General features: G+C 62.5%; 40 protein-coding genes (1 of these 40 cut by a window edge). 30 read left to right on the forward strand and 10 right to left on the reverse strand.

Going from position 1 to position 57,671, the window contains the following annotated elements; all coding sequences use genetic code 11:
• The 11 genes in view from tssG to BLQ09_RS11555 are tightly spaced (at most 59 nt apart) and all read left to right on the forward strand, a layout consistent with a single transcriptional unit that may run on beyond the window.
• Nucleotides 1-935, forward strand: partial view of a type VI secretion system baseplate subunit TssG gene (gene tssG / locus BLQ09_RS11505; protein WP_027608609.1) — the 3' portion only. It extends 73 nt beyond the left edge of the window; the window shows 935 of its 1,008 coding nt (coding positions 74-1,008); its start codon lies off the left edge, out of view; its stop codon occupies nt 933-935.
• A gap of 12 nt (nt 936-947) precedes the next feature.
• On the forward strand, nt 948-3,386 hold the full coding sequence (locus BLQ09_RS11510; RefSeq protein WP_092356771.1) for an AAA family ATPase: 2,439 nt from the start codon (nt 948-950) through the stop codon (nt 3,384-3,386).
• The gene (locus tag BLQ09_RS11515) at nt 3,383-4,915 is read left to right on the forward strand and encodes a sigma-54 interaction domain-containing protein (protein WP_092356774.1); all 1,533 of its coding nucleotides are present in this window, start codon (nt 3,383-3,385) and stop codon (nt 4,913-4,915) included. The genes BLQ09_RS11510 and BLQ09_RS11515 overlap by 4 nt, the downstream gene beginning before the upstream one ends.
• A gap of 59 nt (nt 4,916-4,974) precedes the next feature.
• A complete protein-coding gene (locus tag BLQ09_RS31510) occupies nt 4,975-5,106 on the forward strand; it encodes a type VI secretion protein (protein ID WP_081744502.1) in 132 nt (43 codons plus the stop codon).
• 16 nt (nt 5,107-5,122) lie between these two features.
• Nucleotides 5,123-6,307 carry a type VI secretion system-associated FHA domain protein TagH gene (gene tagH, locus BLQ09_RS11525; protein ID WP_092356777.1) on the forward strand — a complete coding sequence of 395 codons (1,185 nt, stop codon included), beginning with the start codon at nt 5,123-5,125 and terminating at the stop codon, nt 6,305-6,307.
• Nucleotides 6,308-6,312: 5 nt separating this feature from the next.
• Complete coding sequence (tssJ, locus tag BLQ09_RS11530; RefSeq protein ID WP_027608605.1) at nt 6,313-6,813, forward strand: type VI secretion system lipoprotein TssJ; 501 nt, start codon at nt 6,313-6,315, stop codon at nt 6,811-6,813.
• Nucleotides 6,800-8,128, forward strand: coding sequence for a type VI secretion system baseplate subunit TssK (gene tssK / locus BLQ09_RS11535; RefSeq protein ID WP_092356780.1), 1,329 nt, complete (start codon nt 6,800-6,802; stop codon nt 8,126-8,128). Before tssJ ends, tssK begins: the two co-directional genes overlap by 14 nt.
• A gap of 5 nt (nt 8,129-8,133) precedes the next feature.
• The gene (gene icmH, locus BLQ09_RS11540; RefSeq protein ID WP_092356783.1) at nt 8,134-8,997 is read left to right on the forward strand and encodes a type IVB secretion system protein IcmH/DotU; all 864 of its coding nucleotides are present in this window, start codon (nt 8,134-8,136) and stop codon (nt 8,995-8,997) included.
• Nucleotides 8,998-9,012: 15 nt separating this feature from the next.
• Nucleotides 9,013-12,387 carry a type VI secretion system membrane subunit TssM gene (tssM, locus tag BLQ09_RS11545; protein WP_027608602.1) on the forward strand — a complete coding sequence of 1,125 codons (3,375 nt, stop codon included), beginning with the start codon at nt 9,013-9,015 and terminating at the stop codon, nt 12,385-12,387.
• Nucleotides 12,388-12,392: 5 nt separating this feature from the next.
• Nucleotides 12,393-13,109, forward strand: a complete 717-nt coding sequence (locus BLQ09_RS11550) for a PP2C family protein-serine/threonine phosphatase (protein ID WP_092357246.1) — start codon at nt 12,393-12,395, stop codon at nt 13,107-13,109.
• Nucleotides 13,106-13,948, forward strand: coding sequence for a serine/threonine-protein kinase (locus tag BLQ09_RS11555; RefSeq protein ID WP_092356785.1), 843 nt, complete (start codon nt 13,106-13,108; stop codon nt 13,946-13,948). The genes BLQ09_RS11550 and BLQ09_RS11555 overlap by 4 nt, the downstream gene beginning before the upstream one ends.
• Before the next feature lie 8 nt (nt 13,949-13,956).
• On the opposite strand, the gene BLQ09_RS11560 is transcribed toward BLQ09_RS11555, so the two are convergent.
• Nucleotides 13,957-14,286 carry a DUF6388 family protein gene (locus tag BLQ09_RS11560; RefSeq protein WP_027608599.1) on the reverse strand — a complete coding sequence of 110 codons (330 nt, stop codon included), beginning with the start codon at nt 14,284-14,286 and terminating at the stop codon, nt 13,957-13,959.
• A 287-nt stretch (nt 14,287-14,573) separates the two neighbouring features.
• Between BLQ09_RS11560 and BLQ09_RS11565 the strand changes: the two genes are divergently transcribed.
• Complete coding sequence (locus tag BLQ09_RS11565) at nt 14,574-16,649, forward strand: EAL domain-containing protein (RefSeq protein WP_092356788.1); 2,076 nt, start codon at nt 14,574-14,576, stop codon at nt 16,647-16,649.
• Here BLQ09_RS11565 and BLQ09_RS11570 read toward each other — a convergent pair.
• The 3 genes from BLQ09_RS11570 to BLQ09_RS11580 are packed head-to-tail and all read right to left on the reverse strand — an operon-like array spanning nt 16,646 to nt 19,920.
• Entirely contained in the window at nt 16,646-17,479 is an 834-nt protein-coding gene (locus BLQ09_RS11570) for a metal-dependent hydrolase (protein ID WP_092356791.1), read from the reverse strand. The two genes, BLQ09_RS11565 and BLQ09_RS11570, sit on opposite strands and share 4 nt — an antisense overlap.
• A 15-nt stretch (nt 17,480-17,494) precedes the next feature.
• Nucleotides 17,495-18,385, reverse strand: coding sequence for an SDR family NAD(P)-dependent oxidoreductase (locus BLQ09_RS11575; protein ID WP_027608596.1), 891 nt, complete (start codon nt 18,383-18,385; stop codon nt 17,495-17,497).
• The gene (locus BLQ09_RS11580; RefSeq protein ID WP_092356794.1) at nt 18,382-19,920 is read right to left on the reverse strand and encodes a flavin-containing monooxygenase; all 1,539 of its coding nucleotides are present in this window, start codon (nt 19,918-19,920) and stop codon (nt 18,382-18,384) included. Before BLQ09_RS11580 ends, BLQ09_RS11575 begins: the two co-directional genes overlap by 4 nt.
• Before the next feature lie 276 nt (nt 19,921-20,196).
• Between BLQ09_RS11580 and BLQ09_RS11585 the strand changes: the two genes are divergently transcribed.
• The 11 genes from BLQ09_RS11585 to BLQ09_RS30975 all read left to right on the forward strand — a co-directional run bounded on the left by BLQ09_RS11585 (nt 20,197) and on the right by BLQ09_RS30975 (nt 34,730).
• Nucleotides 20,197-21,195, forward strand: a complete 999-nt coding sequence (locus BLQ09_RS11585; RefSeq protein ID WP_092356797.1) for an alpha/beta fold hydrolase — start codon at nt 20,197-20,199, stop codon at nt 21,193-21,195.
• Nucleotides 21,196-21,489: 294 nt separating this feature from the next.
• A complete protein-coding gene (locus BLQ09_RS11590) occupies nt 21,490-22,770 on the forward strand; it encodes an alkane 1-monooxygenase (protein WP_092356800.1) in 1,281 nt (426 codons plus the stop codon).
• 117 nt (nt 22,771-22,887) lie between these two features.
• Nucleotides 22,888-23,382 carry an alkane oxidation protein activator PraA gene (gene praA, locus BLQ09_RS11595; RefSeq protein ID WP_027608592.1) on the forward strand — a complete coding sequence of 165 codons (495 nt, stop codon included), beginning with the start codon at nt 22,888-22,890 and terminating at the stop codon, nt 23,380-23,382.
• 123 nt (nt 23,383-23,505) lie between these two features.
• Nucleotides 23,506-24,000 carry an alkane oxidation protein activator PraB gene (praB, locus tag BLQ09_RS11600; protein WP_027608591.1) on the forward strand — a complete coding sequence of 165 codons (495 nt, stop codon included), beginning with the start codon at nt 23,506-23,508 and terminating at the stop codon, nt 23,998-24,000.
• 131 nt (nt 24,001-24,131) lie between these two features.
• Nucleotides 24,132-25,586: an outer membrane protein transport protein gene (locus tag BLQ09_RS11605; protein WP_027608590.1), complete on the forward strand. Its 1,455-nt coding sequence runs from the start codon at nt 24,132-24,134 to the stop codon at nt 25,584-25,586.
• A 254-nt stretch (nt 25,587-25,840) separates the two neighbouring features.
• Entirely contained in the window at nt 25,841-28,366 is a 2,526-nt protein-coding gene (locus BLQ09_RS11610; RefSeq protein ID WP_027608589.1) for an acyl-CoA dehydrogenase, read from the forward strand.
• A gap of 135 nt (nt 28,367-28,501) precedes the next feature.
• Nucleotides 28,502-29,845, forward strand: a complete 1,344-nt coding sequence (locus BLQ09_RS11615; RefSeq protein WP_092356803.1) for a 3-oxoacyl-ACP reductase — start codon at nt 28,502-28,504, stop codon at nt 29,843-29,845.
• 3 nt (nt 29,846-29,848) lie between these two features.
• A complete protein-coding gene (locus tag BLQ09_RS11620; protein ID WP_092356806.1) occupies nt 29,849-30,739 on the forward strand; it encodes a MaoC/PaaZ C-terminal domain-containing protein in 891 nt (296 codons plus the stop codon).
• Nucleotides 30,736-32,034, forward strand: coding sequence for an acetyl-CoA C-acetyltransferase (locus tag BLQ09_RS11625; protein ID WP_092356810.1), 1,299 nt, complete (start codon nt 30,736-30,738; stop codon nt 32,032-32,034). Before BLQ09_RS11620 ends, BLQ09_RS11625 begins: the two co-directional genes overlap by 4 nt.
• Before the next feature lie 31 nt (nt 32,035-32,065).
• Complete coding sequence (locus BLQ09_RS11630) at nt 32,066-33,769, forward strand: AMP-binding protein (RefSeq protein WP_092356813.1); 1,704 nt, start codon at nt 32,066-32,068, stop codon at nt 33,767-33,769.
• Nucleotides 33,770-33,911: 142 nt separating this feature from the next.
• Complete coding sequence (locus BLQ09_RS30975) at nt 33,912-34,730, forward strand: hypothetical protein (protein WP_133822097.1); 819 nt, start codon at nt 33,912-33,914, stop codon at nt 34,728-34,730.
• A gap of 71 nt (nt 34,731-34,801) precedes the next feature.
• Here the strand turns inward: BLQ09_RS30975 and BLQ09_RS11640 are convergent, their stop codons facing one another.
• Entirely contained in the window at nt 34,802-35,917 is a 1,116-nt protein-coding gene (locus BLQ09_RS11640; RefSeq protein ID WP_027608584.1) for a Gfo/Idh/MocA family protein, read from the reverse strand.
• A 298-nt stretch (nt 35,918-36,215) separates the two neighbouring features.
• Here BLQ09_RS11640 and BLQ09_RS11645 point away from each other — a divergent pair, with 298 nt between their 5' ends.
• The gene (locus tag BLQ09_RS11645; RefSeq protein WP_175472310.1) at nt 36,216-37,244 is read left to right on the forward strand and encodes a WD40/YVTN/BNR-like repeat-containing protein; all 1,029 of its coding nucleotides are present in this window, start codon (nt 36,216-36,218) and stop codon (nt 37,242-37,244) included.
• A 15-nt stretch (nt 37,245-37,259) separates the two neighbouring features.
• On the forward strand, nt 37,260-39,635 hold the full coding sequence (locus BLQ09_RS11650; RefSeq protein ID WP_027608582.1) for an efflux RND transporter permease subunit: 2,376 nt from the start codon (nt 37,260-37,262) through the stop codon (nt 39,633-39,635).
• A 127-nt stretch (nt 39,636-39,762) separates the two neighbouring features.
• On the opposite strand, the gene BLQ09_RS11655 is transcribed toward BLQ09_RS11650, so the two are convergent.
• Nucleotides 39,763-44,418, reverse strand: coding sequence for a dermonecrotic toxin domain-containing protein (locus tag BLQ09_RS11655; protein ID WP_092356819.1), 4,656 nt, complete (start codon nt 44,416-44,418; stop codon nt 39,763-39,765).
• A 38-nt stretch (nt 44,419-44,456) separates the two neighbouring features.
• Entirely contained in the window at nt 44,457-49,313 is a 4,857-nt protein-coding gene (locus BLQ09_RS11660) for a hypothetical protein (RefSeq protein ID WP_092356821.1), read from the reverse strand.
• A 139-nt stretch (nt 49,314-49,452) separates the two neighbouring features.
• Here BLQ09_RS11660 and BLQ09_RS11665 point away from each other — a divergent pair, with 139 nt between their 5' ends.
• From BLQ09_RS11665 to BLQ09_RS31515, 4 genes are all read left to right on the forward strand, one after another.
• Nucleotides 49,453-49,743 carry a DUF5629 family protein gene (locus BLQ09_RS11665; RefSeq protein WP_027608579.1) on the forward strand — a complete coding sequence of 97 codons (291 nt, stop codon included), beginning with the start codon at nt 49,453-49,455 and terminating at the stop codon, nt 49,741-49,743.
• The gene (locus tag BLQ09_RS11670) at nt 49,730-50,905 is read left to right on the forward strand and encodes a lactonase family protein (RefSeq protein ID WP_027608578.1); all 1,176 of its coding nucleotides are present in this window, start codon (nt 49,730-49,732) and stop codon (nt 50,903-50,905) included. The genes BLQ09_RS11665 and BLQ09_RS11670 overlap by 14 nt, the downstream gene beginning before the upstream one ends.
• A 156-nt stretch (nt 50,906-51,061) precedes the next feature.
• Nucleotides 51,062-51,241, forward strand: coding sequence for a hypothetical protein (locus BLQ09_RS11675; RefSeq protein WP_027608577.1), 180 nt, complete (start codon nt 51,062-51,064; stop codon nt 51,239-51,241).
• A 171-nt stretch (nt 51,242-51,412) separates the two neighbouring features.
• Nucleotides 51,413-51,538 (forward strand): hypothetical protein, encoded by a 126-nt coding sequence (locus tag BLQ09_RS31515; RefSeq protein WP_256097795.1) that lies wholly within the window; start codon nt 51,413-51,415, stop codon nt 51,536-51,538.
• Here BLQ09_RS31515 and BLQ09_RS11680 read toward each other — a convergent pair.
• Genes BLQ09_RS11680 through BLQ09_RS11690 form a run of 3 tightly spaced genes read right to left on the reverse strand, consistent with a single transcriptional unit; the run spans nt 51,535 to nt 57,001 of the window.
• On the reverse strand, nt 51,535-52,128 hold the full coding sequence (locus BLQ09_RS11680) for a glutathione S-transferase (protein ID WP_092356824.1): 594 nt from the start codon (nt 52,126-52,128) through the stop codon (nt 51,535-51,537). The genes BLQ09_RS31515 and BLQ09_RS11680 overlap by 4 nt on opposite strands.
• Nucleotides 52,125-55,763, reverse strand: a complete 3,639-nt coding sequence (locus tag BLQ09_RS11685) for an AAA family ATPase (protein WP_092356827.1) — start codon at nt 55,761-55,763, stop codon at nt 52,125-52,127. Before BLQ09_RS11685 ends, BLQ09_RS11680 begins: the two co-directional genes overlap by 4 nt.
• On the reverse strand, nt 55,760-57,001 hold the full coding sequence (locus BLQ09_RS11690; protein WP_092356830.1) for an exonuclease SbcCD subunit D C-terminal domain-containing protein: 1,242 nt from the start codon (nt 56,999-57,001) through the stop codon (nt 55,760-55,762). Before BLQ09_RS11690 ends, BLQ09_RS11685 begins: the two co-directional genes overlap by 4 nt.
• Nucleotides 57,002-57,190: 189 nt before the next feature.
• On the opposite strand from BLQ09_RS11690, the gene BLQ09_RS30980 reads away from it, so the two are divergent.
• Nucleotides 57,191-57,421 (forward strand): hypothetical protein, encoded by a 231-nt coding sequence (locus tag BLQ09_RS30980; RefSeq protein ID WP_133822098.1) that lies wholly within the window; start codon nt 57,191-57,193, stop codon nt 57,419-57,421.
• Nucleotides 57,422-57,671 lie beyond the last annotated feature (250 nt).

Here is a 57,671-nt window from a genome sequence, read left to right on the forward strand (position 1 = left end):
TCCAGGCGATTTCGCAGGTGATCAAGCGCCTGCGCGATGCCCATCCGCTACTGGATGACAACGCACTCTATGAGCGGCTGGAGTTTCAGGCCAACCCGGGTCTTGGTTTTCCCGGTCACGATATTGACCGGTTGGAGTTTTTTGTTGAACACGATCAATTGCGTGCGCGTCTTCGCCTCAATGTCCTGGGCCTCTGCGGCGCAGGTTCACCCTTGCCGGCCTTTTACGGTGAGCAGGCGAGTGCCGATGGAGCGGGCGGCCACGCGACTCGAGACTTCCTGGACCTGTTTCACCATCGTCTGCAACGGCTGATGCTGCCGATCTGGCGCAAATACCGCTACCAGGCGTGTTTCCAGGCGCAGGCGCGTGATGCTTTTTCCGAGCAGATGTTTGCGTTGATCGGGTTGAGGGGCCAGCGCATCCGTACCGCCGCGCAGTTGGACTGCAAGCGACTGTTGCCCTACCTGGGGTTGCTTGGCCTGCGGGCGCACTCGGCGGCGGTGATCGAAACAGTGCTGCGTTACTACTTCGGGCATGAGCGCATGTTTATAGAGCAATGGGTGGAACGCACGGTTGCCATTGCTCCCCCGCAGTTGAACCAGCTTGGCTGTGCCAACAGCCTGTTGGGCTTCGACCAGGTACTGGGAAGCCGGATCACCGACTGCAACGGTAAGTTCCGGGTGCATATACAGGATCTGGATTGGCAGCGCTTCCATGGTTTCTTGCCGACGGGGTCGGAGTATCCACTGCTGTGTTCGTTGGTGCGACTGGCTGCACGAGACCCGCTGGAGCATGACCTGCGGCTGGTGCTGGCCAAGGAGGCGCTCAGGCCGTTGCACGTGGGTGAACACAATGTCTGCAGGCTGGGGTGGACCACTTGGCTGGCACACGAGTGCGCCGATGGTGCGGTCATCGTGGCCAGCAATGCTCACTAGGGACTAATGACCATGATGAATGTAGACCTGCAACAGCTGATCCTGACATTGACGCCCGCAGTCCGTCAGGACCTGGAGCGCTCGGCCGAACGTTGCGTGACGCGAGGTGGCAGGGAGGTCCTGGTGGAAGACCTGCTACTGACCCAGCTGGAACGTCCCAGGGGGCTCTTGATACGAGCCTTGGCCGACGCCGGGATCGAGGCGCAGACGCTGCAAGCAACGCTGCAGCCCAAGGGGCAGGCAAGTGCCACGCGTAATCCGGTGTTCGCCCCGGCCCTCGTGCAGTGGTTGCAACAGGCGTTGATGGTTGCCCATCTGGAGTTGCGCCAGAGCGTCGTGGACCACGGTGCACTGTTACTGGCGTTGTTGCGTCACCCGCTGCAGCACGCGGGTACCGGCTATCACGCGTTGTTGAGCGGTTTGGATGCACAGCGTATACAGGGGTTTGTGCTGGACCAGGGGCCTGACGTCTGCCCGGCAGCAGGCGGCGAGTCACTGCTGGCGCGCTTTACCCATGATCTGACACGCCAGGCCCAGGAAGGGCGTATCGACCCGGTGCTGTGTCGCGAGGGTGAGATCCGCCAACTGATCGACATCCTTATGCGGCGGCGCAAGAACAATCCGATCCTTGTCGGCGAGGCCGGGGTGGGCAAGACCGCGGTTGTCGAAGGCCTTGTCCTGCGCATCGCCAGCTCGCAGGTGCCGGAGCCACTCAAGGGTGTGCGTGTGCTGACCCTGGACATGGCACTGCTGCAAGCCGGTGCCAGCATCAAGGGCGAGTTCGAGCGGCGTCTCAAAGGCGTGATCGACGAAGTGAATGCCGCGCCGACACCGGTGATTCTGTTTATCGACGAGGCGCATACCCTGGTGGGGGCGGGTGCCCAGGCGGGTGCCGGCGATGCCGCCAACCTGCTCAAGCCGGCCCTGGCCCGCGGTGAGTTGCGTACCCTCGCTGCCACCACGTGGTCCGAATACAAGAAATACTTTGAAAAAGACCCTGCCTTGGCGCGGCGTTTCCAGCCTGTGCTGGTTGGCGAGCCCAGCGTTGAACAGGCGACTTCGATCCTGCGCGGGCTGGTCCCGGCCTACGAATCCAGCCATGGCGTGCATATACGTGACGATGCCGTCGTCGCGGCGGCGCAGATGAGCGCCCGCTACCTGGCAGGGCGTCAGTTGCCCGATAAGGCCGTGGATGTGCTGGACACCGCCTGCGCACGTGCGCGAATCAACCAGATAATGGTGCCCGAGGCATTGGAGCGCCTGTGTACCGAGCACGCTGAAGGCTCGCGGCAGCGCGACTCGCTGAATCGAGACAGGGACGCCGGATTGCCAATGGATGAGCCGGCTGCACAAGCATTGGGCCTGCGATTGGCGGCTGTCGAGAGTGAGCGTCAACTTCAGGAGCAGCGCTGGCTGGAACAGCGCGCGTTGGCGGAGCCGTTGCGTGTATGCCCGCGACTGGTGGCACAGGTCATCAGCGCCTGGACCGGCATTCCGGTTGAACAACTGTCCCTTGAGCACAGTGCATCGGTGCTGGGGGTTGCCGATGCGCTGCGGTCGCGCATTCTCGGCCAGGAACCTGCCATACAGGCGCTCGACCGCAACCTGCGCGCGGTGGCTGCCGGACTGAACAAGGCCGATGCGCCGGTCGGTGTGTTTCTGTTGGTAGGCCCAAGTGGTGTAGGCAAGACCGAAACGGCCTTGGCCCTGGGTGATTTGCTGTATGGCGGCGAGCGTTTTGTCACCACCCTCAACATGTCGGAGTTTCAGGAAAAACACGCCCTGTCTCGGCTGATTGGCGCACCTCCCGGTTATGTCGGCTATGGAGAGGGCGGAGTGCTGACGGAAGCCGTGCGCCGGCGCCCCTATTCGGTGGTGCTGCTCGACGAAGTCGAAAAGGCCGACCCGGAGGTGTTGAACCTGTTCTATCAGATCTTCGACAAGGGGCTGGTCAACGATGGCGAAGGCCGGGAAATCGATTTTCGCAATACGCTGATCCTGATGACTTCCAACCTGGGCAGCGATTGCATTATCGACTTATGTGCAGGCGGCCGACGACCTGGCACACAGGTGCTGCAGGACGCAATTCACCCTCTGCTGCGCGACTATTTCAAACCGGCACTGCTCGCCCGGATGCGAGTCGTACCCTATTACCCGTTGATGGGCGCTGTGTTGCATGACCTGGCAAGACTCAAGCTCGACCGTCTTGGGCGAAGGTTGCAGTCACGCAAGCTGGCCTTGAGCTATACGGCCGAACTGGTCACGCATATGGCTGAGCGGTGCGTCCATAGCGACAGCGGAGCGCGGTACATCGACCAATGGATCGAGATCCACCTGTTGCCGCAGATGGTCGATCGACTGCTTGGGGCGGTGGCGATGGGTGAGCCGCTGTCGCGGGCCCACGCCTGCCTGGATGGTGACGGGCTGCCGATCTGTGAGTTCAGCCAATGATGAACGATGTGCTGGCCCCTTTACCCCAGCCCCTGGCCTACGCCGAGACGTTGCTGGCCTGGTTCACCCGAATGGGCATCGAGGGTGACGAGACAACGTTGCCAGGCCTGTGTGTTGCAGCGGCTGCGCAACTGAGTGAATGCGAACTCGGCCAGTTATATTGGCGGGACGAGGACACGGGTCGGCTGGACTTGATTGCCCAGTATTTTCCTGGCGCATTGCCCCTCGGCGAGGGTGCTTGCGGCGCAGACTTTCAGCATCAGCAACTGTTGCGTCACGTGCTCGGCCATCCCAGTATCCTGAGCGTGGATAACCTGGACGACAGTGTGTACGAAAGCGGTTTTCTACCCGCGACAGCTACGCCCTGGCACTCGTTGATATGCCTGCCGCTGTTCGCTCGCCACAAGGCCGTTGCCGGTCTATTGCTGTGCGCCAGCCAGCGGCCGAAACTGCTCCAGGACTACGGACCCTCGTTAAGCCAACTGGCAAGCTTCGCCTTGAGTCAGCTGGCGCTGTTGCGACGTGTGCGTCCGCCGCACAACGGCTCCCAGGCCAGGCCTTGTCTACCCTCGGCGCGTATGACGTATGGGCTGATCGGCAACAGCGCAGCCATGGAAGAAACCTACCGGCTGATCGGCAAGGTGCTGAATGCGCCCTGCACGGTGCTGCTACGCGGGGAGACCGGAACCGGCAAGGAGGTGGTGGCACGGGCCATCCATGCTGCCGGGCCGCGCAGTAGCAAAGCCTTTGTGGTGCAGAACTGTGCGGCCTTTCCCGAGGGGCTGCTGGAGAGCGAGCTATTCGGTTATCGCAGGGGCGCCTTTACAGGCGCCGAACGTAACCATGCGGGGCTATTTGACGCCGCCGATGGCGGCACGTTGCTCCTCGACGAAATCGGCGATATGCCGCTGTCACTCCAGGCCAAGCTGCTGCGGGTGTTGCAGGAAGGCGAGGTTCGCCCGTTGGGAGCCGATGCGGCCCATAAGGTCGATGTGCGAATTATCGCAGCGACCCATCGTGATCTGGCTGCAATGGTGGCGGAGGGCAGTTTTCGCGAGGACCTGTACTACCGACTGGCGCAGTTCCCGATCGAATTGCCGGCCTTGCGCGAGCGCGACGCAGATGTGCTGCTGTTGGCGCGACAGTTCGCACAATCGGCCTGCGCGGCACTGGGGCTCTCGCCGGTGGAATGGTCTGCTGCGGCCTTGGATCAACTCTCGTGCCACCCTTTTCCCGGGAATGTCCGTGAACTCAAATGCCTGGTCGAGCGCGCGGTACTGCTGTGTGACGACGCAGTGGTGCTGCCTGAACACCTGGGCCTGTCGTCCGGGCCGACCACTATTGCCGTCGGCGCGACGTTGCGCCAGCGCCTGGAACGGGTTGAACGGGTATTCCTGATCGACTGCCTGCACAAGAACCGTGGCAACCGGACCCGTACGGCACGCGAGTTGGGGCTAGCACGCCGCACCCTGCTTTACCGCCTTGCACGCTTGAACATCCCTGGCGGCGATGTCCGAGGGGGACGCTGAATGGTGCACGTATGGCTTCCACTCTTCGCCGCCAGCCTTACTTTCATTGGAGATACCTGATGCCACTTCGTACTTGGAAATCCTTGGGGCTTGTCCTGTGCTTGTTGAGCGGCTGCAACGCCAATTACGTTTTTGATGACGCTGACTACCGTCCGCTGGGTGACCCCCAGGCGACACGTCGCAGCGATTGAACAGCGGAGCCTTGTCATGCAACTAGTGTTTGAGGTGTGCAATACCGGAAGCGGTGAGCCTGCATCCTGTAAGACATTCGACGGCGTCGGCGGCGTGATCGGCCGCGGGATCGGCTGTGACTGGGTCATCCCGGACGCGAGTCGCTTGCTCTCCAGTCATCATGGCCTGGTCAGTTACCGGGATGGCCAGTATTTTTTCACCGACATCAGCAGCAATGGCATTGGCGTGTCGGGCAGCGCGGAGCGCTTGTGCAAAGGGCAGGCACGACTGATCAGCGAGGGTGATGTCTACCAACTAGGGCCAGTGGATATCCGTGCACGACTTGTGGCGCCCGGGAGACAAAATGGCCGGCAGGTGTTTTTCGGCAACGATACGATTCCGGATGACGCGTTTTTGGTGCTTGACCCCTTGCGAGCACTCGATAGCGAGCAGGTGCATGGCAGCTCACCCGGGGATCCGGAGGCGCTGAAACTCTCGGCTGCGAGGGCGGCCTGCGCACTGTCCCACTGCCCCCTGGAACGGGATCACCTGATCGTGCCGAGATGGGCCGAGCCAGTAACGGAAGAGGCCTCGACTCAACCCGCCCAGGTGACTGCAGCCAGTCGTGCTCCATTCTGGTCGCAGTTCGCGGACGCGATGGGCGTGCCCCTGGATACGCTTGATACCCAGGCATGCGAAGCCCTGGCGATCAAGGTGGCTGGTCTGTTCAGGCAAACCATCGAAGGGCTGCAGCAGAGTCTGCGTACTCGCGATGAGCTGAACGGCGAGTTGAACCTCGGTTGGACCGTGCCTGCCATTAAGAGTCACAACCCCTTGAAGGATTGCACCGATACCCCGTCTGCCCTGGCCTCACTGTTGGGCCTCGGTGAGCCGGGCCCGCTGCCTGCAGAGGTAGCGGTCGCCCAGGCATTCCGGGAAATGCAAATCCACCAGCTGGCCTTGGTCGTGGCTTGCCGTGCTGCAATACGTGGCGCTGTGGAGGCATTTGCACCAAGCCATCTGTTGCTGTGCTTCGAGCGCCAGGACATGCCGACCAGGTTCTCTACCGATGGAGCCCACTGGCGGGCCTACCAGCGCCATTACCGACACCTTATCGACGAGCAACCCTTGGGCGAGCAGCTGTTGCGTAACCAATTTTCCAAAGCCTACGCGGAGCAGGTGCGCCTGGTCGCCACGCTGCATGCGCCTTATCCGGGATGACTGTCATGTATCGAGCTGCCGTTCTGTCAATGCTGCTTGTACTCGGCCTGCTGACCGGGTGTGCCAGCGTGTCACCGTATTCAACCCTGACCAAGCTGGACCTGGCGTTGAGCGCCAGCGACGGCGTCAACCGCGACCTTCACGGTCGCCCGTCTCCCATCGTGGTGCGCCTGCTGGAGCTGCGGCACGCGGTGGCGTTCGAAAACGCTGATTTCTTCACCCTCTATAGCCGCGCAGAGCAGGCGCTGCCCAAGGACTGGGTCAACAGCGAGGAGTTGGAGCTGCGCCCCGGTGAGCGGCTGGCGCTGAAGCTCAGTGTCGAACCACAGAGTCGTTATGTCGGGGTGGTGGCTGCCTATCGGGACCTGCCCCATGTGCAATGGCGGCTTGTGCTGCCCGTCGCCCGGCAGCGCCTGACGCGTGTCGAGCTGATGCTCGACGAGTCCGGGGTTCGCGTCGTTACCCCTCAAGCCCGGAGGTCGGAGGATAGACATGCAGGTTCATAAAGTCGTGTGGCAGGAGGGCATGCTGCTGCGCCCCCAACACTTGCAGCACAACGACCGTTACTACCACCAGCAACTCAACCGTACCCGTTTGCTGGGCATTGATGGTTGGGGGTTCCTGACCCTTGATGTCGATATGCAGTACCTCAATCTGGGGAAGCTGGTCGTCAACCAGGCCAGCGGTGTATTTCCCGATGGCAGCTTGTTCGAGCTGAGCAGCGTGATGGAGCCACTGGCGTTGCAGGTTCCTGCCCACACCAGTGGGCAAGCCATTTACCTGGCGTTGCCGTTGGCCATCGGCAATCAGGTGGAAGTGCGCCAGCAGGAGCACAGTGATGTGCTGGCGCGCTACGTAAGCTGCGAAGCGGAGATCACTGATTCAAACGCTGGCTTTGATTCCCGTTGCCGGATCAACTGCGCACGCCCGGACCTGCGATTGCTGTTAGGGGAGCAAACCAGTGACACGTTGCAGGTGAAACTCCAGGTTGCCCGGGTGCTGGATTCGACCCGCGAGGGCGGCGTGCGGCTGGACGCGGATTTCGTACCGGCGTTTATCTATGTGCAGGGCTCAGGCTATGTCGCGTCATGTATCAAGGAAGTGCTGAGTCTGCTGGGCACCCGAGGCGATGCGATTGCCGCGAGGATCCGGGGAGGTGGCGGGGCGGAGGGGGCCCAGGTCGGCGATTTCCTGATGCTGCAACTGATCAATCGAACCGAGCTGGTGTTGCGTCACTTCCTGAGTCAGAGCCAGGTACGTCCGGAGGTGTTGTACAGGCAGTTGTTGTCGATCCTCGGCGAGTTGTCGACGTTCGCCACCGACAACAAACGCGCGCAACTGGAGACTCGTTACCAGCATGGTGAGCAGGGGGCGAGTTTTCGTGGGTTGATGGAAGGCATTCGCACCGTGCTGTCGTTGGTGCTGGAACAACACGCCACTGAGCTCCCGTTGGAGCCGCGACAGTATGGTGTGCTGGTCTGTCCGGTGAGTGATCTCAAACTGCTGGGTAGCGCAACATTCATTCTGGCGGCAACTGCCCAATGCGATTCGGAGGAGCTGCGCCACCGCCTTCCGGCGCACTTGAAAATCGGCTCCGTGGAACGCATCCGCGAGCTGGTCAATCTGCATCTGGCCGGCATCAAGGTCAAGCCACTGCCGGTGGCGCCCCGACAGATCCCGTTCCATGCCGGCAAGACCTATTTCATGCTCGAACTCAGTGCCCGTGATATCACGCAGCTGGAACAATCGGGCGGTTTTGCCTTCCACGCCAGTGGCGAGTTTGCCGAACTCAAACTCAATTTCTGGGCCATCAGGAACTGAATGCCATGACAATGGACAGCGAATACCCGCAGGACGAAAAAACTATCCTGCTTGACCTCGATGGTCGCGCGCCCGCAGGGGCGCCGGTGACGGACTTCCCATCGCCACCGCGCTTCGAACGGTTGGAAGACCGGATGATCTACACCGCCAGCCTGCAAGGGGCACAGAGTTTCAAGATCGGGCCCAACATCCTGGTGGCCGCCGCCTGGGAACTCCTGTCGCAGGTCGTTCGACTCAAGCGCAGTTCCGGCCGGGAAAGCTTGCAGGCCCTCAATGACAGGTTGTCGTCGGGGATCACGGCGTTTGAAGCGTATGCCTTGCACCAGGGTGCAGAGGACAGGCAGGTCATGTCGGCGCGCTATGTACTGTGCAGCGTTATTGACGAAGCCGTGGTCACTACCCCGTGGGGCAGTCGCAGTGACTGGTCGAAATCCAGCCTGTTGAGCCGCTTTCACAACGAAACCTTCGGTGGCGAAAAATTCTTCCAACTGCTGGAGCGTTTATCCCGCGACCCCGTCAAGCACCTGGCAATGCTGGAGTTGATGTACCTGTGCCTGTCGCTGGGGTTTGAAGGTAAATACCGCGTCATGGAGCGGGGCGGGCCGCAGTTGGAAGCGGTACGCGATGGCTTGTATCGACAGATCCGGCATGTGCGCGGTGAGCGCCCGCCGATGCCTGTACCCGCTGCCGCAGCACAGGCACCGGGTGCCGGGATGCACATCTTTTCCCCTGCCGGGGTCGTCGTCTTCACGCTCGCCTGTTTGCTGGCCATGTACCTGGGTTTTGCCTGGGCATTGGGCAATGAACGCATGGCGGTGCTGCAACCTTTTCAATCTTTGGCGTCGGATCAGACACGGTCGCCGTTGTAACGCTGGGAGCAATGAATGAACGCATTCTTCAAGGGCGTGGGCACGGCGCTGCGCAAGACTTGGGTCTGGAGCCTGTTTGTGGTGTTCGCCAGCGCGTTGCTGGTGTGGTTTTTCGGGCCATTGCTGGCGGTGGACGACCACCGTTTCTGGCAGGGCGCTCCAGCTCGTCTGTTGACCATAAGCGGGTTATTCCTGCTGTGGGGGTTAGCGATGGTCATGGTCGACTCACGCCGTACCGCACGATTGAATCGGCGCCAGCACCAGGAGCGCCACCAACGCAAGGGGTTGATTGACGAAGAGCGGAGGCAGGTGCGGGGGCGTTTCAAGGAGGCGTTGCACACACTGAAAACCTCCCGTCGTTATGGCGAGCGCAATGAGCGTTGGCGCAACGACTTGCCGTGGTATCTGTTGCTTGGCCAGCAGGGCAGCGGCAGAACCCGTCTGCTGGCCGCCTGCGGATCGCAGTTCCCACTTGATCGGGAGGAAGCGATGGCACCGGGCGCAACCCAATATTTTGATTGGTATCTCGCCGACGAAGCTGTCCTTGTCGAGAGCGCAGGGCGCTACCTGGCCCAACCTGACAGTGCCGTGGATGGGGCCGGTTGGGCGACGTTTCTGGAGCAGCTCAGATTGCGGCGCAGGGCTCGCCCCCTCAATGGCGTGGTGGTGACGCTGGCGGTGGAGACGCTGCTTGGCAGCAATGATCGCGACCTGGACATGCATGCGCGCCACGTGCACACCCGGTTGCAGGACGTACAGCAGATGCTGCATGTGGATGTGCCGATCTATCTGGTATTGACCCAGGCTGACCGGTTGCCGGGCTTTGTCGAGTTCTTCGATGCGTCCCAGGGCGACGGCGCCGAAGCCCTGCTCGGAGAACCTGTGGCAACAGGTCCGGCCGGTACCGCGATCACCCAGGTTCGCGAAGCGTTTGAGGCGTTTCTGCAACGCCTTGGAGCAGAGCTGATTGCGCGTTTGCATCAGGAACGCAATATCGAACGTCGCGGGCTGATGCTCGATTTTCCTCGGCAGGCTGCGCAAATCGGTGAACGTTTGTGCCTGTTTGTGGAGTCTGCGTTCTCCTCTCATCGCTTTCAGCGTATTAACGGATTGCGTGGCTTTTACCTGACGAGTGCGCAGACTGCCGACAGGCGTTCCTACTTCGTCCAGGGCCTGTTCAAGCGGGTGATTTTTGCCGAGGCCAATCTCGCCGGGCTGCAGACTCCGGAACGACAGCGTATCCGTCGACACCAAGGGTTGCTGGCGTTGGCCGCCTCCCTGGTCATTGTCGCGGCGGGGTGGCTGTGGGCACACAGTTATTCGATCAATCACCAGCGGCTGGTGCAACTGGCGCAACTGCTCAAGCCACAGCCGCCCGCGTCACCCGGTCTGGACGATACCCTGGTGCTCCTGCGTCTGCTGGACGACCGCCTGGCTGCGACCCAAGTGTTTCCAGCGTTGGCGGAGGCCCGTGCGGTGGAGCGGGGCGGCTTGTATCAAGGGGAGGCGAGTCGGCCACTGTTGGTCAGTGCCTATGAAGACTTGCTGCACCAGCAGTTGTTGCCGCTGGTATCTACGATGCTTGAAGAACAGGTACGGGCCAGCCTTGGCGACCGCGAGGGGCTTTTGGACATCCTGCGGGCTTACCTGATGCTCAGTCTTCGCGAGCGTCGCGATAAGGTTTGGCTGGCGCAGCGCGTGGCCGTTCATTGGGCTGTGCGCTATGCCGGGGATGCTTCGGTGCAGAAACGATTGAATGCACATTTTGCACGGCTGCTTGAGCGCCCCTTCGCGATGCCCTTGAACGTTGAGCTGCTCGCCGAGGCCCGCCAGGAACTGCGCGGCGAGTCGTTGGCGGGCGTGGTCTATCGGGTGCTGCGTGACCAGGCGCGTGACCTTGAGCCCTTGCGCCTGGCCGAGGGGAGGGGGTTCGCAGCGGTCGAGCAGCCCATCCCCGGCTTCTATACCCGGCGGTATGTGCAGTACTTCGAAAGGCAGGGCTCTCGGCTGGTGAATGCCATTGTTCAGGACAACTGGGTACTTGGGGAGGACGCAGACCTCAGCAGCCTGGATTTGCGCCAGTTGATGCTGGAGCTCGAGCAACGTTATTTCAGTGAGTACGCCGACACCTGGAGCCAAGCCATTGGCCAGGTGCGCCTGCAGGAAAGTGACAGCCTGAGCCAGCATGCTGACGGGCTTGCCAGCCTGGCGTCTGCGCAGTCGCCGTTGGTGCAGCTGTTGCGACAGGTTCGGGAAAACACACGCCTGCTGTCGACCAACGATCCCCTTGAGGATTTCAGCCCGCCCTCCGGCGAGTTCGGGACCAGCGCTTCCAGCGTGCTGCCCAGCCAGCTGCATGGGCAGGCAAAGCCTGATTCTGCCCGGCGTGCACTGCAGCGTCGGTTCGAGCACCTGCATCAATTGCTGGACGCGGATCAGAATCCTGGAGCTGAACTGACGCAGGCGTTGCGGCTGCTCGATGAATGGCATCTGCAACTGGCGGCCCATAACCGCGAAGCTACCCCAGGGCAGGCGGCATTCATGATGGCCAGGCAACGAATGGAAGGGCAGCAGCCATTGCTGGGGAATCTGCGGGATGCTGCCGGGCGCCTGCCGTTGCCGGTCAAGGGGTGGTTTGAAGGCATTGCCGATGACAGTTGGCGGCTGCTGCTCGATGATGCGTATGTGTATATAAATCAGCGTTACCAAAGTGAGGTCTATGGCTTTTACGCCAAGGCGATCCAGCGTCGGTACCCATTCAACCCACGGTCCGAGAGTGATGTTGCCCTTGGCGATTTCCAGGACTTTTTCAAGCCGCGGGGTGGCATGGCGCGCTTTTATGAAAGCTACCTGCGGGCCTTTGTCAGTGCCGAGTCCGGTCGCTATCGTCTACGCGGCCTGGATGGCCGTAGCCTGGCGCTGTCGCGCTCATTGCTGGACCAGCTGACGAAGGCCCAGGTGATTCGCCAGGGGTTTTTTACCGAGGACCAGGGTGAGTGGGCGGTTCGCTTCACGCTGGCGCCCTATAGCCTGGACCAGGCGGTCAGCCGAGCGATCCTGAGCATTGGTGATCAACACCTTGAATACCGCCATGGCCCGATCGTGCCCATGGCTTTCCAGTGGCCAGGCGAGGCGGACGATGGCCGTAGCAGCCTGGTGCTGGAGCGGGGGGCGGAGCGGCCGCTGGGCATGGAAAAAAACGCTGGTCCCTGGTCGTTGTTCCGGTTTTTCGAGCTGATGCAAAGTGAGCCTGGGAGCGGCCGGGGTTCTCGGCTGCTCAAGGCTGAGCTCGCTGGCACGCATGCCACCTTCCTGCTCAACAGCCATCGCAACCCTGGTCCTTTTCAGATGGCGAACTGGCGCACCTTCCGTTTGCCGGAGCAACTGTGAGGCAGGTGCATGCCGATGGGTGCAGCGCCGGGCGAACGGCGCGAGGCAAGACGCGCGCGCGTAATGAGGATGCGTTCCTCGACTGCCCCCGGCGCGGTTGTTGGGCGGTAGCGGACGGAATGGGTGGGCATCTGGCTGGGGATGTGGCCAGCCACTGGGTCATCAGCAGCCTGGCTTCGTTGCCCGACCAGGGCAGCTTTGACGAACGGATCGATGCCATACGATGCTGCTTGCGACGGCTCGACCGTCAAATGGGGCAAGCCACCACGGAACAAGCTGCCGACGGCATCATGGGCAGCACCGTGGTTGCGTTGCTGCTGGAGGGTAATCGCGCAGCCTGCATCTGGGTCGGGGACAGCCGTTGCTATCTTTGGCGGGGACGACGTTTGTACCAACTGTCGCGGGACCATTCCCTGTGGCAGCAACTGATGGACAAGCAGCAATTGAGCCTGGAGCAGGCCCTGGCGCATCCGGATGCCAGGGCCTTGACCCGTGCCATCGGTGGGCGGCAGCCATTGAGCCTGGCGGTGCTGGAGTTCATTACCCAACCTGGGGATGTGTTTTTATTGTGCAGCGATGGTTTGTATCAGGGGCTCAGCCATGGCGAGTTGGGCAGCGCCCTGAGTGTGGGGCCGCCCCGCCAGGTAGTGGATCGGTTGTTTTCCGACGTGCTACGGGGGGCGGCCCAGGATGACCTGACGGCCGTGGTAGTCCAGCCATGAGCGAGGTCGCCGGCCCGCCGAAACTGCTTGCGGGACGCTATCAGCTGGATCGGTTATTGGGCAGCGGTGGCATGGGAGTGGTCTACCGAGCCCGGGATATGCTGCACGAGGCGTTCGGCGAGCCCGACGCGTGGGTGGCACTCAAGTTGTTGAGCGATACGCTTGCCGAATCTTCCGACGGCCATGTATTGCTGTACAGCGAGTTCGCCCTGACCCGGAGCCTGCGGCATGATCAAGTGGTCAGAACGTACGCTTTCGAGGTCGATACTCCGCGTCAGGTGGCGTTCTTCACCATGGAACTGCTGCAGGGCAGGACCCTTGACCGCATCCTCTCGGAGTGCCCGGATGGATTGCCGTGGCGGGAGTTGCAACCCATCGCCCTGCAACTGTTGGATGCACTGGCTTATGCCCACAGGCGGGGCGTTCTCCATGGCGATGTGAAACCGGCCAATATCATGCTGGGCGAGCAGGGAGTGCGGCTGTTCGATTTCGGCCTGGGCCATGCCGAGGCGGAGCAGGCTGCGGGGCTGCCCACTTTGAGTCGCAGTCGCTTTAAGGCTTGGACGCCCGGGTATGCGGCGCCGGAACTGGTGGCCGGGGGGAACATCTCCGCCAGGGCCGACTTGTATGGCGCCGCCTGCGTAATCTATGAGCTCGCCCAGGGACGGCGCCCCGGCGAGCATCAGTCGGATCAGCCATTGTCCAGGCCTCGGCAATTACCTCGGCGGTGCTGGCCGGCATTGCGTTCTGCGCTGGCCCTGGACCCTGAGTGCCGAACCATTGCCGTCGAGGAGTTGGGCGAAGCGATGAATAGACGACGGCGCTACTGGTTTGTGTAGTGGGGGTGTCAATCAGCCAAATCATGCAGTTGGCAGTATTCGGTCCAACTCAAGCCGGCCATCTGGGCAACTTCCTTGTGTACTTCCAGGCGCCGCGCCTCGAAGTCAGCAGGGGATTGGCTGGTCAGCCTGAGGGTCAGCTCCCAGGCAAACAAACCCAGGCGTTCTGCTTCCGCCTCGAAGGCTTCATGCAGCCGTTCGGCGCGGTACTGTGCCAGGGTTTCACCCTTGGCCTGAGCGGCCAGTGGGTTCAGGGTGTTCAGTTCGGCAGCCACATCGGGATGTTCGTTCAGGAATCGATCCAGCGCGAGCTGGTGGTTATCGCCGGGAGGTGACAAGGGCGTGCTCCAAATCAGGTGGGACCAGGCCTCGGTTTCTGGCCCGGGGCAAGCCGTGTGTGCACAAGCAACACGGATAACGGGTATTGAAGCAGATTCCAGGACCGGTCCAGACCAGAAAATTAAACTATTGGAGATACCCGGCTTTGACTGTCACTCATTGCTGGAAATTCACCGATACCCATGGCAAAGGACTTTCGCTCCCGGTGCCAGGACGTGTAGCGTTAGCCCCGGTGCTTCCGACCCTGCTTTCCAAGGGCAGCGGGCGATGGGCAGAGGGATGGGTCATGGCGCAAACGCTGTTCAAACTTTTCTTTACCCAGCGCCTGGCCGCTTTGGCCAGTGCCGATTCGTTGCGAGCGATCCGCGAAGGGCTGCTGTGGATCTTGCCGTGCCTGCTGGTGTCTGCGGCCTTTCTGATCCTGTCCGAATGCGCTCGGGTGTTGGGCTGCAGCCCGCAGGTGGTGAGCTTCCTGGCGGGGTTGCACAATCAGATCAGTTCGGTGATCCCGTGTCTGGTGGCCGCCTCCATTGGCTACATGCTGGCGATCCAGCACCGCCTGCCGCAATTGCCGGTGGCGTTCCTTTGCCTGGCCCATGTGGTCTTGGCGACGTTTATCCTGCGGGAATATCCCCGGGCATCGGCCACCTTCCTGCTTTTTATTGCTATTGCCTCGCCGCTGCTGAATGTACCGGCCTTGGCCTGGCTGCACCGTTTTCGCTGGACGCGCCTGGTTAATGAAGACATGGTGGGGTACAACCTGCGAGGCACGATCAATATGGTAGTGCCAGGGGCTATTACCGCCCTGGCGCTGGTGGCTGCGCTGTCCTTGTTGTTACAGATACCCTATGTGGCGCAGCTGCAGGGCCCCCAGGTGCTCGATGCGCTGGAGTCGCCCTACGGGAGCGGTTTGTTTGTCACCCTGATGAACTCGCTGTTGTGGTTTTTCGGGGTTCACGGCGTCTATGCCATGCAACCGCTGTTTGATGTGCTGGACCAGGCCGTGGTGCTCAACGGCGCCGCGTTGGCAGCGGGCGAGCCAATCAGGTATGTGCTGAACGGCGGCCTGTTGGGCAGCTTTGCCTTTATCGGTGGTTCGGGCGGTGCGTTGTGTTTGTTGATCGCAATCCTGCTGTTTTCCAAGAGCCAGTCCATGCGCCTGGTGGCCGTGGCGAGTTTGCCGCTCTCGCTGTTCAACGTCAGTGAAGTCCTGCTGTTCGGCCTGCCGATCATCCTCAACCCGCGTCTGTTCATTCCGTTTCTGCTGGTGCCTGCGTTGAACGCAATGGTGGCGCTTACCGTGGTGCAACTGGGCTGGGTATCCCCGGCGGTGGCCAGCGTCCCGTTTACCGCACCGGTGTTGCTCAATGCCTACCTGAGTACTCATGGCGACCTGGCGGCCGTCGCGCTGCAAGTGACGCTCCTGGGCCTGGGCACGCTGGTGTATGCACCCTATGTGCGCGCGATTCATCGCCAGGCTGCCGAAGGTGGCACGGTGTACCTCAAGTCCCTGGACATGACCTTCCGCGGCCTGGAAGAAAAAGGCCGGCTGCGCGAACTGGACCCGGTCCTGGCTTCCCACAAGGCGCTGGCGCGCCAGGCCAATGAACTGAATCGCATCCAGCAGATCAGCGATTATGAGTTCTACCTTGAATACCAGCCCCAGGTCTCGACCCGCACCGGGCTGTGTACTGGCTGCGAAGCGCTGATGCGCGCCCGCGATGCCCAGGGTACGGTGCATTCACCGTGGGAGTTCCTGCAATGGCTGGCCCAGGCGCGGTTGATGCCGGACGTGGATATGTGGGTGGCATCCCAGGCGATTCGCCAGTACCAGAAATGGCAGAAACTCGGCTTTACCCTGCCGATGACCATCAATATTTCCAGCGCCACCCTGACCGACGCCGCCCACGGCGAGCGCCTGGTGGAGATCCTCGCCCAGGCCCATGGCCAGGTATCGGTGGAGATCACCGAAGACGCGCTGGTCAGCGATATCCCTGCCACGCGCCAGAACATCCAGAAACTGCAGGGCATCGGCGCCAAGGTCTATATCGATGATTTCGGCACCGGGTTTTCGGCCTTGAGTTACCTGCACCAGTTCCCGGTGGACTTCATCAAGATCGATCGCAGTTTCGTGGTGGCGCAGCACGATCCCAAGGGCGCCCAGGTCCTGACCGGCATGCTGCGTTTCTGCGAAGCGCTGAACCTGGGCGTGGTGGTGGAGGGCGTGGAGACCGCCGAGCAGTTGGCCTTCTTGAACACCGGCGCCGAGCTGATTATCCAGGGCTGGTATTTCAGCAAGGCGTTGCCCGGAGATCAGTTGGAGGGCTTTGTGCGCCAGCGTGCGGCCATGGCGCAGGTCTAGTAGCCGCGCTGGGTCTGTTCGATCTCCTCGACCAAGCGATCGATACCCGCCAGGCGTGCACGGTTGTCGTGATCCCAGGGGTGAAAGCCGGGTTTGAAGTAGTGCAACCACGGCCTCAGCATGCGTGGGAAGACGCCCTTGGGGCCATAAAGAAATTTCAACATGCGCCAGAAGCCTTTGAGGTGCCCACCCGCCTTGCGGTCGGCAATCAACAGACGCACATGAAAATCCAGCACCACCAGCCAGAAAAACACCGTGGTGGTCAGCATGGTCCCGGTGCGCAGCAGGTAACGCTTGGGCCCGGGTTTGATCACCGTGTTCCATACGTCGAAGGCCACGGCCTTGTGTTCGGTCTCTTCCAGAGCGTGCCAATACCACATCTGCTGATAGCCCTTGAGTGAGTCGCCAAAGCGCGACGGGTCGCTCAGCAGGATCTCCGCGAGCATCGCCGTATAGTGCTCAAGGGCAATGGTGATCGCCAGGTTGAACGACGGTGCGAAGTGTTTCTTCTGCAGATCGAGAATGAATTTAAGCCGACGGTCCAGGGTGTGCGCCGGAAGCCCGGCTGCTTGCATCAGGTCGTTATAGGCCACATGTTCGCGGCTGTGCATGGCCTCCTGGCCGATAAATCCCTGGATCTGTTTCTTTAGCGCCGGGTCGTCGATGCGTTGGCGGTAGTGGCGCACGCTGTCCATGAAGAACAGCTCGCCCTGGGGGAACAGCAGCGACAAGGCATTGAAGAAATGCGTGATGAATGGACCCTGTTCGTGCCAGTCGGTGATGCGTTCGGCGGGCAGGGCAAAATGGAGGTCGCGGCGGATTGGCAACATTATTCGTGCTCCTGTTCAGAGACGGGGCTCGTCGTTGGTTTCAAACACTGGTCTGCGTTGTTTGGGGGCCATGCGCTTGCTGGCCAGCACCACCAGCGCTTGATAGGCCGCCGGCAGGCAACGGGCGAGCAGGTCGAGGAAATACGCGTCGCGGCCAATCAGCACGCGACGCTTGTTGTTGCGCACGCCTTGCAGGATCACCTTGGCGGCCTGGTCGGCATCGGTGATGAAGAGTTTTTCGAAGTCGGCGCGGGCCTGCTGTTCGCTGTGGATCAGGAAACCGGTCATGTTCGCGTCGATGCGGCTGCTGCGGCAGATATCGGTGCGGATGCCGCCGGGGTGCACGCAGGTGGCCGAGACGCCGCAGCGTTGCAGGTCCAGCTCCTGGCGCAGGGCTTCGGTAAAGCCGCGCACGGCGAATTTGGTCGCGTTGTAACCGCTCATGCCGGGCTGGGCAAACAGGCCGAATACGCTGGACGTGTTGATCACATGGCCGTCGCCGCTGGCCTTGAGGTGCGGCAGGAACGCCTTGGTGCCGTGGACCACGCCCCAGAAGTTGATGCCGACGATCCATTCCAGATCGGCGTAGTCCACGCCCTCGACCGTACTCGACAGGGCCACGCCGGCATTGTTGAACACCAGGTTGACCTGGCCATGCTCGGCCACGCAGCGCGCCGCCCAAGCCTCCATGGCCTGGCGGTCGGACACATCCAGCACCTGGGTGGTAATCGTCACCGGCGCCAGGGTTGAGGTCTTGATCAGTGCCAGGGTCTGCTCCAGGCCCTGGGCGTTTTTGTCCGCCAGTGCCAGGTGGCAACCTTCGCGCGCGAGTGCCAGGGCCAATGCGCGGCCCATGCCGGATGCCGCGCCGGTAATCGCCGCCACGCGGCCGTTGAATGACTTCATGAGAGGCTGCCTTCTGCGGTGGAGTGGGGCGCCGTGGCCGGGCGGGTAGGAACAGTGAGGGGCAACAGGTCGACCGCATAGTCCTTGAGTGCGAACTGCCGGGTGACCCGCTTGAAGCGCCATGTCGAAGCGGGCCACAGGGTGGTGTTCTTGCCGGTACGTGGGTCCAGGTACCAGCTCTGGCAACCGCCGGTGTTCCAGATAGTGCGCTTGAGTTGGTCTTGCAATTGACGGTTGTAGGCCTGTTCCACCGTCGGTTTGACGTCCACCGTGGCGATGCGATGGCGCTGCATCTGCCTGAGCGCGTCGAGGATGTAGGTCACCTGCGCCTCGATCATCAGGATCATCGAGTTATGGCCCAGGCCGGTGTTGGGCCCGATGATCAGAAACAGGTTGGGATAGCCCGGCACCGTGGTGCCCTTATAGGCGTGTGCACCGTCGCGCCAGGTGTCCATCAGGTCCACACCGTCGCGACCGATGATGCAGCCCCGGGGCAGCGGGTCGGTGGCCTGGAAGCCGGTGCCGAAAATCAGGCAGTCGGCCGGGTGCTTGATACCGTCGGCGGTGATCACACCGTCGGCTTCGATGCGCAGGATTTTGTCGGTCACCACCTCGACATTGCTGCGCGACAGCGCCGGGTAGTAGTCATTGGAGATCAGCACACGCTTGCAGCCGATGGTGTAGTCCGGCGTCAGGGCCTTGCGCAGGGAAGGGCGCGCCACTTGTTTGCGAAGGTGGCGCAGGGCGACTTTCTGCACCATTTTCATCAGCCGTGGGTGCAGCGCAAAGCCCAGCACACGGCCTTCCAGTGCCCAGTAGAAGGCGCCACGCACCAGACGCTGGGTAACAGGCAGGTGCCTGAACAGCCAGCGTTCGAACGCTGAAATCCCGCGGTCGGGCTTGGGCATGATCCACGGTGGCGTGCGCTGGAACAGATCCAGGTGCGCCACCTGCGGCGCAATCTGCGGCACGAACTGGATGGCACTGGCCCCCGTGCCGATCACCGCCACGCGCTTGCCCTTCAAGGCGTATGCGTGATCCCACTGCTGGGAGTGGAAGCGCTTGCCCTTGAAGGTGTCCAGCCCCGGAATCTCCGGCAGCGCCGGGCGTGCCAGGGCGCCCATGCCCGACACCAGCACCCGCGCACTGACGTGGCGGCCATCGCTGAAACTCAACTGCCAGCGTTGTAGCTGTTCATCGAACACCGCGCGCTTCAGGCCCATGCCGAAACGCAGGTAGGGCGCCAATCCGAAGCGCACCGCGCAGTGTTCCAGGTAGGCGCGGATTTCCGCTTGCGGCGCGAACTGTCGAGTCCAGTCCGGGTTGGGTGCAAAGGAAAACGAATACACGTGGGACTGCACATCGCAGGCGCAACCTGGGTAATGGTTGTCCCGCCAGGTGCCGCCGAGGGTGTCGGCCTGCTCGGCGATAAAGAAGTCGGTGAACCCCGCTTCCTTGAGTTTGATGGCCATGCACAGGCCGGCAAAACCCGAACCGATGATGGCGATGTCGATGGAATCACTGTGGGCATTCATAGGCGGTCCTTCATGGGCATCGGATGTGCTCCTGTTTTTTGTTGTGTCTTTTAGATAGAACACCATTGCAAAGAAAAATTGAATTAATTATTTTAAAAAAGATTTTAAATAATCTACCTGAAAATAGCGCCTACGCTAGGACCTTGTGCCTTATGTGCGACTTGTCCGACGGACGAGCGTGGTACGCACGCCGTTCAGGTCCAGGGTGTGGACGTTGGCCGAGGCCTTGATCAATTCCGGTCAGGTCGCCGGTCACAGGGAAGCCGAGGACGAGCTATGGCTGTGCAATGGGTGACTGCTGCAGGTGTGCTGGTGGGGGCAAGTGCGGTGCTATGGGGTTTCAGCGCCTGGATGACACGGCGCATCGAAGCCGCTGTTCCAATCAACGGGCGCTTCGTGGAGGTGGATGGCGAGCGCTTTCATTATGTGGAAGAGGGCAAGGGCCCACCGCTGGTGATGATTCACGGGCTGATGGGCAGCAGTCGCAACCTGACCTATGCCTTGTCCGGCCAGCTGCGTGAGCACTTTCGGGTGATCACCCTCGACCGTCCCGGGTCGGGGTATTCCACGCGGCATAAAGGTACCGCTGCGGACTTGCCGGCCCAGGCGCGGCAAGTCGCGGCCTTCATCAACCAGCTTGGCCTGGACAAACCCCTGGTGCTCGGGCATTCCCTCGGCGGCGCGATTTCCCTGGCCCTGGCCCTCGATCATCCTCAGGCTGTATCGGGCCTGGTGTTGGTGGCACCGTTGACCCATCCCCAACCCAGGTTGCCGCTGGTGTTCTGGTCGCTGGCGGTGCGACCGGCCTGGTTGCGACGCTTTGTGGCCAATACCCTCACCGTGCCCATGGGCCTGTTGACTCGACGTTCGGTGGTCAAGGGCGTGTTTGCGCCGGACGCCGCTCCCGAGGACTTCGCCACCCGGGGCGGCGGCTTGCTGGGGATGCGCCCCGACAACTTTTACGCTGCCTCCAGCGAGATTGCGCTGGTCAACGACTGCCTGCCCGGGATGGTCAAGCGCTATCCCCAACTGACCCTGCCCATCGGCCTGATCTATGGCACGCGGGACAAGGTGCTGGACTTTCGCCGGCATGGCCAGGCCCTCGCCGATAAAGTGCCCGGCCTCAAGCTGCAAGTGGTGGAAGGGCGTGGCCACATGCTGCCGATCACCGCCACGGCGCGGGTGGTCGAGGCCGTGCTGCACGTGGCCAAGCGCGTGCGCCCGGTGGAAACGGCCACGGTCCTGCATCCGCCCTTTGCCTTGGCGAACAAATAATCGTGGCCCTCATTGTCGGGTCGAACGTCGCAAATGCCTGCCCTAGAGACCTGACCAAACAGCTGAAAAACAGACTGTCCAGTCACGTAAAAAAGGCCTCGAAAAAGTAGTTGACGACCTAACGATTCCGCGCTATTTATTTAAAAAAATATTTCAATATTTATTTTGAAATGATTTTTGAAATGCCTAAGAGCGAATAAAAATGAAAAAAACGTCTTTTATCGCATGGTTGATTTCCCGGAGCACCCAGCGCTCCCTGAACCTGTTTTCCGCCTGCCTGCCAAGGAGGCTGCCATGAACCGGACTCTGGCAGCGCCAAGCGTTTGGACCGACGGCAAGCGCCACCTGTGGTGGTTGGGCATCCTGCCATTGGCCACCCCTCTGTTGTCCGGCGCCCTCGCCATTGCCACTGGCATCCAGCAACTGTGGTGGGTCGGCGTACTGGTGATCTTTGGCCTGATCCCCCTGATCGACGGGCTGCTCGGCGAAGACATCAGCAACCCGCCCGAATCCGCCGTCAACCACCTTGAATCCCAAAGTTATTACCGTTGGATCGTCTACATCGGCGTGCTGTTCGTCATCGCGTCGGTGGTGATTACCGGATGGCTGGCCGCCGGCGGCATCGACTGGATCATCCGGGGCGGCCTGCTGCACGCCACCGCCAACCTTGAACCTTCCAGCTGGTTGGCCCGCGCCGCCGGTTACATCACTGAGCGTGCGCAACTGCATGGCCAACCAAGCTGGTTTACTTACCTGGGCATGGCCATGTCGACCGGAGCCGCCACCGGTATCGCGATCAACACGGCCCATGAACTGGGGCACAAGCCTAATGCCCTGGAAGTGTTCCTCGCCAAGGTCACCCTGGCGCCGACCTTCTACGGGCACTTCTACACCGAGCACAACCGTGGCCATCACGTGCGCGTCGCCACGCCGGAAGACCCGGCCAGCTCGCGGCTGGGTGAAAGTTTCTGGGCCTTCCTGCCGCGCTCGGTGTGGTTCAGCGCACACTCGGCCTGGAACCTGGAGCGCGAGCGCCTGCGCAAACTCGGCCTGCCGGCCTGGCATTGGAAAAACGCTGTGCTCAGTGCCTGGATGTACAGCGTGGTGTTGTGGGGCGCGATGATTGCCTGGCTGGGGGCTGCGGTGATTCCGTTCCTGGTTATCCAGGGCATCTACGGCTTCTCGTTGCTGGAAGTGGTGAACTATGTGGAGCACTACGGCCTTAAACGCCAGAAGTTGCCCAACGGTCGTTATGAACGGTGTTCGCCTCGGCACTCCTGGAACAGTAATCGGATTGTCACCAATATCTTTCTGTTCCAACTGCAGCGGCACTCCGATCACCACGCCAACCCGACGCGCAGTTATCAGTCGTTGCGCCACTTCGATGAGTCGCCGCAACTGCCTTATGGTTACGCGAGCATGATTGTCTGGGCCTATGTACCGTACTTGTGGCGGCGGCGCATGGATCATCGAGTCCTTAATCATTATGCCGGGGATATCACCCTGACCAATCTTCAACCTTCACAGCGTTTGAAGTACCTGGAGAAGTACAGCGGCAGTGCCAAGCCGTTTTGATCTGAAGTAACACTTAGTGTTGTCGTGTACTCGGGGCCTGATTGCCGCGCAGGATTTTATCGCCCCGAGAAAGTGCTTTGACCCGAACAACAATAATTAAAGGGAAGGACGTACACCATGCAAACACCTGCCAAGTTCACCACCCATATCGTATTGGCCGTGCTGGGCCTGATCGCCTATCACCAGGCCCAGGCCGCGCGTATCGAACCGGCGGGCAGCGCCTTTACCGCCCAGGGCCCGATCAGCTTCTCCAAAGGCGCGCTGATCAGCGCCGATTGCACCATCAAGGTGGCCGGCAAGGTCGCTGCGGACGGTTCCTCGGTCAATGTCGACAAAGTCGAATTCGACGGCGGCCTCAAGTGCAGCCGGGTCGAAGCCATCAACTTGCCGTGGATCCTGGTTGCCAAAGATACCAGGAGCGGTTCCATGTCGAAGATCAGTGTGGATGTTCACGCCTTCGGCCTGGGCGGCAAGTGCGGGCCTTCTACCGCCGATGGCACCTGGGATAACGCCACCGGCAAGTTGGAAGCCGCCAATGTACCGATTGGCGAAGACTGCAAGATCAAGACGGTGTCGATCAAGATGCCGCCGAACTTCAAAGTTGTTGAATAGCGTGCTGCGGTAATTGAATTGAAATTTGGCTGGAAAGGGAAGTTCTGCAGTTTCACCGTGACCTCTCGTTCATGGCCATTACCCCCTGGCGAAATGACTCGCCATAACATGTGAGGAAAAACAATGAAAAGCTTGAAAACCCTCGTATCGTTGTCTGCTTTGGCTGTTTGCATGGGTGCTGCTTCGATGGCCAATGCCTATAGCATCACCCCGGTGAACTCGAGCTTCACTGCGCCAGGCACCATTTCGGTGAAGTCGCCATCGTCGTTCCAGGCCACTGTTAACTGCGGCGCAACTTTTACCGGGAACGTCGATGCCAGCGGTGTGGCAAAAATCACCGGTGTGGCGGTGACCGGCGGTGGTCTTTGTGCGCTGCCGAAAATCACCGGTCTGCCATGGACCTTGACCGCCACCGGTGCCGCTGCGGGCTCGGTCAGCAACGTTGGTTACACCATCGCCGCGTCGGTTCTGTATCCGGCGTCCAATTGCGGTCCATCCACCATCACCGTGGGCTACAGCGGGGGTGTGCTGACCGCCTCCAACCAGACCTTGAGCGGCAGCTGCACTGTGGTGAGCCTGAGCGTTACCCCAAGCCCGACATTTACCATCGTGCCTTGATGGGTAACTGACACACCGGGCTGATCACCTGTTGAAAGACTGGCGCCTCGATCGGGCGCCAGTTTGTGAACTGCCGGAAGCAAAACGAACCGGCGGGGCCGGCTCAGAGAAATAACAATAAGGAGTGCCGCATGAATAATAAGAAACAACACGTGCAGGTTTTGCTGGGGCTGGCACTGATAGGCGGGGCGATGGTGAACGCGCCTGCACAGGCCGGCGGTTTTTCAACACCGACCTACGGCGCACCCGGTTGGGGCCGGGCATTTGCCGGTGGCTCGTTGTTCAAGAACGATCCCAGTTCCGCGTACAACAACCCGGCGGCCATGGCGTTTGTCGAACACAACGTGGCGCAATTTACCGTCGACTACGCCCGCATCAAGATCAAATACAAAGGTGACGCCTCTGATTATGCAGGCAACCCGATTTCCAATACGCCCTTGGACGCCAATGGTTTTCCCGACGTCGCAGCGACCACGGTGAATAGCAACGACGGCGGTCAAGGCGGGTTCACTGCCTGGTTGCCAACCGGTTTCATGGTCATGCCCCTGGGGGATCGGTTTGCTTTCGGCCTGAGCCAGGTTGTGCCGCAAGGTATGCGCTCCACTTGGGATCAGGACTCGAAACTGCGCGACTTTGCAGTGGACACCAAAATTGAAACCGTAGGATTGACCGGATCCCTGTCCTTTAAGGTGAATGATCAATTTTCTATCGGCGGTGGCGTGATCGTGCAACACAGCAAGGGCTTCGTCAGCCAAAACGTGGACTTGTTGTCTGCCGCCGCGGTGTCCGATTCCGTGCTGGGCGGGATCAATTTTCCATCTGATGTCGGCAATGCCTTGATGCGTGTGAAGGTCGACAACATTTCAGCGGGCTGGTTTACCGGCATTGTTTGGAAACCCACGGAGCGAGACACCCTTGGCTTGAATTACCACGCCAAGATCAAGAACAAGATGACCGGCAAATACAATATTTACGCCGATCAGTTTTCCTACAACCTGATGACCCAGCCAAGTCCGTTTGGCGGTAGCGGTACGTTGGTGAATACCGCTTATCCAGGGTTAGAGCTGGCACCGGACGGCGCCCATGCCAGTGTCCAACTGGACATTCCTGCCACGGCCGGCCTGGACTGGGTGCACCAGTTCAACGATCGCTTCACGATGGGGGCCAGTGTGACCTGGACTGAGTGGTCCTCTTTCAAAGACCTGACGCTCGAGTCCGGTGGCACCACCATTGTGTCCATTCCCTACAACTACAAGAACACCTGGATGTACTCCCTCGGCGGTGACTACCGCTTGACCGATGAGTTGACCTTGCGTGCAGGTGTAGCCCTTGACCAGACACCTACACGCAATTCGACCCGCGACCCGCGAATCCCGGATGGCGACCGTACATTCCTGTCGTTGGGGGCTGGTTACGATGTGAAAGCAATCAAGGGCCTCAGTCTTGACTTGGCCTATTCCCACCAGTTCGTGCAAGAGGTCAAGCTCAAGACTCAAAACGTCGATCGCCTGGGTGGCGCAAGCCTGAATGGCAAGGCGGAGTCGTCGGGCGATGTGGTGAGCGTGTCGGCCACCTACGCGTTCTGATATTTCATAGAGGGTGATGGAAAAGGCACCAGGCGCATCTTGATGCCTTCACCCTCATTCCACGTCGACAGTTCCTTGAGTATTGGCATTCCAGGCTGATTCATTCAGCCGCTATTTTTTCGCCCAGGCATTAAATAAAAATTTCAAAACAAAATTTGAATTTGTCTTTCCAAGTTTGTAGTGTGGCTTTACGCCGCAGGTCGATCCGACCTTTCGCACGTAAACAACGCCCTGAATCGAGTAGAGGTATCCCTATGGTTATCTGGTTATTGGTGGGTGTCGCAGCCGCGATTGCCCTGGCGTATCGACAAGCTGCCGCCACCCTGTGGCTGGGCGCTGGCCTGATCTGGCTGACAGCGGGTTACCTGTTCAATGGGGTGGCGGCTTTCGGCGCCACCGTCGCGGCCGTGCTGGTGGTATTGCCGGCGTTGTTGATGAGCCTCAAACCGCTGCGCCGCGCGCTGTTGACCGGCAAGGCCCTCAATCTGTTTCGCACGATCATGCCGGCGATGTCCGACACCGAACGCGCCGCCATCGAGTCCGGCACCGTGTGGTGGGACGCCGAGCTGTTCAGCGGCAAGCCCGACTGGCAGCGCCTGTTGCAAGCGGCCCCGGCGAGCCTCAGCGCCGAGGAGCAAGCCTTTCTCGACAATGAAGTGGAAACCCTGTGCGACATCGCCAACGACTGGGAAACCACCCAGGTCTGGCAGGACATGTCCCCCGAAGGCTGGCAGTACACCAAGGACGCCGGCTTCCTTGGCATGATCATTCCCAAGCAGTACGGCGGCAAAGGCTTCTCCCACTATGCCCATTCCCAAGTGGTGATGAAACTGTCGACGCGCTGCTCGGCGGCGGCGATTTCGGTGATGGTGCCCAACTCCCTGGGCCCGGCCGAACTGCTGCTGCATTACGGCACCGATGCCCAGCGCAATTACTACCTGCCACGCCTGGCCCGGGGCGAAGACATCCCGTGCTTTGCCCTGACCAGCCCGTACGCCGGCTCCGATGCCGGGGCGATTCCCGATGTGGGCATCGTCTGTAAAGGCACCCATGAAGGCCAGGAGGTACTGGGGTTTCGTGTGACCTGGGACAAGCGCTATATCACCCTCGGGCCGATCGCCACGGTGCTCGGTCTGGCGTTTCGCGCGGAAGATCCGGACGGATTGCTGGGGCCGAAGGGCTCTCTCGGCATCACCTGTGCCCTGATCCCCACCTCCCATCCCGGCGTAAACAGTGGTCGCCGGCACTGGCCGCTCAACGCGGTATTCCAGAACGGCCCGACCACCGGCAAGGACGTGTTCATCCCGCTGGAGTGGGTGATCGGCGGCCGCGAACAGGTCGGCAACGGCTGGCGCATGTTGATGGAGTGCCTGGCCGCCGGCCGCGCGATTTCCCTGCCGTCGGCCAACGTCGGCCTGGGCAAGGTCGCGGTGCGTGGTACCACGGCCTACGCGGCGATGCGCAAACAGTTCGGCTTGCCCATCGGCAAGTTCGAAGGGGTGCAGGCGCCGCTGGCGCGCATGGCCGGGCATCTGTATGCCTGCGATGCGGTGCGCAAGGTCTCGGTGGCTTCATTGGATGCCGGTGAGAAGCCCTCGGTGATCTCGGCCATCGCCAAGTACCACGTCACCGAACGCGCGCGGATGATCGTCAACGACGGCATGGACATTGTTGCCGGCAAGGGCATCTGCATGGGCCCGAATAACTTCCTGGCCCGTGCCTATCAGCAAAGCCCCATCGCCATCACGGTGGAAGGCGCGAACATCATGACGCGCTGCCTGATCATCTTTGGCCAGGGCCTGATTCGTTGCCATCCCTATGTGTTCCGCGAAATGGAAGCGGCGCGCAACCCGGACCGGCGCCAGGCGCTGGAAGACTTTGATAGCGCGATGTTCGGCCATGTGAGCTTTGTATTGGCCAACACCGTACGTTCGGCGGTGCATGCCCTGACCGGCGGGCGCCTGATTTCCGTACCGGCCAAGACCGACCCGGCGCTGGCGTCCTACTATCGCCAGGCCAATCGCCTGTCGGTGGTGCTGGCGCTGATCTCGGATATTTCCATGGGCGTGCTGGGCGGTGCCCTCAAGCGCAAGGAAAGTATCACCGGGCGTTTGGGCGATATTCTGTCGCAGCTGTACATCCTGTCCTGCGTGCTCAAGCGCTTCGAGGATGACGGCCGGCCCCAGGCAGACCTGCCGCTGGTGCATTGGGCGGCACAGGACGCATTGCTGCGTGCCCATGAAGCCCTTGCCGAAGTGCTGGACAACTACCCCTCCACAGCGGCGGCGGCGGTGCTGCGTGGCTTGACGTTCCCGTTCGGTATTGCGTTGCGCAAACCTTCGGATCAGCTGCTGGCCCAGGTGGCCGATGTGGTGCAGACCCCCGGCGAAACCCGCGACCGCCTGCTGGCCAATTCCTACATTCCGCGTCCGGAAATCGACAAGCTGGCCTACGGCGAGTTGGGCTTGCGCCTGCTGCCGCAAGTCGAGCTGATCGACGCCCGGCTCAAGCCGGCCATCAGGCAAGGCCTGCTCGAACCGATGCCGATTGCCGCCACGGCCTTTACCGCCTGGCGCGTCAAGGCGCGGGCGCTGGACCTGATCAGCGACGACGAAGACGCCTTGCTGGCGCGCTATGTGGAATACGCCGACCACGCTATCCAGGTGGATGACTTCCCCCAGGACTTCGGTTTGCTGGAGGCGTTGCAGCAGCGCAGGCAGGCGTTGGAACCGGCGCCCAAACGCCGAGCCGCCCAAGGTGAAAACGCCCCGGTCAACTGATGTGGGAGGGGGCTTGCCCCCGATAGCGATTTGTCTATACCCATCCTGTGGTCTGACACACCGCTATCGGGGGCATGCCCCCTCCCACACAGACCGGGTTTACACGGCAAGTTTGTGTGGTGAGTGGATCTATCTATGAGTGACAGCTACCTATCGTTCGTCAATTCCCCCTGGGGCCGTCACCTGGCCCAGGTGGTGGGCTTGCCCCAGCCCGTGCCGTTGCAGCGTCACCGCAGCGGCCAGCCAGGCCTGGCCAACCCGGTGATTGTCGCCGGGGCAGGGCGCCTGGCTGCGCAGGTGCAACAGGTGTTCAGCGCCACCGACACGGTCACCGCCACCCCGGCGACGCCCAAGGCGCCGTCCACGGTCAAGGTGCAGGGCGCAGTGTTCGATGCCAGCGGCATAACCGGCCTGCAGCAACTGGACGAGCTCTATGAGTTCTTCCACGCCAACGCCAGGCGCCTGGGCCAACACGGCCGCGTTGTGGTGCTGGGCACCGCGCCGGAACACTGCACCGAGTTGCCCCAGGCCATCGCCCAGCGTGCGCTCGAAGGCCTGGTGCGTTCATTGGCCAAGGAGTTGCGCCGGGCGATCACTGTGCAGTTGCTGTACGTGGCACCGGGAGCGGAAGACGCGCTGGACAGCAGCCTGCGTTTCTTCCTGTCGCGGCGTTCGGCCTATGTGTCGGGGCAGGTGGTGCGCCTGGAAAAACCGGTGGATGGGCAGGTCGCCGTCAATTGGGACAAACCCTTCGCCGGCCGCCGCGCGCTGGTCACCGGTGCTTCCCGAGGCATTGGCCTGGCCATCGCCCAGGTCCTGGCCCGCGAGGGCGCCCATGTGGTCTGCGTGGACGTGCCCCAGGCCCAGGACTCGCTGCAACAGGCGGCCGCGAGTGTGGACGGTTCGGCGCTGCCGTTGGACATCACGGCAGCGGACGCCGCTGCCCAGTTGTATGCCCATGTCAGCCAATACGGTGCCTTCGATGTGGTGGTGCACAACGCCGGGATCACCCGCGACAAGACCATCGCCAAGATGCCTGAAGCGGCCTGGCGCAGCGTGCTGGCGGTCAACCTCGAAGCACCATTGCAGCTGAGCAACGCCTTGTTGGACAGCCAGGGCCTGAATCCGGGGGGGCGTATCGTGTGCGTGTCGTCGATCTCCGGCATTGCCGGCAACCTCGGGCAAAGCAACTACGCCACCTCCAAGGCCGGCGTGATCGGCCTGGTGCAAGGCCTGGCCCCGCGTGCGGCGGCGCAACAGGTGACGGTGAATGCGGTGGCACCGGGATTTATCGAGACCCAGATGACCGCCAAAATCCCGTTGATGATTCGCGAGGCCGGGCGGCGCATGAACTCGATGTCCCAAGGCGGGCAGCCGATCGATGTGGCCGAAACCATTGCCTGGCTGGCGCACCCGGCGTCGGGCGGGGTCAACGGCCAGGTCGTGCGCGTGTGCGGCCAAAGCCTGCTGGGAGCCTGAGCCATGGACTACGTGACGCAGATCATCGACCCACCGCCATCACGCGCGCGCCTGTTGCTGGACGGCGTACGTGCCCTGCGCAAACCCAAGCTCGACGGCGCACCGCTGTTGCCCAGGGAGCGCCTGGTGCGCTCGGCGGTGGAATTGTCCGCTGCGGGCATTGCGGCTTACGGCCGTGCCTGTGGCTTTCGCCGCGAACAGGGCGTGCCGCTGTCGTACCCCCATGTGCTGGCGTTCCCCCTGCACCTGATGCTGCTGACCCGTCCGAGTTTCCCGTATCCGGCCAGCGGCATGGTGCACCTGGCCAACCGCATTCGGCAGCACCAGCGCCTGCAGGAAGGCCAGGCACTGCGCCTGGAAGTCTTTTGCGAACGCTGGGTGGCCCATGCCAAGGGCCAGGCGCTGAGCATCGCCACCCGGGCCTACAGCAGCGGCACCCTGGTGTGGGAAAGCGACAGCCTGTACCTGCGCCGCGAGGTGAAAGGTCCCGTCGGCGAGCCATGGGAGGACGCGCTGGCGTTGCAGGAGGAGGGCCTGTTACGCACCCAGCGCTGGATACTGCCTGCGGACCTGGGCCGGCGCTTCGCCACGGTCTCGGGGGATTTCAATCCGATCCACACCTCGCTGATCGGCGCCAGGCTCTTCGGCTTTCGCCGCGCCATCGCCCATGGCATGTGGACCCTCGGCCGCGCATTGGCCGCTCAACAACCCCCCGGGGGCCTGGGTCAGGCCGAAGCCCATTGCGACTTCAAGCTGCCGATCTTTCTGCCCGGCCAGGTCGCCCTGTGGCAACACCCCGTGAGCGGCCCGCGGCGCGAATTCGAAGTGCGCAATTTCGCCGGCGACAAACCGCATATGCGCGGGCTATTTGTCTGGAATGAGAGCCCTACATGAGTGACTACAGCTTCAACCCGGCCCCGACCCGCCGCGTGGCGATCATCGGCGGCAACCGCATTCCGTTTGCCCGTTCCAACACGGTGTACGCCCACGACAGCAATCAGGACCTGCTGGTGGCGGCGCTGCAAGGCCTGGTCGACCGTTACAACCTGCACGGCCAGCGCCTGGGCGAGTTTGCCGCCGGCGCGGTGATCAAGCATTCGCGGGATTTCAACCTGGCGCGTGAATCGCTGCTGTCGACCACCTTGTCCCCGCAGACCCCGGCCTACGATGTGCAGCAAGCCTGCGGCACCGGCCTGGAAGCGGCCTTGCTGGTGGCGAATAAGATCGCCCTCGGCCAGATCGACGTGGGCATCGCCGGTGGCGCCGACACCACCTCCGACGCGCCCATCGGCATCAATGAATCCCTGCGCCACACCTTGCTCGCGGCCAACCGCGCCAAGGGCATGGGCGACAAGGTGAAGGCACTGCTGAAGGTGCGTCCGTCGATGTTGTTCAAGCCGCTGTTGCCGCGTAATGGCGAGCCGCGTACCGGTTTGTCCATGGGCGAACATTGCGAAGCAATGGCCCAACGCTGGCAGATCAAGCGCCTGGCCCAGGACGAGTTGGCCCTCACCAGCCACCAGCGCCTGGATGCCGCGTATCAGCGCGGTTTCTTCGACGACCTGATCAGCCCCCATCGCGGCCTGGCGCGGGACAACAACCTGCGCGCCGACGCCAGCCTGGAGAAACTCGCCGGCCTGTCCCCGGCCTACGACCGCCAGCACGGTACCCTCACGGCGGGCAACTCCACGCCACTGACGGATGGCGCCTCGGTGGTGCTGCTGGCCAGCGAAGATTGGGCGGCCGCCCATGGCTGGCCGGTGTTGGCCTACCTGCGCACGGGCGAGACGGCGGCGGTGAATTTTGTCGACGGCAGCGAGGGCCTGCTGATGGCGCCGGCCTACGCCGTACCGCGCATGCTCAAGCGCGAAGGGCTGAGTTTCGCCGACTTCGATTTCTTCGAGATCCACGAAGCCTTTGCCGCCCAGGTGCTGTGCACGCTCAAGGCCTGGGAAGACGCCGACTACTGCCGCGAACGGCTCGGCCTGGAGGCGCCGTTGGGGGCTATCGACCGCGCCAAAATGAACATCAACGGCGGTTCCCTCGGCTGCGGCCACCCGTTTGCCGCCACCGGTGGCCGGCAATTGGCGGCGCTGGCCAAGGCCATTCACGAGCGGGGCGGCGGTCGCGGCCTGATTTCCATCTGCGCGGCGGGCGGGCTGGGCATTACCGCTATCGTCGAAAAGTAGCCCCATCAAAAACAACAATAAGGAGACTGCCATGAACGCTATCAGCCTGGAACATACCGAACGGGTCTGGTTGAACGCTTACCTGCCCGGCGTCCCGGCGGACATCGATGCCGGTATCGAGGACTACCCGTCGTTGCGCGAGGTGTTCCTGGAGCACCTGGAGAAATTTCGCGAGCGGGTCGCCTACGTCAGCATCGGCACCGAAATGACCTACGCCGACTGGCAGGTGCAAGGCATTGCGTTCGCCGCCTGGCTGCAGGGCCAGGGCGTACAGAAGGGCGACCGCGTGGCGCTGATGATGCCCAACTGCTTGCAGTACCCGATCTGCCTGCTGGGCACGATCCTGGCCGGTGCGGTGGTGGTCAACGTCAACCCGTTGTACACCGCCCATGAGCTCAAGCACTTGCTCAAGGACAGCGGCGCTGAAACCGTGGTGATCTTCGAAAACTTCGCCCATACCCTGGAAAAAGTCATCGCCGGCAGCAGCGTCAAGCGCGTGGTGGTGGCCGCCATCGGTGATCTTCTTGGCAGCTTCAAGGGCGCGGCGATGAACTTCATCCTGCGTCGCGTGCAAAAGCAGGTGCCGGCGTTCAACCTGAGGGGCTCGGTGCGTTTCAACCAGGTGCTGAAACAGGGCCGCGCGCTCAACCACTTCCCGGTGGACATGCACCTCGACGACCTGGCCTTCCTGCAATACACCGGCGGCACCACCGGGGATGCCAAGGGCGTGATGCTCAGCCATCGCAATATCATCGCCAACCTGTTGCAGGCCAAGGCCTGGGTCGGCGACCAGCTGGACCAGGACAAGCAGGAAACCAACGTCACCCTGCTGCCGCTGTATCACATCTTTTCCCTGACGGTGAACTGCCTGATGTTCATGTGCCTGGGCGGGCGCAACATCCTCATCGCCAATCCGCGGGACGTGAAGCGGGTGCAGATGATCCTGCGCAAGGAGCGCTTCAATGGCATTGCCGGGGTCAATACGCTGTTCAACGGCTTGCTGGAGAATAAGGAGTTCTGCGCTCGGGACTTCTCCGACCTGCGCATGGTGATCGCCGGCGGCATGGCCACGCACACGGCGGTGGCCAAGCGCTGGAAGGACGTCACCGGCCTGCCGATCATCGAAGGCTACGGCCTCACCGAATGCTCGCCGGTGGTGAGCATCAGCCCGATCGACATTGCGCGCATGCGCGAAATGGAATTCACCGGCAGCATCGGCGTGCCGCTGCCGTCGACCTGGGTACGGTTTATGCGTGAAGACGGCGAGCTGGCCGATATCGGCGAGCAGGGCGAACTGCAGGTGCGCGGCCCACAGGTGATGCAGGGTTACTGGAAACGTCCGGACGCCACCGCCGAAGTGCTGGACGCCGAGGGATGGTTGTCGACCGGTGATATCGGCGTGATGGATGAACGCGGCTATATCCGCCTGGTGGACCGCAAGAAAGACATGATCCTGGTCTCGGGCTTCAACGTGTACCCCAATGAAATCGAAGACGTGGTGGCGCTGCACCCGGGCGTCGGCGAAGTGGCGGCCATCGGCGTGGAAGACGGCGTGACGGGGGAAAAGGTCAAGATCATCGTGGTGCGCAAGGACCCGAACCTGACCCAGGAACAGCTCCTCGCCCATTGCCGGGAATACCTGACGGGCTACAAGGTGCCCAGGTATGTGGAGTTTCGCACTACCGAGTTGCCTAAAACGACGGTGGGCAAAGTGTTGCGTCGAGCCTTGCGCTAGAAAGGCCGGAACTGATTCGGACAGGCTTGCCACATAAGGACTACTTGCAACCCAGCGTTATCGCTGTGTATCTGCGTCCTGGTGCGACGCTGGACAGGCAGGTGAACACTTTTTGGCCAAACCGGACTGGAGACATCAAACGATGTTGGCGCCTGCTCTTGATAAACCTGTTACTTCCTCACGCCTGGACCCGGAGGTGGATCAGGGCAATAGCTCTTCCCCAAAACCAACGGCGAATGCGTCCGCCACCCCGCAAAAGAGCGCCTCAATCAGCTTTCAGTCGAGTGACACCCCGCGGTCGGCAGCGTTTTACGCGAACGCGGGTACCGCCGGCTTCGAGGCGCGTGACCGTGCACAGCAGATCAAAGCAGGTTATTGGCCGGCGGGGGTTATGAGCAATTTCAAGCAGTTCGTCCGTCACTGCTTTGGCGCCCATCGCCCTCCAAGGCCCGACCCGTTCCCCTGCAAGCCCTGCTACGGTTTTGGTAGCAAGAGCAATGCGGACCTATCACGCATGCTGCTCGACAGGTTCGATGACTTCAAGGCACCCCATGGGATCATCACCAAGGACGGCCTGAAGAATATGGCCGGCAAACCGCTGACCGGCGATTATGACAAAGACCAGAATATCCGCCTGGCACGGGAACTGATGAGGCGTGGAGACCTGGTCGACGATATGGACCGTCACCATATCACCGGCGGGCTGGATAGCCTGATCGATCGAAACAACCTCAACATCACGATGTTTAAAAACCAGAATGACAAAGAGTTGGCCCGAGAGCTGATGCGTGATTTCGATCTGTTCAAGGACCCGCAGTGGCCCATCCACCTCAGCCTCGAAAAACTGCATGAAGTTGCCAACTGGACCGTTACCAGGCATCCCTACTTCGGTCGCCAGGCCTGGCTGGCGAAGGAACTCCTCAGGCGTCCCGACATGCTCGACAGGCTTCACTTCCGCTGATTGAGAGGTGTGCAGGTGATCTGAAAGTTGGGAGGGGGCTTGCCCCTCCCACAAGGGTTTTGCATTGCGCTTCAGAGCGAGTTTAGGTTGACCCAGCGATCTTCACGGGCCGCCACACGAATCGCCGTCGCCAGCCGTTCCACCTCCCACGCCGCGTCAAAGTCGGTGCCATCCGCGCCTTGCCCCGCCACGGCCATGATCAACTCCTGCACCTCCAGGGTCTTCAGCTCGTTGTACCCCAGTTGATGCCCCGCCGCCGGGCTGAATGCCGCGTAGCCGGGCAGGGCAGGACCTGCCAGCAGACGCTGGAAACCGTCCTGGCCGACACGGCACAGGCGCAGTTCATTCAAGCGCTCCTGATCGAACGCCAAGGTGCCCTTGGTGCCGCTGATCTCGAAACTCAGGTGGTTCTTGTAACCGTGCTTGAGCCAACTGCTGCTCACCGTGCCGCGCGCACCGTTGGCGAAGCGCAGCAGGGCGTGCACCTGGTCATCCACGGCGATGGCTTTCTGCTCGGCGCTGCCTTTGACGGCCGGGCGTTGGGCGTGGACGGTCTGGGTGTCGGCACACACGCCGGTCACATCGCCCACCAGGTAACGCGCCATCGACAGCAAGTGGCTGCCCAGGTCCGCCAGGGCGCCACCGGCATGCTCCACTTCACAGCGCCACGACCACGGTGACGCCGGGTCGGCCATGAAGTCTTCGCTGAACTCGCCTTGGAAGCTGATGATGTCGCCGAGGTCGCCCTCGGCAATCAGTTGCCGCGCCAGGCCGATCATCGGGTTGTGCTGGTAGTTGTAGCCGACCCGCGTCACCACCCCGGCTTCGCGGGCGGCCTGGCGCATGGCATCGGCCTGCTCCAGGCTGACCGCCAGGGGTTTTTCGCAGTACACCGCCTTGCCCGCTGCAATGGCCGCCATCGCCATGGGAAAGTGCAGGTGGTTCGGCGTGGTGATGGCCACCACATCCACGGCCGGGTCGTCGATCAGCGCCTGCCAGTCGCCGTGGGCCTGGGCAAACCCCCAGGCCGTGGCACAGCGCTGGGCGCGCTCGGTATCGGCATCGGCCAGGGCGGCCAGCTTGAGGTGTACCGGCAGTTCAAATACCGCCCGGGCATTGTTGAATGCCAGGGCGTGGGCGCGGCCCATGAAGCCTGTGCCGATCAAGCCGATTCCGAGTTCACGCATAGCCGTGGTCCTTTGGATTATTGTTTTCAGGAAGGCTATTAATGGAATAAAAATTCCTAAATTTCAATAGATGGAATAAAAATTCATTAATCAGCCTGGTTGATACCCGCCTATTCAGGCATGGCCAAACGCCGTCAGTTAACAAAAGATAACGTAGCACCGATTGTCAGACGATTCGAAAGCCCGATAGGATGGCCCCTGCTTCCTCCAGGCGCTCTAGATTGCAGGTTTCAGGGCCCGGGAAGGCGAGACGACCTAACAATAATAAATGGGAGAAAGGTCTATGAGTGAGCCTGTCATGGGTTGGGTTGTTTGCCGCCCACGCGCCGCACGCAGGGTTGCGTTGCTGGCCGCAGCGCTCTCGCTGTTTGGGACTGTCGCGTTGCCGACCGTCGTCCAGGCCGCCAGCGATACCTCTTTTGCGATTGAATCCCCCAAGGCCGCCAAGGGCCTGATGATCGATGTCGTGCATGCCGGCAAGCGCCTGGTGGCGGTCGGTGATCGCGGGCACATCCTCTATTCCGATGACCAGGGCAGCATCTGGACCCAAGCCAAGGTCCCCACCCGGCAACTGCTCACGGCGGTGTATTTCGTCGATGACAAGCAGGGCTGGGCAGTCGGCCATGATGCGCAAATCCTCGCCAGCACCGACGGCGGTGCCACCTGGACCCAGCAGTATCAAGACCTCAAGCGTGAAGCGCCGTTGCTCGACGTGTGGTTCAACGATGCCCACCACGGCCTGGCCGTGGGCGCCTATGGGGCGCTGATCGAAACCACCGACGGCGGCAAGACCTGGGAAGACGTCAGCGACCGCCTCGACAATGAAGACCAGTTTCACCTCAACGCCATCGCCCGGATCAAGGACGCCGGCCTGTTTATCGTCGGCGAGCAGGGCAGCATGTTCCGCTCCAGCGACGACGGCCAGACCTGGGAAAAACTCGAAGGCCCCTACGAGGGCTCGCTGTTTGGCGTGATCAGCACCGCACAACCCCAAACCCTGCTGGCCTACGGCTTGCGCGGCAATCTTTACCGCTCCACGGATTTCGGCAGCACCTGGGAACAAGTCGAACTCAATGCCGCACGCGGGGCCCTGGAGTTCGGCCTGTCGGGGGCCACCTTGCTCGAAGACGGTTCGCTGGTGGTGGTCGGCAACGGCGGCAGCGTGGTGGTCAGCCATGACGACGGCCGGACCTTCAGCGTGTTCAATCGCCCCGATCGTATTTCATTGTCGGCCGTCACGGCGGCAGGCAACGGCAACTTGATTCTGGTCGGGCAGGGTGGTGTTCGCGTCGCCACACCCACTGGCGCCGAACCGACAAAACAATAAGAAGGCGGGGAACGCATGAGCAGTCATCACAACGATAAAGCGACCTTTCTTGAGCGCCTGATCTTCAATAACCGCCCGGCAGTCATCGTGATCTGCCTGCTGGTGAGCATTTTCCTGTTCTGGCAGGCGACGTTGATTCGCCCGTCCACCAGCTTTGAAAAGATGATCCCCCTCAAGCACCCCTTCATCGAAAAGATGATGGAACACCGCAACGACCTGGCCAACCTGGGCAACACGGTGCGTATCTCGGTGGAGGCCAAGGACGGTGACATCTTCACCAAGGAATACATGGAGACCCTGCGCCAGATCAACGACGAGGTGTTCTACATCTCCGGCGTCGACCGCTCGGGCCTTAAATCGCTGTGGAGCCCCAGCGTACGCTGGACCGAAGTCACCGAAGAAGGCTTCGCCGGCGGTGAAGTGATCCCGCAGAGCTACAACGGCTCGACGCAAAGCCTCGATCAACTGCGCAATAACGTGCTTAAGTCCGGCCAGGTCGGACGGCTGGTGGCCAACGATTTCAAGTCGAGTATCGTCGACATCCCGCTGCTGGAGTCCTACCCGGACCCGCAGGACCAGGGCAAGCTGCTGGCCCTGGATTACCGCAAGTTCTCCCATGAACTCGAAGACAAGATCCGCGACAAGTTCGAAGCCCAGAACCCCAACGTCAAGATCCACATCGTCGGCTTCGCCAAGAAGGTCGGCGACCTGATCGACGGCCTGGTGATGGTGGTGCTGTTCTTCGGCGTTGCGTTCGTCATCACCCTGGTTCTATTGCTGTGGTTCACCAACTGCCTGCGCAGCACCATCGCCGTGTTGAGCACCACACTGGTGGCGGTGGTCTGGCAACTGGGCCTGATGCACTTCTTCGGCTTCGGGCTGGACCCGTACTCGATGCTGGTGCCGTTCCTGATCTTCGCCATCGGGATTTCCCACGGTGTGCAGAAGATCAACGGTATCGCCCTGCAATCCAGCGAGGCGGACAACGCCTTGACGGCCGCGCGGCGCACCTTCCGGCAACTGTTCCTGCCGGGGATGATCGCGATCCTGGCGGATGCCGTGGGCTTTATCACGCTGCTGATCATCGATATCGGCGTGATCCGCGAACTGGCCATCGGCGCGTCCATCGGCGTGGCGGTGATCGTGTTCACCAACCTGATCCTGCTGCCGGTGGCGATTTCCTATGCGGGTATCAGCAAGCGGGCCATCGCCCGGAGCAAGAAGGACGCGCACCGAGAACATCCGTTCTGGCGCCTGCTGTCGAAATTCGCCAGCCCCAAAGTCGCGCCGGTCTCGGTCCTGCTCGCGCTGGTCGCCTTTGGCGGCGGCCTCTGGTACAGCCAGAACCTGAAGATCGGCGACCTCGACCAGGGCGCGCCGGAGCTGCGCCCGGACTCGCGCTACAACAAGGACAACAACTTCATCATCAGCAACTACTCCACCAGCTCCGACGTGCTGGTGGTGATGGTCAAGACCAAGGCCGAAGGTTGCTCGCGCTATGAAGCCATGGCGCCCATCGACCAGTTGATGTGGAAGATGCAGAACACCGAGGGCGTGCAGTCGGCCATCTCGCTGGTGACCGTGTCCAAGCAGATGATCAAGGGCATGAACGAGGGCAACCTGAAATGGGAAACCCTGTCGCGCAACCCCGACGTGTTGAACAACTCCATCGCCCGCGCCGACGGCCTGTACAACAACAATTGCTCCCTGGCGCCGGTGCTGGTGTTCCTCAATGACCACAAGGCCGAGACCCTCGACCGCGCGGTGCATGCGGTACAGGACTTCGCCAAGGAGAACAACAAGGACGGCCTGGAATTCATCCTTGCTGCCGGTAACGCCGGGATCGAGGCGGCCACCAACGAGGTGATCAAGGAATCGGAGCTGACCATCCTGATCCTGGTGTACCTGTGCGTGGCGACCATGTGCATGATCACCTTCCGCTCCTGGGCGGCGACCCTGTGCATCGTGCTGCCGCTGGTGCTGACCTCGGTGCTGGGCAACGCGCTGATGGCGTTCATGGGCATCGGCGTCAAGGTCGCGACCTTGCCGGTGGTGGCCCTGGGGGTGGGGATCGGCGTGGACTACGGCATCTACATCTACAGCCGCCTGGAAAGTTTCCTGCGTGCCGGTTTGCCGTTGCAGGAAGCCTATTACCAGACGCTCAAGTCCACCGGCAAGGCCGTGCTGTTTACCGGCCTGTGCCTGGCCATCGGCGTGTGCACCTGGATCTTCTCGGCGATCAAGTTCCAGGCCGACATGGGCCTGATGCTGACCTTCATGCTGCTGTGGAACATGTTCGGTGCGTTGTGGCTGCTGCCGGCGCTGGCACGCTTCCTGATCAAGCCCGAGAAGCTGGCGGGGCAGAAGGGTAACTCGTTGTTTGCCCACTGAGCCTGGCTAAAGAGCAGCGAGCGAACTGTGGTGGCGAGGGAGCTTGCTCCCGCTGGGCCGCGAAGCGGCCCCAACAATGGGACTGCTGCGCAGTCCAACGGGAGCAAGCGCCCTCGCTACGGTCCTGTCAGCGGGCCAGCGGCAGGAACCAGCGCTGCGCCAGCGCCTTGCCGATCAAGCCACGATGCACATCCACCACGGCCTGTGGGCTTTGGGCCCTGGCCAGTTGCGAGTAGTAACTGACCCGGCGCTGTTCGCGGGTCTTCAGGTGGGCGGCGGTGTAGGCCTGCTTGGGCGTGTCGGCTGCCGGGTAGTGGAAGTGGACGTACCACAAGGGGTAGCCACCCTGGTCGTTGATTGCGTATTCCTGGACAAAGTCCCGGCGGTCGCCGATCAGTTGAATGCGTTCGCCCAGCAGCGCCATGTTCGCGCGCTTTTGCTCGATCAGGAATTCTAGGTTGCCGTGGGTGGGGGGGAGCTCCAGGCACAGTTGAATACGCAGGGCCAGGCCGCGCTCGCTCAGGCGTGCCGCCGCCTGGCGCATGTCACGCTCCAGGTTCTGGTCCGCGAGCGTGCGGGCCTCGGCCGATTGGGCCTGGATGGCCTGATGCAGTTCGGTCGCCAACTTGTCGTAGCGCACCGACTCATACTGCAGCACCTCCTGGACCTCTTCCGGATGCCTGGAGATTTTCTTGTATTGATCGCCGCGTTTCAGGTGCTCTTCCAGCATGCCCAGCAGTTTGCGCGCTTCCCCCTTGACCAGGCTCAGGCTGCGGGGAGCCGGCGCGGTAGGTGAGGGCGGCGACTCCTTGAACTCGATCCATTGTTCGCCCCGTTGCGAGTAGGTGCCCAGCACCTCGCCCGTGACTTCCGAGCGAACCTCCACGGTTTCCAGCGTACCCAGCGGTTTGACCTCGCCGATAAAGGTGCCTTTTTTCGAGGTGCGGATGACCTTTTTCTGCGGTCTGCCCACCGCCGTCGGGCTGTGCCGGCTCGGGCGCGGGGCGGGCTGGGCAAGCGGCTTGATTTCGCTGGCCAACTGACTGGCGGCCTCCTCGTACAGCGCCTGCACCAGCTTGACCAGCTTGGCGAAATAGTCGCCATCGAACTCATCGGCGTTGACGATCCCAACCCCCTGCAACGAGTCCAGCCCCCGGCCATAGTGCTCCACCAGGCTTTCCAGCACGTTGACGCGTTCCTCTGCCGACAGTTCCAGGTCGTTCAGGTCGGCCTGGGTACGCAAGTGTTCCTGGAGCGGCTCAAGGATATCGATCAGCACCTCCACCAAGGGATGACCAGGGTGTTTATGGGTCATCAGTTCGTAGTTGCGCATCAGCAGGTCCTTGACGGCCAGCACGCTGATTTCCTGGGGGCGTTCCGCGGTCAGGCGAATGTAGTCTTCCGCGCTGGCAGTGCCGAGGTTGAACAGCTGCTCGAGGTAGCGATCGCGCAGTTCGAGCCAGCGCACCGAGCGCTCATTGATGGCAATCATTGCGCGAATGAACTGGCGGTAGGCCGGGAAATCGGTCAGCACCGCTTCGGCCAGGCGGCCGCCCTTGGTAGTGAAGTGAGGGTGGCTGCGGTAGAGCGCCGCGCGGTCTTTTTCGGCCACCACCACATGTTTGCGCACGTTGTTGATGACATTTTCCAACAGGCTCGCCACCGACCGGGGCGGCAGGGCAATCCCCAGCCTGCTGCGTTCCGGCAGGCTGTCCAGTTGCTGCTGGTAGCCCTGGGTCTGTTCCTGCAGTGCGGTATCGAATCGTTGGCGACTGTCGGCGTGTTGCGCTTCGCTGAAGCGCGAGTCTTCGGCGGTTCTGGTCATCACCGCCAGGATCACGTCGAGCCGTCCCTGCATGGTCACCTGGCCCTGGATGAACTGTTCGAAACTCTTCTTCAGTTCGCTGATGCGTTGCGCCTGGCGCTGGCGTTCGGCGGCAATCCGTTTCGGCGGCATGCCGCCACGCAGTCGCAGGCGGGTGTCTACCGACCACTCCCCGTGGCCTTCGCTGCGCAAGTACGGGCCGCTGAGGCTGGCGTCGCCAGGCATCACCACGCGGATATCGCCTTCCGGCTCCAGGGCAACTTGCAGCCACTGGTTGTCCACCAGGGCATGCCAGCGGTTTTCGACGGGGTAAAGCCCCCGGCGCGGCCCGTTCAACACCGGTTGGGGCAGGGGCGTCGGGCGTGGGGTGCTGAAACTGGCGAGGCGGCGGCGCTGGAGCGTGGTCAGGCGCGAGCGAGCCTGGGTAAAACTCAAGTCCAGCACGCTGTTTTCCACCCGCTCCAGCGCACCGGGCAGGATAACTGCGCCTTCGCGGATGGTGGGCGGGGGCGGTTGCGGCCACTGCTCGGCGATCCACGGTGCCAGGGGCGGGGGCAACGCTTGGTCCTTGAGCCCCGTCGCCAGCTCGGGAGGCGCGGCGGTGACCACGGGCACGGCTTCGAACAACAGCAACCCCAGGTTGAGCAGCAGGTCGACGCTGGCCAGTTCGCGTGCTTGCGGGTCTTCGGAGGCCAGTGCCGGAATGTCCTCGCCCAGGCTGGCCATCAGGCCCCACAGCCAGCCGGTCAGCATGGCCGGCCCACGCAGCAGCGGAAGCAACAGGTTGCCGAACAACAGGCTGCTGCCCTCGCGCAGCACCTGCCAGCGGCTTTCGCTGTTGGACACCGATTCGCGGTTGGCCTGTTCGATCAGGGCCCGGGCGTGATCACTGTACAGGTACGTCATCAGGCGCCCGGTCACCAGGCACTGCTGCAACTCGTCATTGATGCCATCGGCGGCCAGCGTGGCCGGCGCTGGCCTGTGCAAGGGGGCAAACTCGTCGCCCTGGCCAAAGCGCAATGAGTGGGGCTCGCGGAACCCGCCATTGGCGTAGATCGGCCGGGCCCTGTCACTCAGCCAGGTCAATACGCTGTCCTGCAGCGGCCCGGTTTCGGCGATGGCCTCCAGCAGCGCCTCACGGCTGGCAAATTCCTGCAGCGCCTCGGCGTACAGCGGGCGATACAACACATGGGGGCCGCCGCCGATGTCCTGCGGCTCGATCAGGTACATGGCGCTGACCGTGTCCGGATGGGCGCCGGGTGCCGACAGCAGGGCCAGGTGACGGATCACCACCGGCTGCTGGTCGACCTTCTGGTTGGCGGCTTCGGGCTCCATCAGTGCCGCCACCAGGCGTGCGCCCCGGGCGCTCAGGCCGGCTTGCTGCTTGAGGGCCAATTCCAGGGCCAGCAACGGCAACTGCACGGCCTGTTGTTGGGCGAACAGGGTTTCGCGCCGGAGTGCCTCGGGGCTTTCCCCCAGCCAGTGGGCCTCCAGCAGCCGCGGGTAGTGCTGGCCGATGTCCACGCGCGCCACCGGGCCGTCGGCTCCCATCAGGTAGTCGGCGGTCAGCCAGGCCGGCAGGGGCAGGCCGTGGCGGTGGGTGAGGGTCACGCTGCCGCTGGGACGGCTGGACAAGTTGTCGATGGCCAGGTCGGTCAGGCTCATGCGTTCATGGCGAATGATCCCTGACGTACCTGGGTAGCCGGCGGCAATGGTGAAGGTCAGTTGCAGGTCATCGGGGTGCAAGGCGCCGACGGAAGGCAATGCGAGGGCCGAGCTGCCCAGGGTCACGGCATCCTGCTGCAAGGCCTGCAACAACGCCTTGACGGTGTAGGTGCGCAGGTCATCGATCTGGCTGAAGGCCGTACGCCCCGCCGCGCGCCGTTTGGCGCCGGCCATGGCGAGGGCGTAGCGCCGGTACGTGGCCTGGTCGTCGGCATCGGCGTCGCGCAGCCAGGCCGGCAGGTGCTGGCGCAGGGTGTCCAGGGTCTGGGGCGGGGCGGTTGGCGTGTCGCGGAAAAACCGCCCCGGGTCGGTGATCTCGGCGTACAGCGCCTGCCAGGTACTGAACGGCTGGCCGGTGGGCAGGCGCAGGTTGCCGAGGTCTTCGAGCTGGCGATCGAGGATCATCGACGCCTGGTGCTCGAAGATATCGCCATCGGGCTCGTAGCGTTGAATCAGGATGTCGTCGACCTGGTACTGGCGGCCCAGTCGCTGGCCACAGGCCTGGATCAGGGCGTCCATGCTCGGGAAAACCTCGGCGGTGTGCTGCGGGTCACACAGCACCACCGAGACCTTGCTGTTGACGGCACGAATCAATGCCAGCTGCGGCCCCATCCGTGTGACCGAGCGTTCGGCGTGGGTGAGGGTGGCTTGCAGGGCGTAGGCAAACACCGCATTCACCCCATGCCGCGCAAGGCGGGCCTCGCGGTCAGGGCAGTCGATCAATTGTTCCAGGGTTTCCCTGGCGGGTTGGTCCAGGCCGGCCTGGCCCAGGGCGCCGATGCGCAGGGTGTCCCGCAAGACGCCGGCCAGCCAGTGCCAGGGGCCGGTGTCCCAATACGCCGCCAGCGCATTCTGCAGGGCGATGGGCAGCGTTTGCGGCAGTTCGCCGACCTGCTTCGCGATGACCTGCATGTCGAGTTTTTCCTCGGTCAGGCCGGGCAGTTTCAGGCGTTTGGGTGGCTCGTCCGAAAGGTACCAGGGCGAGCCGTTGACCTCGCTGAAATCCAATGGCGCACCACTGGCCAGGGCATCGTGGACCACCGGCATAAAGGGTTGCAGCAGCCAGCCGCGGCGTTGTGGCCGGGCCAGGCGGGTGCGGCGCAGGTCCAGGCTGAGGCTGGGGTACGTGGCGCCGATGGCCGTGGCGAGTTGCTCGCGAATCACGGTTTCCAGCGCCGGGCGCTGGGTGAAGCGTGCGCTGACGGCGTGGGCAATAGGGTCAGGTAGTTGCATAAAAATCCTTTTCAGGCGATGCCATGCATGGCGGGGGTTCAGGCGGGCAGCAGGCTCAGGAACAGACGCTGATCCAGCGGTGCCGTGATCGGGTTGTACAGGTCGCGCACGATGCTTCGGTTATCTGCCCCGGCCTGGGCGATCAGGTCCCGGAGGGTGACAAAACGCTGTTCGGGGCGCTTGAGGTGGGCCGCCGTATAAGCGCCCGGCGGGCTGTCGGCCTGGCTGTAGTGAAAGTGCGCATACCACAGCACCGTGAGGCGGTTTTTCTCGCGCACGGCGAACTCCGACACATAGTCCTTGGCGGCGGTGCGTTGCGGGCCGTGGACTAGGCCGATGTCGACGGCGGCATGGGCGCGCAGGAATTCGATGTTTTCCTGGCGCGGGCGCTGGGCCTTGTAACCCTCGATGCAATGCTGGCGGCCTTGGGTGCGCAAATCCTCGGCGCGCAGGCGCAGGCGCTCGACGGTTTGGAGCACGTCCGGCTTGTCGGCCGCGTGGCTGGACAATTCTGTCGCGACGCTGTCGAGGCGCTCGGCCTGGTGCGCGAGCATGTCGTGCCAGTCACGCGGGTTGAGGTCATCGCGACGCGTCGGGTCGCTGAGTTTGCGTTTCTGGAAGTCGATGGAGCGCTCGATAGCCGGCACCTCTTCCAGCAATCGTTGCGCCTGTGCGCGCAGTGTGGACAGCGCCGGTGCCTGGGGTGGCTCGGCGGGACGGCTGGGCCTGGCCTCGACAATTTCCACCCAACCCTCGTTGGGGTGCTCCATAAAGCGCCCGCTGACCTGCTGGGTAATGGGGTTGCGGGTCACGATGGTGGGGAAGGGCTGGTCACGCTGCGCCGGCTCCAGGTCACCCACCAGGGGGCCCTTGTCCCGCGACTTGAACACCCGTTTGGTTCTTGACGGAGCCTGTACCGGTTTGAAGGCCCCCGGTTGCGGCGGCAGGAATTCATCTTCGCGCAGCAGCGCCGCCAGGTCGGCCTCGGCGCTGTCGCGCACGGTGTTCAACCGCTCGATCAGCAGCGGCATGTAGCGCGGGTGCGCCAGGGGCGAATCGAGTTCCAGCAGGCTCTGGTAAATCTGCAGGCGCCGGTTGTAGTGCCTGACCAGGTTGGTCAGCACCTCCTTGCGTTCGGTCGTGGTGAAACCTTCGGTGGTCAGCAGGTCCAGGTGGGAGTCTTCCAGGGCAGACAGGGAGGATTGCAGGTGCCCATGGCGCGCGAGGAAATAGTGCTCCTGCGGGGTGCTGGCCGGGATCGTCCGGTCGATGCTCAACTCGGTGAGCACATCCAGGGATTCGAGGGTGGCATTGAGGCGGTTGTAGAACCGGCGCTTGGGATGCCCGTTGAGGTAATTCAGGCGCTGGGCCGCGCCGGTTTTCAAGCGTGCGGCCATCGCCTCCAGGGTGTCCTCGATGGCAATCATCGCCTGGGCATGGCGCTCGGACACGGCAAAGTTGGTTTCCAGCAGGTCGTTGAAATAGCGCAGCGCCTGCACATCCTGGGCGCTGCCTTGCAGCTCGATCAGCGATTCGCCCTGCTCGGACACAAACGTGGCCAGGTACAGGGACGACAACTGGCTGACGCGAATTTCATCGGTGGCCAGGATCGACTGATATTGCTCCACACATTGCCCTTCGTAGTCGAAGCGGCTGTCCACGGCTTTCATCCGCCCGTAGGCCTCGATCAAGGCGCGCCGTTGTTGCAGCAACTCGGCGGCAGCCGCATCGAAGCGCTCCTGAAACACCTGGAACCCGGCCCTGGCCCGGGAGCGCTGGGCGACGCTGGCGAGGTGCTCGGCTACCCGCGCCGGGTCGTCAGGTGCGCTGCGCAAGCGGGTGCGGGCCAGACCCAGGGCGTTATGGGCCTGCTCGAACTTCTGCCGGGCGGCATCCAGCACCTGGTCGATAGGCTGCAGGCGTTTGATCAGGCCGCTGACCTCATCACTGATGCGATTGATCTCCTCCGACGCTTGGGTGCGCTGCTGGTCGATGTGGGCCAGCTTGGCCTTGAGGCGGTTTTTCGGCCCGCCGCCGCGCAGTTTCAGGCCCAGGTCCAGGCCCCATTGGCCCTGGGCATTGCGCACCAGTACGAAGCCTGGATGCTGCGGTTTCTGCGGATGGATCAGCCACACCTCACCCAGGTCCGCGGCGATGTTTACCCGAAACAGCAGGCCGCCCACCGAGGCATGCCATTGCTGGTCGATGCGATACAGCCCTTTGAACATGCCGGCGTCCAGCGGCTCGGGGGCCGGCACCGGCCATGGCACATGCAGTTCGCGCAGGGCTTCGAGCAGGCGCCGGCGGCTGGCGTCGCGGGCGTTGGAATGGACAAAGTCGACCAGGGTGCGGTCGCCGGCCGGCGGCTCTGCGGGCAGGCCCACCGGGCCCAGTTCCACTGGTGTGGCCGGACGGGGCGCAAGGCCTGGCGGGCGCTGCAGGGCCGCGAGGGTGGCCGGTAAGGCGGGCTCCGAGGGTAACTCGAGGGTCGGGTGTTGCCGGGGGGCCATGTGCAGCAGGATCAGGCCGATGTTGAGCAGCACGTCGACCCAGGCCAGTTCGCGGGCGGCGGCGTCGTCGCCGTGCAGGGCGGCCATATCGTGCCGCAGGCTGACCGCCAGTTGCACCATCCAGCCTGCAACCAGCGCCGGCCCGCGCAGCAGCGGCAAGAGCAGGGCGTTGAACAGCAGCCAGCCACCTTCGAGCAACACCGCCCAACGGCTTTCGGCATTGGACACCGCGTCGCGATCCGCCAGGTCCACCAGCGCCCGGGCGTTGCTGCCGTAGAGGTACTGGGTCAGGTTGCCGGTGGCCAGGCATTGCGCCAGGGAACCCTCGACTTCGCTGCCATTGAACTCCTGTACCAACTGCGCGGGCGGCGGCGCCGGCCACTGCACCGTGTCGTCGCCCTGGCCGAAGCGCAGGATATGCGGGCTGCGGAAGCCGCCGTGGCTGTAGATCGGCCGGGCCTTGTCGCTCATCCAGGCCAGCACGCTGTCTTGCAGTGCACCGGGCTGGGCGATGGCGTCGAACAGGGCCGCGCGGCTGGCGAATTGCTGCAACGCGTCAGAGTACAGCGGGCGATAGAGAATCGACGGCCCGGCGTCGATGTCACGGGGTTCGATGATAAACATGTTGCCGACGATATCCGGCACGGCAGCGGGCTTGCGGGCGAAGGCCAGCGGGCGCATCACGATGTCGAGGGTGTCGACCACGCGCCCCGCCGCGCTGGCGTGCAGCACCGCCTTGACGTAGCGATACCCCAGGAAGCTGAAGCCCTGTTGCCCGCGAATCGCCAGTTCCAGGGCCTGGTGCGGCAGTTGCACGGTCAGCGCCTGGCCGAACAGCGTCTCACGCCGGCGTACCTGCGGGGTGTCGCCCAGCAGCAGGTCGCGCAGCTGTTGCGGGTAGCGCCGGCCGATATCCACTTGGCGGATCAGGCCGGGCGTGCTGTGGAACAGGCCTTTTTCCCCGAGGATATAGTCCTCGGTCAGCCAGGCCGGGAGGGCGGCCCCGGAAGTGTCCTGCAGGGTCATGCGGCCGTGCGGCGCGGCGGCGAGGTTCTTGATCGCCAGCTCGGTCAGGCCCAGGGTCACCGGTGCCAGGTAACCGCTGTGCAGGTCACCCACCGGGACGTGGAAGGTCAGCCGCAGGTTGTCCGGTTCCACGCTGGCGCCAGGGTGGTCGCGGCGCATCTGCTCGCGCAGGGTGCGGGAGGCAAAGGCCGGCAGGCTCTCGACCCCGTCCAGGAACGACGCCCCGGCCTGCAGGCGTTGCAGGCGGGCCTGTTCCAACAGCCCTTGGCGATAGGCGAAACGCTGCTGGGCATTGGCGCTCTGCAGCCAGGCGGGCAACGCCGTCTGGATGGCGTCCTGATGTGTCGGGTCGGGTGCCGGCGCAGCGACAAAGGCGGCGCTGGGGTCTGTCGCCAGGGCAAAACGCTGCTCCAGGCTGCGCACGCCGTCGGAGGCGGGCAGGGCGATGGCTTCGAGGTCATCCAGTTGCTGGTTGAGCAACAGGGCGGCCTGGGTATCGAAGAGATTGCCATCGGGCTCGTAGCGCCTGACCACCACCTTGTCGACCTGCAACCGCTGGCTCAGGCGCTGGCCCCAGGCCTGGGTGAAGACCTCCAGTGAGGCGAATGGCTCGACGCTGCCCGACGCCTGGCACAGCAAGGCCTGGTGGCCTTGCACCAACAGCAGGTCGCTGCTCAGCAGGCGGGCTTCACGGCCGTGCCGGATCACACAGGCTTCCAGGCAGTAAGCATGCACAAATCCGTTGGGCCCGGCCTGGCGTTCACGTCGGTCAGGCTGGCGGGTCACGCTGTCCAGCATGTTCCGAGGCGTGCCGGCGGGCAGCAGGCTGGCGCTGCTTTTGAGGGTGTCCGCCAGTAGATCGCCAAGCCATTGCCAGCGGCTGCTACCGGTGTCGGCAGCGCCGTTCCAATAGGTGGCCAGGGTTTGCTGAAAAGCGATGGGCAGGGTGAAGGCCAGGTCCAGGATCAGCCGTTCGATCACCGCCATGTCCGGCTCGCGGGGGCCATTGGCCTCATAGGTCAAGCGTGAGGGCGGGCGCTGGGACAGGAAGCAGCGGCGTTGGTCGACCACCTGCGTCAGGTTCAGGGCCGTACCATTGCCCAGGTGCTCGAGGACCACATCGGTCAAGCGCCTGAGGTCCCAGCCGCGCCGCTGGTTGGGGGTGGCCAGCTTGAGGGTGGGCAGGTCCAGGGGCAGTGCCGGGAACTGTTCCTGCAGGCGTTCGTGCAGGTGCCGTTCGACCACCTGGCGTAACGTCGGGCGTGTGGCGAACTGCTGGGTGACCGCGAGGGCCGGGGTGTTGCTGCGGTGGGCGAAGTGCAGCGGCCCTGTCGGCGGGGCGTTTGAAGTGTCTGGCATAGGAGATTCCATTCTGTGGGGAGTTCGCCCCCAGAATGGCAAGCGCCGGCCGCTGCCGTGCGGTAGCCCGCTATCGCGACACGACGGCGTGGCCGGATTGGCCTATCATCAGCGTTTTTTCCAGCGATGAATGAGCCTGATGACTGCCGCTTCCCTGCTTACTGAACTCCACACCAGCGACATGCTCGAAATCGATGGGCTGCATGCCTTTGATTTCAGCCTCGACGATCAACAGTTGCTGATCAAGAGCATGGACGGCCGGGCCGAGAAACGTTGGTCCTTCAGCCTGGTGCAGGTGCAGGCCGCAACCTTCGATGACGCCTTGCAAAGCTGGACCCTCACCGGTGATTCGGGCGAGCACCGCCTGGTGTGCATGGCCGCCTTCACCGGCAACAATAACGACGAGGAAGACGAGCATGATGATGCGTAAATTCTGGCCGCTGCTGATGGCCGGCAGTGTGGGTGCGATGTCGGTGCAGGCTGCACCGGCGGACACCTATGAGTTGCTGGTGGGCAGCTACACCGCCGGCTCCAGCGAAGGCATTTATCGCCTGCAATTCGACAGCCGCACCGGCCAGTTCCAAGGCAAGCCGGTACTGGCGGCGAAGTCCGCCAACCCTTCGTGGCTGACGGTCTCCAAAGACCAGAAGCACCTGTTTGTGGTCAATGAAAACGGCCCGGGCCAGCAAGACCCGGTCGGCCGCGTCAGCAGCTACCGCATCGACCCGAAGAATCATCAGCTCACCCTGGTCAATCAGGTGCAGAGCCTGGGCAACGAGCCGACCCATTCCAGCGTCGCGGCGGATGGGCGCTACCTGTTCGTCGCCAACTATTCGGTGCTGGAAGATCCGGGCGGCAGCCTGGCGGTGCTGCCGGTGGATGCCGAGGGCAAGCTGTCGGCACCGGTGCAGTTGAGTGCACACCCGGCCAGTCGCGTGAACCCTGAGCGCCAGGCCTCCAACCATGTGCATTCGGTGGTGTCGTCGCCGGATGGCAAGTACGTGTTTGTGCAGGACCTGGGGGCGGACAAGCTGTTCGCCTATCGCTACGACCCCAAGGCCAACCACGAGCTGCCGCTGACCCCGGCCGATCCGGCCTTTGTGCCACTGCCACCGGGCAGCGGCCCGCGTCACCTGTTGTTCAGCGCCGATGGCAAGCATGCCTGGCTGACCACCGAGATGAGCGCCCAGGTTGCGGTCTTCGATTACACCGATGGCAAGCTCAGCCAGACCCAACTGGTGGACTTCGCCGCCGGCCAACCGGTATCCGACAAGGCCGGCGCCGCACTGCACGCCTCCAGCGATGGCAAGTTCCTGTACGTGAGCAATCGCGGCACCGCCAACCAGATCATCGTATTTGGCGTGGACCCGGCCACCGCCCACCTCACGGAGCTGCAGCGCCGCAGCGTCGAAGGCGACCACCCGCGGGAGTTCAGCCTCGATCCGAGCGGCAAGTTCCTGCTGATCGCCAACCAGAAGAGCAACGAAATCGTGGTGGTCGAACGTGACCCCAAGACCGGCCTGCTGGGTAAAACCGTGCAGAAACTGCCGATCGATGCCCCCAGCGACCTCAAGTTCCTGGTGCGTCAATAAGCCACAGGCCCCGCCATGCGGGGCCTGACCCTTAGTATTAATTGTATTAATAGCGGCTACTGTTTCAAAGCATTTCTAAGGTTCAATCCTCGGGCGTAAGTTGGGTTCCAAGGCCTTCCCCGGCCATCCAACCGAACGAACACAAGGGTTACCGACATGAACTTGAATCTCTTCTCCGTCATCGCCGCCTCCGCCGTTTCCGCCACCGTCGCCCTGCCTGCCGCCGCCAGCGTGGAAGTCAGCGGCAAAAAATCCAGCACCAGCGCCTACACCCAGAAATACCTGCAACAAAGCGCCAACTTCTACGCCGCCCTGGATCACAAGACCCAGCAATGAGCGCTGATTGACCCTGCACACAAGCAGACGCCAAACCACTGGAACGTAAACGCGCGTTCGAGTGGTTTGGCGTTTGTGCAGCTGTCGAAGAAAAAAATGAGGTAATGGCGCATTGCCATGTGTTTAAATTGACGCTTAAATATTGACGCGCTCTTTCATGGAATCGACAGCATGGCACTTCGACTCGCCGCACTTATCCTCGCCCTTTATTCCACCCCGATCCTGTCATCCGTGCAGTTGACGGACGGCGAACCGGAGATCGCTCGCGAGCGGTTGTTGAGTCTGATCGAAGGCTAAGTCTTCGCCATCACGCCGATAAACAGGGGCGATTGCAGGAATTCTTCCAACCAGCGTTGCAACGCTTTGTACGGCGTACCGGCAAACCATTCGCGGTCCACGTGGGCAAACTGCCGTATAAACGGCGCGAGCGCCATGTCCGCCAGGCCAGGGTGGTCGGCCAGCAGATAGGCGCGAGTGGCCAGCAACCCCTCGAGCTTCTGCAAGAACACCTCGCCTTCGGCTCGATAGTGTTCCACCGGCTGCTCGGGATAGCGTTCGGGGTACTTGTATCGATTCAAGTGATGTTTAAAGGTTGAATCGTTCTCGGCGATCAGCTCAAGTACCGCCGGATCCCCCTGCAATAACCAGTTATCCGGATCATGCCGGGCCAAGGCCCATTGCATGATCGCCAGGCTCTCGTCGATCACCTCGCCATCCACCACCAGCACCGGCACCGTGCCCTTGGGCGACAGTGCCAGCATCTCCGCCGGCTTGGCCTTGAGGCTCACCTCGACAATCCGCACCGCCACCCCCGAGTAGCGCAGCGCCAGGCGTGCGCGCATCGCATAGGGGCAGCGCCGGAACGAATACAGCAGCGCCTCGCTCACTTGACCTCCAGGGTGCTCAGGCCGTTGCCCTGGCGCTTGACCTGGATCTGCACCGGGATGCGTTCGTGCATTTCCTGCACGTGGGAGATCACCGCCACCTTGCGCCCCTGGGCCTGCAAGCCGTCGAGGGCGTCCATGGCCAATTGCAGGGACTCGGGGTCGAGGCTGCCAAAGCCCTCGTCGATAAACAGCGATTCGATCTTCAAGGTGCTGGAGGCCATCGATGCCAGGCCCAGGGCCAAGGCCAGGGACACCAGGAACGTCTCGCCGCCGGACAACGAATGCACCGAGCGCAGTTCATCGCCCATTTCCGTGTCCATCACCAGCAGGCCCAACATGCTGCCGCCGCGCTTGAGACGGTAGCGGCGCACCAGTTGACGCAGTTGCACGTTGGCATGGTGCACCAGCAGGTCGAGGTTGTAGGCCTGGGCGATCTTGCGGAAGGTGTCGCCGGTGGCCGAGCCGATCAGTGCGTTCAGGCGTGCCCAGCGTTGCCACTCGTCATAGGCCTTGGCGATCTGTTCGGCCAGGGCACTGTTGGCGTCCTGGCGACGCTGGTCTTCGGACTGGCGCGCGCGCAGTTCGGCGCAGTGTTTTTCGCCGTCGGCCAAGTGTTGATTGAGCGCAGCCAGGGCGCCGTCGAGTTGTTCGGCGTCCAGGTTGCCGTTGTGCAGGGCCTGGTGTTCGGCGAGGCGTTGTTCGCGTTCCAGCAGCAATACCTTGGCTTGCTCGACGGCTTTTTCGCTGCTGTGCAGATGTTCGCGCAGCGTGGCGATGTGTGTGTCATCAAACGCCAGCAGACGCGCCAGGCCCTCGTCATCCAGCTCGGGGTGCAGGGCGCGCCATTCGGTGGTGCGGGCATCGAGGCTGTGCTGTTCGGCTTCGAAAGCTTGCTCGCGCTCCTGCTGGGCCTTGAGGTCGGCGGCCAGTTGGATCAGTTGGTTGCGGATGTCCTGCAACTGCTGGTTGGCGTCCGTCTCGCTCTGGCGTGCCTGCTCCACGGCCTGTTCCAGTTGCTGTTGCCAGTGTTCGGCGCTGGCGTGCTCGCCCAGCAAGGCCCCGAGTTTTTCCTGGGCGGCCTGCTGCTGCGTGGCCAGCTCGGTAAATTGCTGGTTCAGGGCCTCGAGTTGCTGTTGGCGATGTTGTTGATGGGTCTGTTCTTTCTCGATGGCCTGCTGGCGTTCCTGCTGCTCGGCCAGCTCATCCTTCTGATGGCCCAGTTGTTCAAGGCGTTGGCTGACCTGCTGGTCCAACTGCATAAAGGTCGCGGCCGGGTCGCTGCGCAGGCCTTCCAGGGTGTCGGCGGGGAGCAGGCTGGCGAAGGCGTTGAGTTCTTCGTCGAGGCGCTCGCGGTCGTTGGACAGCTCGCGCTGCTGGTCCACCAGCAATTGGCGCGCCTGCTGGCTCGCGTCCTGGGCGGCTTGCAGTTGTTGCTGCAAGCGCCCGGCGTTTTGCTGCAGGTTGAGCAGGGCGCCCTGGCGCTGTTCGTCCTGGGTGATGCTTTGGCTCAGTTGGCTGAGTTGCTGGGCCAACCAATGGTTGCGTTTGGCTGCGTCCTGATTGAACAGCGAGGCTGCCAGTGGGTGCGCGTCCAGGCTGGGCTGGAGCGCCTGCTGTTGAGTGACCAGGTGTTCCTGTTGTTGCAGGAATTCTTTTTGCTGGGCGATCAGGCCGCCGACTTCACCGCGCAGTTCGGTGAGTTTTTCCTTGAGGGTATCGACCGCTTTCTGCGCCGTGGCCTCTTCGTTGTCGTCGTGGCGCCCGAGGCTCTGCAGCAAGGCTTCGGGCTGGTGGTACGGGTGCTCGTGGCTGCCGCACACCGGGCAGGGCTGGCCGTCCTGCAATTGTTCGCGCAATTCCTCGACGCTGGCACTGCGGGCCAGGCGCTGACGCTCCAAGAGTTGCTTGGTCACCGTCAGGGTCTGTTCAGCCACGGCCAGCTCGGCCTTGGTTTGCAGGCCGGTCTGGTTCAGTTGGTCGCGTTGCCGGGCGGCATCGGCGAGCTTTTGCGTGAGGGCAACGGATTGCTGCTCCAACTGCTGCTGGCTGTCCCACAGGCGTGACAGGTCTTCGAAGGCGCGCTGCTGCTTGCGATTGTCCTGCAACAGGCTGGCCAGCAGTTGCACCTGTTCGGCCACGGCATGGGGTTCGGCGCCGGCTTCTTGATACAGCAGGTCGAGGGCTTCGCGTTGCTGGGCAAATTTTTCTGCGGCGCTGGTAGCACGCTGTTCAAGGTCTGGCAGTTCGGCCTGGCCTTTTTTCAGGCGATTACCGATCAGCATCAACTGTTGCAAGCGATCGCGGTAGGCGTTCCAGGCATCGCCCAGCGGCGCGAGGGCGCTGCTGCGCTCCAGTTCGGCGGCGAGGCGTTGCAGGCGCTCGTCGACTTGTTTTTGCTTGTCGAGCAAGCCATTCAAGTTGGCTTGACCTTCAGTGCAGGCGGTTTGCGCCAACTGTTTTTCAGACGCAAATTTGCCCAGGCTCTCGGTCAGGTGGGCGAGGGTGTTTTGCGCATCGAAGGCTTGGCGTAGCAGGGGCGCGGCGGCAGTTTGTTGCTGCTGTGCGTCAACCAGCGCCGTCTGGGCCGCGGTCTGCTGTTGTTGCAGTTGCGCCTGGCGGGTCTGCAGTTCAGCCTGTTGCTCGGTGTACTGCTGAATCTGCGCGGCCAGTGGCGTCAGCAAGGTGAGCAGTTCAGCCCTGCGCGCAAACTGATGGCGCTGCGGTGCCAGTTGGTCGAGGCGGCTCAGGTCCTGGCGCTGCGTGGCCTGGTTGTCCCACTCCGCTTGCGCACGCTGGAGCTGCTCGGTGGCACTGCGCTGGCGGTCCTGCCATTCGCGCAGTTCCTTGAGCCAGGTGTGCTGTAACTCCAATTGCTTGAGTTGGGCCTGTTGGGTCTTGAGCTGTTGCTGGGCCGCGTCGAATTGCCGGTCCAGTTCGGCGCGCGCCTCGGGGGCCAGGGGCACCACGCCGGTGGCCTGGTCCTGCAGGTGTTTGTGCGCGTCCTTGGCGTCCTTGGCCTTGTCGAACGCACGGCGGCCGAGCTGGGTGTACAGCGCGGTGTCGGTGAGCTTTTCCAGCAGTTCGCTGCGTTCGTTGTCGTTGGCCTTGAGGAAGGCGCTGAACTCACTCTGGGCCAGCAGCACGGCGCGGGTGAACTGCTCGAAGTTCAGGCCCAGGGCCAATTCCAGCTGGGTCTTGTATTCGGTCTTCTGGCTCGCCAGCAGTTGGTCGCTGTCCAGGTCGATCAGGCTCTGCCGACTGTTCTGCAATTTGCCGCTGGCCTTGTCGCGGGCGCGATTGGCTTCCCAGCGCGCCCGGTAGCGACGGCCGCTGACACCGACAAAGTCCACTTCGGCGTAGCCGCCACCGGTGCCGCGCCGGATCAGGGTGCGTGGATCGCCGATGGAGATATCGCTGTCGGCATCCGGCATCTTGGCCTGGCCGGTATCGCCCAGGCGTGGCACGGCGCCAAACAGCGCCAGGCACAGGGCATCGAGCAGGGTGCTTTTACCGGCGCCGGTCGGCCCGGTAATCGCGAACAGCCCGGCACTGGCCAGGGGCTCGGCGGTAAAGTCGATCTCGAACGGGCCGGCCAGGGAGGCGAGGTTTTTCAGGCGAATGGCAAGAATCTTCATGGCTGTTCACCTGCCTGTTGCACTTCCTGGAGCAGCACGGCGAAATCCTTCAAGGTCTGTTCATCCACTTCACTGCCGTAGCTGTCCTGCCAGGCACGGCTGAACAATTCCTGGGGCGTGAGCTGGTCGAGTTCGATCAGTGCGTCTTCGTTGCTGTCGTCGCGGCGGCCTTGGCCGGCGTATTCGGCGGCGATGCGCACCAGGCGTACGGCCTTGCCTTGCAGGGCGGTTTCGATTTGCTGGCGCAGGTCCGGTTGCGGTTCGTCGAGGCGTACGCGCACTTCCAGCCAGGGGTGGCGCTGGGTTTCGGCGAGCAGGTCGATGTCGGGCAGCGCCTCCAGGGCCTTGAGGATGTCCGCCAGGGGCGCGGCTTCCAGGCGTTGCAGGTTGACCGAGCGGGGAATCAGCAGCGGTTCGACGCTGACCAGTCGTTCGCCCTGGAACGTCACATCGAGGATCTGGTGCTTATAGCCAATTTCGGAAAAGGACAGCGGTATCGGCGAGCCGCTGTAGCGAATGCGCTCCTCGCCATTGACCTTTTGCGGCTTGTGCAAATGCCCGAGGGCAACATAGCCGACACTTTTGTCGAACAGTTTGGCCGGCAGCGCCTCGGCATTGCCGATGATCAGGCTGCGCTCGGAATCTTCCGACACCGAACCGCCGGCCATGTGCGCATGGCTGATGGCAATCAACGCCTGGCCTTTCTTGCGTTTGGCGTTGGCCGCCGCGATCAGCCATTCATGGACCTGGCCGATACCCTGCAGGTAGTCGTCACCCAGGTGGGCACCGGTGACTTCCGCCGGGCGCAGGAACGGCAGCGCCAGGCACCACGCGGCGACCTTGCCCTTGGCATCCGGCAGGGGAATCAGCAGGCGTTCGGCGTCCAGCTGGCCGTCGTCCAGCCACAGCACGCGGCCCAGCGCATGGGTGCGCAGGCGCCGCATCAACGGCGCGGGCAGCTCGATCCGCGAGCCGGAGTCGTGGTTGCCGGCGATCATCACAATGGTCAGCTTGGGGTTTTGTTCGTGGGCGCTGATGATGAAATCGTACAGGCGCTCCTGGGCCTTGAGCGGCGGGTTGACCGTGTCGAAGATATCGCCGGCGATCAACAGCACATCGGGTTGCTGGGCCGCGATCTGGCGCAGCAGCCACTCGAGGAAGCAGGCGTGTTCGAAGTCGCGTTCCTGGCCGTGGAGGTTTTGGCCCAGGTGCCAGTCGGAGGTGTGGAACAGACGCAAGGCGAACTCCGTAGAGGAAAAGAGGATGAATGGCCGCCGAAAACAAAGCAGGGCGATAAAGCCGGAGAGTTTACCTGTAAATACCCTGTTACCAGGCGCGCTTGGAACTGACCGCTGATGAACATGCACTCAAAACAGGTCCCAGCTGAAGGTGGGATACCTATGAACTGTTTGAAGGATAAATTGAATATGATTGAAACTAATCCCGGTGGTGATCACCTTCGTTACTCGTTCACCTTACCTCCCCTACATCATCAGACGCCGGAAAGAAAAAGCGAGTCAAAGGAAAAGCCAATGACTCCCAGGGAAGTGCTTGAAAGTGTGACCAATGGAAAGCGCGATCAAAAACTGGCTGAGGCTGGCGCTGATTACGCGCGGTTTATGGTCAACTGGTTCGATTCCGGAAAACCCACATCATAAGGAGCCGATGCAGGAGTGCTCATCGGCATTGTCTGCCAATCAGTAGGGCCTGCTTTAACGCCTTCGTGAACCTTTAGACGGTGGATGTCCTTTGATTGATTATTTCCACGCCCCACGCGGGAATATTCAAAGGAGGGTGTCCACCCTGGATGCGGCCCGCCGCTCCGTCGGCGAGGGTGGTGGCGTTGCTGATCAAATGCACGTCCTGCAATTTTAACGGGCTCTGGATTGCTGGCCTTTAACAATGCAG

This window comes from Pseudomonas sp. NFACC25, from assembly GCF_900100935.1.
Lineage (GTDB): Bacteria > Pseudomonadota > Gammaproteobacteria > Pseudomonadales > Pseudomonadaceae > Aquipseudomonas > Aquipseudomonas marginalis.

Bases quoted from the DNA above. Each gene is read 5' to 3' on its own strand.
- BLQ09_RS11620 (WP_092356806.1), top strand. From the start codon at position 29,849: ATGGACTACGTGACGCAGATCATCGACCCACCGCCATCACGCGCGCGC.
- BLQ09_RS11555 (WP_092356785.1), top strand. From the start codon at position 13,106: ATGAGCGAGGTCGCCGGCCCGCCGAAACTGCTTGCGGGACGCTATCAG.
- BLQ09_RS11615 (WP_092356803.1), top strand. From the start codon at position 28,502: ATGAGTGACAGCTACCTATCGTTCGTCAATTCCCCCTGGGGCCGTCAC.
- BLQ09_RS11565 (WP_092356788.1), top strand. From the start codon at position 14,574: ATGGCGCAAACGCTGTTCAAACTTTTCTTTACCCAGCGCCTGGCCGCT.
- BLQ09_RS11630 (WP_092356813.1), top strand. From the start codon at position 32,066: ATGAACGCTATCAGCCTGGAACATACCGAACGGGTCTGGTTGAACGCT.
- BLQ09_RS11575 (WP_027608596.1), bottom strand. From the start codon at position 18,385: ATGAAGTCATTCAACGGCCGCGTGGCGGCGATTACCGGCGCGGCATCC.
- tssM (WP_027608602.1), top strand. From the start codon at position 9,013: ATGAACGCATTCTTCAAGGGCGTGGGCACGGCGCTGCGCAAGACTTGG.
- BLQ09_RS11510 (WP_092356771.1), top strand. From the start codon at position 948: ATGATGAATGTAGACCTGCAACAGCTGATCCTGACATTGACGCCCGCA.
- BLQ09_RS11570 (WP_092356791.1), bottom strand. From the start codon at position 17,479: ATGTTGCCAATCCGCCGCGACCTCCATTTTGCCCTGCCCGCCGAACGC.
- BLQ09_RS11675 (WP_027608577.1), top strand. From the start codon at position 51,062: ATGAACTTGAATCTCTTCTCCGTCATCGCCGCCTCCGCCGTTTCCGCC.
- BLQ09_RS11660 (WP_092356821.1), bottom strand. From the start codon at position 49,313: ATGCCAGACACTTCAAACGCCCCGCCGACAGGGCCGCTGCACTTCGCC.
- icmH (WP_092356783.1), top strand. From the start codon at position 8,134: ATGACAATGGACAGCGAATACCCGCAGGACGAAAAAACTATCCTGCTT.
- BLQ09_RS11585 (WP_092356797.1), top strand. From the start codon at position 20,197: ATGGCTGTGCAATGGGTGACTGCTGCAGGTGTGCTGGTGGGGGCAAGT.
- BLQ09_RS11605 (WP_027608590.1), top strand. From the start codon at position 24,132: ATGAATAATAAGAAACAACACGTGCAGGTTTTGCTGGGGCTGGCACTG.
- tssJ (WP_027608605.1), top strand. From the start codon at position 6,313: ATGTATCGAGCTGCCGTTCTGTCAATGCTGCTTGTACTCGGCCTGCTG.
- BLQ09_RS11625 (WP_092356810.1), top strand. From the start codon at position 30,736: ATGAGTGACTACAGCTTCAACCCGGCCCCGACCCGCCGCGTGGCGATC.
- BLQ09_RS11670 (WP_027608578.1), top strand. From the start codon at position 49,730: ATGATGATGCGTAAATTCTGGCCGCTGCTGATGGCCGGCAGTGTGGGT.
- BLQ09_RS31510 (WP_081744502.1), top strand. From the start codon at position 4,975: ATGCCACTTCGTACTTGGAAATCCTTGGGGCTTGTCCTGTGCTTGTTG.
- BLQ09_RS11515 (WP_092356774.1), top strand. From the start codon at position 3,383: ATGATGAACGATGTGCTGGCCCCTTTACCCCAGCCCCTGGCCTACGCC.
- BLQ09_RS11665 (WP_027608579.1), top strand. From the start codon at position 49,453: ATGACTGCCGCTTCCCTGCTTACTGAACTCCACACCAGCGACATGCTC.
- BLQ09_RS11590 (WP_092356800.1), top strand. From the start codon at position 21,490: ATGAACCGGACTCTGGCAGCGCCAAGCGTTTGGACCGACGGCAAGCGC.
- BLQ09_RS30975 (WP_133822097.1), top strand. From the start codon at position 33,912: ATGTTGGCGCCTGCTCTTGATAAACCTGTTACTTCCTCACGCCTGGAC.
- BLQ09_RS11650 (WP_027608582.1), top strand. From the start codon at position 37,260: ATGAGCAGTCATCACAACGATAAAGCGACCTTTCTTGAGCGCCTGATC.
- BLQ09_RS30980 (WP_133822098.1), top strand. From the start codon at position 57,191: ATGATTGAAACTAATCCCGGTGGTGATCACCTTCGTTACTCGTTCACC.
- BLQ09_RS11580 (WP_092356794.1), bottom strand. From the start codon at position 19,920: ATGAATGCCCACAGTGATTCCATCGACATCGCCATCATCGGTTCGGGT.
- BLQ09_RS11610 (WP_027608589.1), top strand. From the start codon at position 25,841: ATGGTTATCTGGTTATTGGTGGGTGTCGCAGCCGCGATTGCCCTGGCG.
- BLQ09_RS11655 (WP_092356819.1), bottom strand. From the start codon at position 44,418: ATGCAACTACCTGACCCTATTGCCCACGCCGTCAGCGCACGCTTCACC.
- praB (WP_027608591.1), top strand. From the start codon at position 23,506: ATGAAAAGCTTGAAAACCCTCGTATCGTTGTCTGCTTTGGCTGTTTGC.
- BLQ09_RS11685 (WP_092356827.1), bottom strand. From the start codon at position 55,763: ATGAAGATTCTTGCCATTCGCCTGAAAAACCTCGCCTCCCTGGCCGGC.
- BLQ09_RS11640 (WP_027608584.1), bottom strand. From the start codon at position 35,917: ATGCGTGAACTCGGAATCGGCTTGATCGGCACAGGCTTCATGGGCCGC.
- tssK (WP_092356780.1), top strand. From the start codon at position 6,800: ATGCAGGTTCATAAAGTCGTGTGGCAGGAGGGCATGCTGCTGCGCCCC.
- tagH (WP_092356777.1), top strand. From the start codon at position 5,123: ATGCAACTAGTGTTTGAGGTGTGCAATACCGGAAGCGGTGAGCCTGCA.
- BLQ09_RS31515 (WP_256097795.1), top strand. From the start codon at position 51,413: ATGGCACTTCGACTCGCCGCACTTATCCTCGCCCTTTATTCCACCCCG.
- praA (WP_027608592.1), top strand. From the start codon at position 22,888: ATGCAAACACCTGCCAAGTTCACCACCCATATCGTATTGGCCGTGCTG.
- BLQ09_RS11645 (WP_175472310.1), top strand. From the start codon at position 36,216: ATGGGTTGGGTTGTTTGCCGCCCACGCGCCGCACGCAGGGTTGCGTTG.